The 57,671-nt window shown below is 45.7% G+C and carries 38 protein-coding genes and 1 pseudogene; 9 read left to right on the plus strand and 30 right to left on the minus strand.

All coding sequences use genetic code 11. The annotated features are described in order from the left end of the window. Nucleotides 1-23: 23 nt before the first annotated feature. Nucleotides 24-364: pseudogene (locus tag AC6CIF_RS27160) on the plus strand (winged helix-turn-helix transcriptional regulator). 316 nt (nucleotides 365-680) lie between these two features. Here AC6CIF_RS27160 and AC6CIF_RS27165 read toward each other — a convergent pair. The 4 genes from AC6CIF_RS27165 to AC6CIF_RS27180 form a co-directional block, all read right to left on the minus strand. Continuing rightward, nucleotides 681-7,310 carry an InlB B-repeat-containing protein gene (locus AC6CIF_RS27165; protein WP_498202246.1) on the minus strand — a complete coding sequence of 2,210 codons (6,630 nt, stop codon included), beginning with the start codon at nucleotides 7,308-7,310 and terminating at the stop codon, nucleotides 681-683. A gap of 373 nt (nucleotides 7,311-7,683) precedes the next feature. Then, the gene (minD, locus tag AC6CIF_RS27170) at nucleotides 7,684-8,493 is read right to left on the minus strand and encodes a septum site-determining protein MinD (protein WP_498202247.1); all 810 of its coding nucleotides are present in this window, start codon (nucleotides 8,491-8,493) and stop codon (nucleotides 7,684-7,686) included. 406 nt (nucleotides 8,494-8,899) lie between these two features. Further along, nucleotides 8,900-9,598, minus strand: coding sequence for a response regulator transcription factor (locus tag AC6CIF_RS27175; RefSeq protein WP_498202249.1), 699 nt, complete (start codon nucleotides 9,596-9,598; stop codon nucleotides 8,900-8,902). Nucleotides 9,599-9,602: 4 nt separating this feature from the next. Then, complete coding sequence (locus tag AC6CIF_RS27180) at nucleotides 9,603-11,753, minus strand: sensor histidine kinase (protein WP_498202250.1); 2,151 nt, start codon at nucleotides 11,751-11,753, stop codon at nucleotides 9,603-9,605. 664 nt (nucleotides 11,754-12,417) lie between these two features. Here AC6CIF_RS27180 and AC6CIF_RS27185 point away from each other — a divergent pair. From AC6CIF_RS27185 to AC6CIF_RS27195, 3 genes are all read left to right on the plus strand, one after another. Further along, the gene (locus AC6CIF_RS27185; RefSeq protein WP_498202251.1) at nucleotides 12,418-12,804 is read left to right on the plus strand and encodes a lactococcin 972 family bacteriocin; all 387 of its coding nucleotides are present in this window, start codon (nucleotides 12,418-12,420) and stop codon (nucleotides 12,802-12,804) included. Between the two features lie 115 nt (nucleotides 12,805-12,919). Next, nucleotides 12,920-15,139, plus strand: a complete 2,220-nt coding sequence (locus tag AC6CIF_RS27190; protein ID WP_498202252.1) for a DUF1430 domain-containing protein — start codon at nucleotides 12,920-12,922, stop codon at nucleotides 15,137-15,139. Nucleotide 15,140: 1 nt separating this feature from the next. Then, complete coding sequence (locus AC6CIF_RS27195; protein WP_336763182.1) at nucleotides 15,141-15,785, plus strand: ABC transporter ATP-binding protein; 645 nt, start codon at nucleotides 15,141-15,143, stop codon at nucleotides 15,783-15,785. 51 nt (nucleotides 15,786-15,836) lie between these two features. Here the strand turns inward: AC6CIF_RS27195 and AC6CIF_RS27200 are convergent, their stop codons facing one another. From AC6CIF_RS27200 to AC6CIF_RS27215, 4 genes are all read right to left on the minus strand, one after another. After that, nucleotides 15,837-16,481 carry a hypothetical protein gene (locus tag AC6CIF_RS27200; protein WP_498202253.1) on the minus strand — a complete coding sequence of 215 codons (645 nt, stop codon included), beginning with the start codon at nucleotides 16,479-16,481 and terminating at the stop codon, nucleotides 15,837-15,839. Nucleotides 16,482-16,665: 184 nt separating this feature from the next. Next, nucleotides 16,666-16,935, minus strand: a complete 270-nt coding sequence (locus tag AC6CIF_RS27205; protein WP_498202254.1) for a CD3324 family protein — start codon at nucleotides 16,933-16,935, stop codon at nucleotides 16,666-16,668. A 271-nt stretch (nucleotides 16,936-17,206) separates the two neighbouring features. Continuing rightward, nucleotides 17,207-18,133 (minus strand): oxidoreductase, encoded by a 927-nt coding sequence (locus AC6CIF_RS27210; RefSeq protein ID WP_498202255.1) that lies wholly within the window; start codon nucleotides 18,131-18,133, stop codon nucleotides 17,207-17,209. Nucleotides 18,134-18,193: 60 nt separating this feature from the next. Next, complete coding sequence (locus AC6CIF_RS27215) at nucleotides 18,194-19,102, minus strand: helix-turn-helix transcriptional regulator (RefSeq protein ID WP_498202256.1); 909 nt, start codon at nucleotides 19,100-19,102, stop codon at nucleotides 18,194-18,196. A gap of 69 nt (nucleotides 19,103-19,171) precedes the next feature. Here AC6CIF_RS27215 and AC6CIF_RS27220 point away from each other — a divergent pair, with 69 nt between their 5' ends. Further along, nucleotides 19,172-19,738, plus strand: a complete 567-nt coding sequence (locus tag AC6CIF_RS27220; RefSeq protein WP_498202257.1) for a dihydrofolate reductase family protein — start codon at nucleotides 19,172-19,174, stop codon at nucleotides 19,736-19,738. 118 nt (nucleotides 19,739-19,856) lie between these two features. On the opposite strand, the gene AC6CIF_RS27225 is transcribed toward AC6CIF_RS27220, so the two are convergent. The 6 genes from AC6CIF_RS27225 to AC6CIF_RS27250 all read right to left on the minus strand — a co-directional run bounded on the left by AC6CIF_RS27225 (nucleotide 19,857) and on the right by AC6CIF_RS27250 (nucleotide 27,392). Beyond that, a complete protein-coding gene (locus AC6CIF_RS27225; protein WP_498202258.1) occupies nucleotides 19,857-20,981 on the minus strand; it encodes an SGNH/GDSL hydrolase family protein in 1,125 nt (374 codons plus the stop codon). Nucleotides 20,982-21,045: 64 nt separating this feature from the next. Then, a complete protein-coding gene (locus AC6CIF_RS27230; RefSeq protein WP_498202259.1) occupies nucleotides 21,046-21,414 on the minus strand; it encodes a DUF4180 domain-containing protein in 369 nt (122 codons plus the stop codon). 67 nt (nucleotides 21,415-21,481) lie between these two features. Next, a complete protein-coding gene (locus AC6CIF_RS27235; protein ID WP_498202260.1) occupies nucleotides 21,482-21,634 on the minus strand; it encodes a response regulator in 153 nt (50 codons plus the stop codon). Next, complete coding sequence (locus AC6CIF_RS27240) at nucleotides 21,606-22,925, minus strand: sensor histidine kinase (RefSeq protein WP_498202261.1); 1,320 nt, start codon at nucleotides 22,923-22,925, stop codon at nucleotides 21,606-21,608. Before AC6CIF_RS27240 ends, AC6CIF_RS27235 begins: the two co-directional genes overlap by 29 nt. A gap of 168 nt (nucleotides 22,926-23,093) precedes the next feature. Beyond that, nucleotides 23,094-26,231, minus strand: coding sequence for a hybrid sensor histidine kinase/response regulator (locus tag AC6CIF_RS27245; RefSeq protein ID WP_498202262.1), 3,138 nt, complete (start codon nucleotides 26,229-26,231; stop codon nucleotides 23,094-23,096). Nucleotides 26,232-26,234: 3 nt separating this feature from the next. After that, a complete protein-coding gene (locus tag AC6CIF_RS27250) occupies nucleotides 26,235-27,392 on the minus strand; it encodes a response regulator (RefSeq protein WP_498202263.1) in 1,158 nt (385 codons plus the stop codon). 175 nt (nucleotides 27,393-27,567) lie between these two features. On the opposite strand from AC6CIF_RS27250, the gene AC6CIF_RS27255 reads away from it, so the two are divergent. After that, nucleotides 27,568-28,065, plus strand: coding sequence for a DinB family protein (locus tag AC6CIF_RS27255; protein WP_498202264.1), 498 nt, complete (start codon nucleotides 27,568-27,570; stop codon nucleotides 28,063-28,065). 248 nt (nucleotides 28,066-28,313) lie between these two features. Beyond that, nucleotides 28,314-29,384 carry an SDR family oxidoreductase gene (locus tag AC6CIF_RS27260; RefSeq protein WP_498202265.1) on the plus strand — a complete coding sequence of 357 codons (1,071 nt, stop codon included), beginning with the start codon at nucleotides 28,314-28,316 and terminating at the stop codon, nucleotides 29,382-29,384. A 59-nt stretch (nucleotides 29,385-29,443) separates the two neighbouring features. On the opposite strand, the gene AC6CIF_RS27265 is transcribed toward AC6CIF_RS27260, so the two are convergent. The 7 genes from AC6CIF_RS27265 to AC6CIF_RS27295 form a co-directional block, all read right to left on the minus strand. Further along, nucleotides 29,444-29,818 (minus strand): winged helix-turn-helix transcriptional regulator, encoded by a 375-nt coding sequence (locus AC6CIF_RS27265; protein WP_047840975.1) that lies wholly within the window; start codon nucleotides 29,816-29,818, stop codon nucleotides 29,444-29,446. Between the two features lie 53 nt (nucleotides 29,819-29,871). Further along, on the minus strand, nucleotides 29,872-30,816 hold the full coding sequence (locus AC6CIF_RS27270) for an SMI1/KNR4 family protein (RefSeq protein ID WP_498202266.1): 945 nt from the start codon (nucleotides 30,814-30,816) through the stop codon (nucleotides 29,872-29,874). Nucleotides 30,817-31,031: 215 nt separating this feature from the next. Continuing rightward, on the minus strand, nucleotides 31,032-32,657 hold the full coding sequence (locus AC6CIF_RS27275; RefSeq protein ID WP_498202267.1) for a rhamnogalacturonan lyase B N-terminal domain-containing protein: 1,626 nt from the start codon (nucleotides 32,655-32,657) through the stop codon (nucleotides 31,032-31,034). 354 nt (nucleotides 32,658-33,011) lie between these two features. Continuing rightward, entirely contained in the window at nucleotides 33,012-33,884 is an 873-nt protein-coding gene (locus AC6CIF_RS27280; RefSeq protein WP_498202268.1) for an AraC family transcriptional regulator, read from the minus strand. 168 nt (nucleotides 33,885-34,052) lie between these two features. Next, nucleotides 34,053-36,161 (minus strand): TerD family protein, encoded by a 2,109-nt coding sequence (locus AC6CIF_RS27285; RefSeq protein ID WP_498202269.1) that lies wholly within the window; start codon nucleotides 36,159-36,161, stop codon nucleotides 34,053-34,055. Between the two features lie 339 nt (nucleotides 36,162-36,500). Then, a complete protein-coding gene (locus AC6CIF_RS27290; RefSeq protein ID WP_498202270.1) occupies nucleotides 36,501-40,694 on the minus strand; it encodes a DUF8202 domain-containing protein in 4,194 nt (1,397 codons plus the stop codon). A gap of 214 nt (nucleotides 40,695-40,908) precedes the next feature. Next, nucleotides 40,909-42,045, minus strand: a complete 1,137-nt coding sequence (locus tag AC6CIF_RS27295; protein ID WP_498202271.1) for a response regulator — start codon at nucleotides 42,043-42,045, stop codon at nucleotides 40,909-40,911. 135 nt (nucleotides 42,046-42,180) lie between these two features. Here AC6CIF_RS27295 and AC6CIF_RS27300 point away from each other — a divergent pair, with 135 nt between their 5' ends. Beyond that, nucleotides 42,181-45,303 carry a hybrid sensor histidine kinase/response regulator gene (locus tag AC6CIF_RS27300; protein WP_498202272.1) on the plus strand — a complete coding sequence of 1,041 codons (3,123 nt, stop codon included), beginning with the start codon at nucleotides 42,181-42,183 and terminating at the stop codon, nucleotides 45,301-45,303. Nucleotides 45,304-45,544: 241 nt separating this feature from the next. On the opposite strand, the gene AC6CIF_RS27305 is transcribed toward AC6CIF_RS27300, so the two are convergent. From AC6CIF_RS27305 to AC6CIF_RS27340, 8 genes are all read right to left on the minus strand, one after another. Further along, nucleotides 45,545-47,050 carry a malate:quinone oxidoreductase gene (locus tag AC6CIF_RS27305; RefSeq protein WP_498202273.1) on the minus strand — a complete coding sequence of 502 codons (1,506 nt, stop codon included), beginning with the start codon at nucleotides 47,048-47,050 and terminating at the stop codon, nucleotides 45,545-45,547. Nucleotides 47,051-47,428: 378 nt separating this feature from the next. After that, nucleotides 47,429-48,400 carry an ABC transporter ATP-binding protein gene (locus AC6CIF_RS27310; protein WP_498202275.1) on the minus strand — a complete coding sequence of 324 codons (972 nt, stop codon included), beginning with the start codon at nucleotides 48,398-48,400 and terminating at the stop codon, nucleotides 47,429-47,431. Then, nucleotides 48,397-49,197 carry an ABC transporter ATP-binding protein gene (locus tag AC6CIF_RS27315; protein WP_498202276.1) on the minus strand — a complete coding sequence of 267 codons (801 nt, stop codon included), beginning with the start codon at nucleotides 49,195-49,197 and terminating at the stop codon, nucleotides 48,397-48,399. The genes AC6CIF_RS27310 and AC6CIF_RS27315 overlap by 4 nt, the downstream gene beginning before the upstream one ends. Next, nucleotides 49,194-50,048, minus strand: coding sequence for a nickel transporter permease (gene nikC, locus AC6CIF_RS27320; protein WP_036671814.1), 855 nt, complete (start codon nucleotides 50,046-50,048; stop codon nucleotides 49,194-49,196). The genes AC6CIF_RS27315 and nikC overlap by 4 nt, the downstream gene beginning before the upstream one ends. Then, on the minus strand, nucleotides 50,045-50,992 hold the full coding sequence (gene nikB, locus AC6CIF_RS27325) for a nickel ABC transporter permease (RefSeq protein WP_498202277.1): 948 nt from the start codon (nucleotides 50,990-50,992) through the stop codon (nucleotides 50,045-50,047). The genes nikC and nikB overlap by 4 nt, the downstream gene beginning before the upstream one ends. Then, entirely contained in the window at nucleotides 50,992-52,542 is a 1,551-nt protein-coding gene (gene nikA, locus AC6CIF_RS27330) for a nickel ABC transporter substrate-binding protein (RefSeq protein WP_498202279.1), read from the minus strand. Before nikA ends, nikB begins: the two co-directional genes overlap by 1 nt. A gap of 498 nt (nucleotides 52,543-53,040) precedes the next feature. After that, complete coding sequence (locus tag AC6CIF_RS27335; protein ID WP_498202280.1) at nucleotides 53,041-54,198, minus strand: WXG100 family type VII secretion target; 1,158 nt, start codon at nucleotides 54,196-54,198, stop codon at nucleotides 53,041-53,043. A 185-nt stretch (nucleotides 54,199-54,383) separates the two neighbouring features. After that, nucleotides 54,384-55,187 carry a DNA-binding protein gene (locus AC6CIF_RS27340; RefSeq protein WP_498202281.1) on the minus strand — a complete coding sequence of 268 codons (804 nt, stop codon included), beginning with the start codon at nucleotides 55,185-55,187 and terminating at the stop codon, nucleotides 54,384-54,386. A gap of 166 nt (nucleotides 55,188-55,353) precedes the next feature. On the opposite strand from AC6CIF_RS27340, the gene AC6CIF_RS27345 reads away from it, so the two are divergent. After that, on the plus strand, nucleotides 55,354-55,701 hold the full coding sequence (locus AC6CIF_RS27345; RefSeq protein WP_498202282.1) for a helix-turn-helix domain-containing protein: 348 nt from the start codon (nucleotides 55,354-55,356) through the stop codon (nucleotides 55,699-55,701). 76 nt (nucleotides 55,702-55,777) lie between these two features. Here AC6CIF_RS27345 and AC6CIF_RS27350 read toward each other — a convergent pair whose 3' ends face one another. After that, nucleotides 55,778-57,472, minus strand: coding sequence for a histidine kinase N-terminal 7TM domain-containing diguanylate cyclase (locus AC6CIF_RS27350; protein ID WP_498202283.1), 1,695 nt, complete (start codon nucleotides 57,470-57,472; stop codon nucleotides 55,778-55,780). Nucleotides 57,473-57,671: the final 199 nt, after the last annotated feature.

A 57,671-nucleotide genomic window follows, 5' to 3' on the forward strand; every position in this document is an offset into this window, starting at 1 on the left:
CTATATAGAGGAGGTTATCTAAGATGGATAACGCAAGTAAACCCATAGCGGAGACACTTAACCCATTCGATTACACCCTTTCTATCATTGGCGAGAAGTGGAAGATGAAAATCATGTATCAACGGTCACACGCTAAGGCGAACTCAAAAGGCGTGTCCCCGGGATCACGTACAAGGTATTAACCTCTCAACTGAACGATTTGGAACATGAAGGTGTGATAAAACGAGTGGAGTATGATCAGACTCCGCCCAAAGTGGAGTATTCCTTAACCCCCCGAGGCAAGAGTCTAATGCCCATTCTGGAGGAAATCTGCAAGTGGGGTGTGCATAACGTACCGGAGGCACAAACGTTGCATGAATTATAGTGAATTGGGTTGATAAGTGCGAAGGGCTTCATCCAGAACAATGCTTCCCAAGCAGGATTTCCACCTACTAAACTTCGCAACCGAAGGTTGGTCGCACCGAAGGTTGAGTTATTAATAAAAAAAAGCAGGTGAAGAAAAACAAATTGTTTTTCTTCACCTGCTTTTTTAGTGCCATATAAGACAGTCTTGTTTCACATTCTGCGCCACCAAAATTTTCTACAAAATTGGAACATACGATCTAATGACGAATGATCTGATTTGTCTATCGGGATATTTCATTTATGACCCCAAAACTCGTATATCGTGCGCTTTGACATCACTGGTGTGTCATAAAGTTAATGGGAATCGTTCTCTTTTGGTCTGCATACCAACCATCATATATATAGGAATCCATTACTGATTTAAAAGCTAGCGAAACAACAGTGTCTTCCGCCACCGTCTTATCATCTGTTAAAAAATTCATGTCATTATTGGTGGTCTCATTATTGTCGAGAGGCAACCACTTTGCATACAACTGCAACGTTCTAGAAGTGATTCCCAGATCTGACATCTTCAATTCGAAATCATAGGCCCTGGTAAAACGTGTATCTCTATACCACCCTTCGAACACAAATCCTGGCTTCACTGGAGGTTCAGGTACTTTGACTTTATCTATACCTCCAAGGAGGGTCTGAGAAGCCACCGCTGAACCACCATTAGACTCGAAGTTCACCGTATGGGGCTGTCCATAATGTGCGCGTAACTCAAAGTTTCCTGTCACTGGCGTCTCGAAATTGTAAACATCTTCCCAAGGCTCACCATATACGTACCACCAGTAAACTATCCATCCATCACTTCGTGGAGGAGAGGCCTCAGGTCTAGTAACCACATCGCCCTCTGCCACTGACTTTTCAACCACTTCAGTTAAATTACGTAAAGTTACCGTATATAAGACCTTCCATTTTGCATACAGCGTGATGTTCGTCGTCACCGGTGTTTCAAAATGATAAGCATTGGTCAAAGCTTCATCGCTATACCAACCGATGAAGGTATAACCTTCTCGATGTGGTGCGGCAGGTGCAGAAACCACTTCCCCTTCCAGCACCGGCTGCTGATCTGTCACCGCTGAACCATCCTTATGGTCGAAGATTATTGTGAAGATTGGTTTCCATTTCGCATACAACGTGAAATTTGTCGTTACCGGTGTCTCAAAATTATAGATAATGGTCAAATCTTCATCACTATACCAATTGCCGAATTCGTAACCTGTCCGCATCGGAGATGCCGGCGCCGCAATTTTAGCATTATACTCCACTGTCCCGGCATTTACTGCTGAGCCGCCTTTACTATCAAATCTCACAGTGAACTCAGGCAGCCACTTCGCATACAACGAAATTTCACTCGTCACCTGAGCCCTGAAATCGTAGAGCATCGTCAAATTGCTGTCACTGTACCAGCCTTTAAACACATAACCTTCGCGCGTTGGACTTGAAGGCTCCTTAGCAGATTGTTGATGGTACACGGACTGACTACTCAACTTCTTGCCGTCGCTTATGAAGCTTACCTCATAGCTATTCAGTATCCATGCTGTGTATATCTCATAATTCCTCATTATTGGTGTTGTGAAGTCAAATGCTTGGTTCCGCTTCTCTTTATCTCTCCAGTACAAGAACGTATGATTTGGTTTCGTTAGTGGCTCAGGTGCCACTGCCACACCACCTTCAGTTACCAGCTGATCGATTGGCTCAGTCTTTTGTTCATCATAGAAGCGAACTCTATACTGTATTTTTTGAGCAACTACCCATTTCACATACAAGGTGATATCACCATTTACGATTTCGGTTGTGAAATTATATGCCTTTGTCAAATCTTTGTCGCTAAACCAACCTCCGAACACATATCCCTCCCGCGTTGGTGGTTGAGGTGCCGCAGGTTTTGTTCCTTCGTAGACCGCCTGATTGGATATTTCTGTCCCACCATTACTGTCGATGCTCATCGTATACCCACGCATCCACTTCGCATACAACGTAATATTACTCGTCACCGACATTGCGAAATTGTAAGGTTGCGTAAGATCACTGTCGCTGTACCAACCTCCGAACGCATGATCTTTCTTCGTTGGTGTGACTGGTGCGATGACAGTTTTTCCATAAGCTAACGTTTGATCAGGAACTTCTTCCACTCCACCATTACTGTTAAATTTGACAGTATGCTGGTCTATGTCCCACTGAGCGATATACTCGATATCTTGTGCAGGCATGGTTACCGCTGGGACAGCTGACCACCCCTTGAATTCATGACCTGCCCAAGTTGGATCACCGAAATGTAATGAAGTCGTTGATCCGTATTGTACATCTATCTCCTTTGCAGGTGTATTCAAGTCATTGTAATCTATGGTCAACTTATACGTATTGCGGGTATAATACACCCGTAGAACCGTTGTACCGTCGCTGGCAATATCGGCATCTAACACAGTTCCTGGAAGAGCTGTATTTACAGTAAATCCTTCGTAAGACCTGAGTGATTCTTTAGGCAGAGTTACCCTCGTATTGGTTATACCCCGATGCGTTTCTACATCTGCAACCGTGTAGGTTGGATGCCCTATATTTTGCTGTAAGTATACGACTTTGTATGGCGTATCATCCCTGACTGTCCAGTTTGCGGTATAAGTCGCGTTATCCGTTGGCATCGTATTTGGGACATTCGGTGACCAACCCGCAAACGTATATCCCGTTCTTGTCGGAACTGGAATTCGATTAACGATATTTTTATAAATTAGATCCGTTAGTTTACCTTCCGGTGCTCCCTCATAACCTAAATTAAAAGTTAATGTCCGACTTATCGGTTTGTAATAAATATTAACAACCGTTGAACCATCGCCCTTAATATAGATACCTTTTACTGCAACTTCATTATAACCACGATCTCTATATTTGTTAGAGGTTATACGGATCTCTGTATTTGTTGTTCCTGTCTTCATTTCGGAATCCGTAAGCACAGATAATTTCTGTGAGTTTGCATCTATCAAATAATGATTGACTTTGTACGGTGTGTCTGTGTTCACAATCCAACGTGCATACAGTTTTTGAATACCTGTAGGCATCCGGTTGGGAATGTCCACTTTTGTACCACCATAGGCAGAAGTATACCAGCCATCGAAAGTATATCCCGGATTTACGGGGACTTTGTTTTTCACTTGAATGGCTGCATTAAAGGCAGCAGTCACAATCTCAGATGGTTCTCCATTGCTTGGATCGAACTCGATCGTAAGATCACCATCCGCACTTTTAATCCAGTTCAGTGGGATCGTACGCTGAATCGGAGCTGAAGTGAATGACATCGGCGCTCCCTTCCAAGTAATAACTAATTTAGCCGCACTCGATGGAATCGTCTTATTTCTAACTTGTACCCCTTTTTTATCAAGCAAAAATCTGAAGTTATCACCGCTTAATTGAATATCAAATTGTGAACTATCATATGTTTCTTCCGTCGTTATACCTGTTTTCAAATTAAGAGTATTCATCTTGAAAAATGACTCTGGTAAATTGCGAGAGTCAGCATTTCCTCTAAAGAGCAACCCAAGCTCATCATCCTGTGGATAGGCGAAGTCATAGACGTTCTTTTCTTCCCCAATCGTATACAGTGGCCACTCTTCATCCGCCAGTTCTACGCTATCCGAGAGCGCTCCATCGCCTAATTGGGCGCCAAGTGCCACCTCCAAATAGATGCCGATCTCGACGAACAGGGCCCCTAAAGACTTCGTGGTCTTCACTCCGCTAATATTTTTTAGCTGATAGTAGAAGTAACCCCACAGATTCACATACACGCCTGGTTCTACAGCAATTCCGATACTATTCAGATCAACACTGCCAATTCCCGCTTGAACCTCCATATGAATACCGGCTCGCAAACCGAGCGTCCCCATTACATAGAAGGTAAACTGGTAATCGCCGTCTTCTGGCAAGCTAACCGTATTACTCGAACCACTGAAGCTCAATACACGTAAGGTCACTGAGTAGCGCTTAGCCATCTTGTAATAGAAATCTGCCCCGATGGTTAAGTTCACCTGCGCGCTAACTACAAACTCAGCTTTGAATTGGACTTCAATAATCCCCAGTGCCACACGCACGCTCTTTTCAAAGAGTGTCTTCTTGATTAATGGAACCCATTCCGTTTTCTGACTCAACATCTCTTGATACTGTTCCTTCAATGATTCCGCGTCTACGGCGGTATCTTGCACACCCTCCATGACCGCTTCAATCTCTGTTGCAATGTTCCGCACCTGACTAAATTTGCCAGAGGTCTTCGCATCCAGCCAGTCCGTCAGAGCAGCTTCCAACTTATCTGGTTCGACAAGAGCCATCTCTGCCGTGATGTTCATCCCGGTATAGCTATAAGCATCCAGATTCGCTGTAATTACATAATCATCAATGACTGGGAAGATGGCATACCAATGCCACTTCGTCTCCGAATTCACACCGAGATCCAGGCTCATCTCCTGAACGAATGTACTGGTCATATGAATGATCAGGTCGCTATCTTCACTAACATTCACAACAATATCCGCGCCCACTTGCAGCGTAGCACTCACACCGGAGGATCGGCCGTTAATGTTCTTCAGTTTTGTGCCAAGTTTAGCAACAACGGTCAGATTCTCCACACTTACCCTACCACTGTCACCAGAGAGGGCACGTGATGCCTGAGCATTGATCTTCTGGATCTCCTCTGTCTCCATCGCCAGTTCTGACAGATATTCCGCCGCTTGATCAACGAACCCGCTATCTAAGGCTTGCTCCTCAATCTGTTCTTCGAGCTGTGCGATCTGGTCTTTCGACAACAACTCTTCGCCTTCAATGGCTTGCTTCTGATAGAGGTCGAATGCACTCGTGACGTCATCTAGCGTAGCATCGGTATACGTAATGATATTCATTTCTGCCGCAGGCGTAATTGACGTGATGCGCCCGTAACCAGTGGCCACAAAATCCGATTGGGCAAATCCACCCTCATAGAACCCGATAAAGTCGCCTACATCCACTGTCGTCAGCTCATCCAGACCGAGTGGCTCATACATGCTGTCACTATAGTTCATCACAGTCTGCTCAACCGTGATGGAATGGTTATCAGGATCATTGTCTGTGTCTGCATTTTTGCTCACTGGCAGCACATCCGGTTTGAACAACACTTGATTGATGTCCGCTTGACCATAGGTGTAGGTCGTACCGTTCACCGCTGAGATCTGGACATAGGCGACATCGCCATTGTCTTCACCGGTTGTTTCTAACGTGCGCAGATCAGGGCGAACCCCTTGATAGATGGCGACGGTATCGCCAGCTTCAACCTCGGTGCTTCCGTTATATACGAACGTACCGCTGCTTGCATTGGCTTCAGCCAGCGTATTTCCACTACCACCTACCGTTGTGGCGACTACAGGAATGGCTGCCGAACCAACCTCCGTGCCGTTCAGCATCATATCCGTGACATCCGCAAAGGACAGGTAGATCATGCTCGTATGCAGTGGGATGTCCATGATTTCTTGCTTCCCAACGCCAAACACATAGATTCTCGTCGTCGCGTCTTGGCCTTGGAAGGTCAAGTTGTCGTCTGTCAACGTAAGTTCATACGTGTTGCCTTCTACGAAATGACCACCTTCTACTGCGGACGCTACCGTGAAGTCGCCGTTCCCTCCTGTGACAGTGATCCCCTCAAATTCAGGATTAGCTGTATCCTCAAACGTCATGCGAGCTTTGACCTCAGATGCCGTTAGGCTGCCCGATGTGTCTTGTACAGCAATCGTATAGTTCGTCGCGACATCCAATACCGAGTAGCTAGGAGTGCTCTGTACGGCACTGTCCACGCTATCCGTATACTTTGCATATAATGTCGTATCTGCGGTCAGGGTACTGCCGCTTGCAAAGATGAGTGAAAGATCCCTATCCGTAAACCATCCTTGAAATATATATCCATCCCGCGTTGGAGCAGGAAGATTATTGAGCACCTGGCCTGGTCGTACCGTCTGCGCAGCGACCGCCGAGCCACCGTTGCTATCAAACGTTAGTGTATACGCGGTGGAACCCGTTCCGGGGTTACCTCCAGGTGTTGGCGCTGGTGTCACCGGTTCCGTCGGTGTTACGCCACCATTATTACCGCCGGGTGTTGGTGTTGGGTTTACCGTTGGAGTTCCCGGTTGGGTCGGTGTTGGCGTTGGTGTTGGTGTTGGAGTAGGCGTCACCGGCGTTTGATTCTGGTTTTTCCACGCTTCCACAACCTCGTTGTTGCGCATGAATAGAACCGCCGCTTCCGCGCGAGTCGCTTGCGCACGCGGATTGAAGTTGCCCTTGGCGTCTCCGGTGAACACACCGGCTTGCCACAGCTTGACGACCGCGTTAGCCGCCCAAGACGAAACATCCGCAAGATCACCCGGCTCTGTCGTGAACGGATTCTCGGTCTGATAAGGAATCTGTTCGCTTTCGAAATACCGCAACGTCATCGTCGCCATTTGCTCCCGAGATACGGTAGCATCCGGCGAATATTTTCGATCCCCCGTGCCTTCGGTAATACCTTGCTTAACCGCCCATTCGACATATGGCGCATACCAGCTACCCGCCTGTACATCGGCAAAGCTCGAAGTGGAGTACGCCCCGGCATCGACTCCGGCCATCCGTCCAAGTGCCGTTACATACATGGCACGTGTCATTGTCCCCTTAGGAGAGAAGCTACTCGCGTTCGTTCCGCTGAATATGCCCTTCTCCTGCACATGGACGACTGCATCATAGAACCAGTCGGTGGGACTCATATCCTGGAATCCAGTGGATGTGGTTACTTTTGTCATCTGCATCGGCAGTTCAGCCGCTACTGCCGATTGCGCTGGTAATAGGGGCACGGCAGAAACTATTAAGCTGATCACTAGCATCCACATCAGGATCTGCCGGCTCAACTTCCATCCCTGTCTTACTTTCTTCACTTTCATTCATCCCTTCTATGTATAGATCAAACTAAAAAAGACCATCCAAAATTCGACTGCTTTAAGGTACGATAATGCCAACTTTACAGATTGAATTCGTTCACCGACCTTTCTTATCAGTCGCAGTCGAATTGTGACACCAATACATGCAAATTATGTCGTTTTTTCTTCCGTATTTTATCATGCGAGATAGGGGCGCTTGTGAATTATAAAGAAAACTTTAAGTAAGCAACTACTCGCAAGTGAGAACATCAATGACATCAAAAATAGCGGCGTAGGGAAGGTAACTCCCACACCACTATTTTTTTATGAACTCTTAAGCTAGTCTGCAATCCATTGCAGATAATTCGCGTGTCAACGATTCACCTACCAGAATCGACTATAACGAACTGCTCTTCCCCCAACGCAGTCTTTGAGGAAGTGAAAAAATACTAATATGCCTCTTGGGTTTCAATGAAATAAAAGGCTCCTGCTGATTATTCGCCACATTGTGGGCGATATGCCTGAAGCGCAGCCCGCTTTCGAACTCGGGATTAAGCGCAATCGGGATGCCCTTATGTACGGAACGTATAATTTCTACATCGGCATGGATCACGCCAATCACACCGATATTGAGAATATCGATAATATCCTGCATCTTTACCGTTGCCGAACGGGCTTCCTGTCCGTCGGCCATATTAATGATGAGCTGTGGCGGAGCCGGAATCATATCTTCTAATAATCCGATTACGCGATCCGCGTCCTGAAGCGATGTACGATGAGGCGTAGTAACGACAATAGCCTCATCTGCTGCCAAAGCCGCATTCCAGAATCCATTTTCAATGCCTGCCGGCGAATCGATCAGCACATAATCATAGTTCTGGGCTATTTGCTGTACAACCTCGCCAAAAACTTGCGGATCATCGTGATGCACCGTGTCGTTACTACAGGAGATAAAGGACAAGGTACTGATTCGCTTATCTTTGACGATCACTTGATGTAAAGCACATCGACCCGTCAGAAAATCGGAAATATGATACCTTACCCTATTGCTCAAACCAAGCGGAATATCCAGATTTCTCAATCCAAAATCAGCGTCGATCAGGCAAACGCTGCTCCCCGATAAGGCAAGGGCAGTCCCGAGATTAGCTGTGACCGTTGTCTTGCCAACTCCACCTTTCCCTGATGTGATACATATAACTCGTGCCATCGGAGCCACTTCCTTCTTCAAGTACTAATGCGGGACAGCAATACAACCATTTCTTCACGTATTATCGTTTGATCCGGCTCGAATGAACGTCCTCTTAGCTAATAATCAGTTACAATTTGATGAAATATGTCGTTATATCGACCAATGTGATTTTATCATGATGGATTATCCTACTTGAGAAACCTAAAGAAAACTTTAAATCCGTGCGTATTGGATCGTTTAATTCTTCGGAGAGATGGCTCATCATTTGACGAGGATGGAAAAGTGCAGACCAGTGTTGAGGAATTCAATATTTTGAGTCGATTACGAAGCTAGTGGAAAAAACAAAAAAATGGGAAAATAGCGTCAGGTACTGCTCCAACGCCATTTTCCCATTTATAATAGACTACCAACCTTATCGCTATATTTATGCTTGTGACGTACTGGTAGCAACCAGCATATACCCGCTCCCCCGAACCGTAATGATTCGCTCAGGATCGGCAGGGTCAGACTCGATTTTTTTGCGTAAATTACTAATGTGTACAGCGACGGTTCTTGTATCCTCCAGACTTTGCATTCCCCATATGATTTGAAACAACGTATCGACACTGACGACACGATTCACGTTTTGTGCCATATAGGACAGCAGACTGAACTCTTTTTTCGATAAATAGATAGGTTTACTCCCCGTGTTGACGGACTGACTATAAAAATCCAGTGTCAGACCCGGTAACTCCAGCAGTTGTTCCCTTTTGCCCGTCGACACTCTGCGAAGGTGAGCCTTAATCTTGGCCATGAGCACTCCAGGACTGAATGGCTTGGTCACATAATCGTCGCCACCATAGGATAATGCGCTAATTTTCACTTCATCTTCCTCTTGGCTGCTCAGAAACATGATCGGCGCACTGGTGAAGTTACGCGCATTCCTGCACCAATCAATGCCGTTTTCATTAGCCAGCAATATATCCAGTACAATTAAATCTGGCTCGAACGATGCAAGCAGCTTCATGGCTTCTGTCCCGCTATGGCTGTAAGTGGAGATAAACCCCTCCCGTTCACAATACACCTGAACAATCTCGCATATATGAGGATCATCATCAACGATCATTATTTTGTGAGTGTCCATCCCATCATCCCCTTCCTTCATTGCCGATACAAGGAAGCGTTACATAGAATGTCGCCCCCTTCTTACCATCGCTCTCCGCTCGAACCTTCCCTCCATGTGCGAGTACGATTTCCCTGCAAATCGCTAACCCCAGCCCACTGCCCTCTATTCCGTTCCCCAAGCCAGGCTGATCGTATCTGTAATTACGTTCAAAAATCTGCTCAAGCTGGTCTGGAGGAATACCCATTCCAGAATCCTGTATGCTAATGATAGCTCTGCGAGCATAATTCACCTCTTCCACAGCTAGCGCAATACGCACCAGCCCTCCGTTGGAGGTGAACTTCATCGCGTTCGACACTAGATTAAACAAAGCTTGCTCTACTCTTTTCGCATCCATCTCGACAACAGGCAAGTTAGGGCGCTGGTCCTCCGTATCTCTGATATCCAGTATGAAATCTAATCCTGCGTCACGCACAACCAGCTCATATTGTTCAAAAAAATCACGCAAGAAGGGAATCATCTGAACCGGCTCCATGCGGTACGAGACTTGTCCGGTCTCCAAATGCGACAAGAAGGACAACTCCTCGATCATGCGGTTAATCCTTATTGTGTTCTCCTGGATATACTTCAGATATTGTTCATTACGTTCCGGCTTGACCCTGTCCTGTATAGCTTCTACATATCCTAACATGCTGGACAACGGCATACGTAGATCATGCGTAATGTAGGCAAGAAGTTTCTTCCTCCCTTGCTCGGAGTGAAGCAACCGGTCATACGAAGTGCGGAGATCATTATGAGCCATAGATAAGGCCTGTGTGCGCTCATCCACGGTCCGTTCCAGATTCATATTCATTTCGATCAGCTTGTCGTTAGCGTTCTGCAACTCACGTGATATTTTCTCCTCATTGGATGCCGTCCTCGTAAATCTCGAAGAAAGCAGAACCATCTGTGCCATCGTAAATATCAATAAGCCAAGCGGGGATGTATTTCCGATCAGCGACCAACCGTTGTAATATAAAAAATCGTTGACTACCGTGACCAAAGTAATCACCGACACCAGCAGGAAGATCAACGCTCCCTCCATACGTCGCACAGCCGCTTGAACCAGCCCGATCATCAGATAGACCATATGTAGAACAACCACAACACCGATCATCAACAGAAATTTCGTATATATAATTGCAGGGGTTACCACCACAAGGATACAGAATGCGCCAGTTACAATCCGGGTACCAAGACGAAACCATCGCGATACGTAATTCGGAAAAATGCAATCAAAATACATGGTGATGATATAACCGCTGAGACAAAGAATCAGATACTCGATCTTGAACTGCAATTCCCAAGGAAAGTGAGGAAGCCATTGTGTAATCATGATCTCTCCGCCCAACAAGGAGCGAATACCGAACAACACGGTGAACAGACCAAAATACAACGGAGCCTTGTCCTTGCGTCTCAGCATGAACAACAGTAGATTATATAAACCTATTACCAGCAGGCTTGCTGTGATGAACATGTCTGCAGCAATTTTCATATTTGTTTTAAGCGTTAACATTGTACTGCCACCTAGTTCTATAGACTTGGTGATGCCGCCACGCTTATGATTAAAGTTGGCTACTTGCATAACCAGCTCCACAGTGTCGTTTTCAGGCTGAAAATACACCAGCTTCGTTTGCAGATGCGGGGTCACGTGGTTCTTGTCCTGACCTACCTCCCCAACTTCCGCCAGCAGCTCGCCATTCACCCATAATTTGTACGCATGAAAAATGCTGGGCAGCCGCAGAGTAAGCCGCTCGTTTCGATCCTGCTCGCTTAGTTGAATCATCAGTCGATAGGTTGCATAGCCTGTACCGCTCAGCCGCTGACCTTCTAACGGATAGCCTAGCCAAGAGCTCGGGATGCTGATCCAGTGGTCCTGATTTCCTTCCCTTGCCGAACGAACCCGTATGTCCTCAGGCGACAGTAGCTCTTGCCAGTAGAACGACCACTCCCCTGTTAACTTTTGCGGATTCGTACTGAGCTGAACCTGCCTTAAATCCAGAATACCTTTTTCACTTTGGAACTTAGGAGAGTCCGGCTCAGAGAGGACGACATAGCCTGCAACCAAGCCAACAATAACGGCAACAACGATATAAAACCACACCTTACGAGAACCGACTCGGAGAATTCCCCTCATGATGAATCTAACCCCAATCTCTAAGAGCGCAATAAGTAAGTTTATTTATCCAAATGATATCATCATTATAGGAGAATGTACCCTGCAAATTTCTAGCAGGAGTCGTTAACAAACATCACGATGAAGCTCTTTTGACGACGCGCGCTTAGCTGGGCACACCACCACAAAAAAAAGTACGCACTTTGAAGTGCATACTTATTATGAAGGAAGCTTATTCGTAATGGATCATTCGAGCACAATCTGCATGTGCCAGATTCACAGACACTTCATGAACTATTAATAAATTAGCTATTTATATACAAAAATAGGACACTCCACAGCTTTCGTAGAGATGCGTGATAATGTGTTTGTTTCAACCATGTCGATTCGCTTAAATCCGCCTCGCTTCGATTACTCCCTCTCCATTTGAAATATTCTAGCGAACTGAACTGAGAAATTTGCGGGATGTATCCTGACTCTTAAACGAATTGAGGCATATGATCTGTAGAGAAAGGAGTTAAAAGAAGAAAGAAATTGAGTAACTTTTTTCCTAAATAATTTATATTTGTTCATAAAACCAAATTATTTTATTTACTTTTTTTTACTTTACTTATATATATATCAATGGTATATTTTATGAAGAATTCCGGGATTCTACATAATATGTATAGAGGAGATTATACTAATGAAAAAAAAGCTTGTTAGTCTTACACTTGCAGTAGCCGTTCTTATGGTTCCATTGAGCCAAGCAATGGCAGATACCATCGAACCAACCGATGGAGGATCTGTAGATTTGACTAATGTAAGATTTGTTTCAAATGATCTTACTACTCTACAAGATGATACTGGTGGTGGCACTTGGGATTATGGTACTACTCCAGTAATATCTGGTTTCTCTATTAAGAAAAAAGTATGGTCTAACTACAACCACCGTACAAAAATACATTCATCTACAGCCAGTATAGGTACAACTATTTCGCGTAGCGGACAAGTTAACAAAGAGATCACTTCCTATGCTAGTGCAACTGGTGACACTGGGGATCAAACTCATGCTTACTGGAATACGTACTAAACTTTAAACTTAATATAACATTGTTATATTTGGTAAAACGAACTAAATTCCACGTTTAACTACGGAGTTTAGTTCGTTTCCATTTATTCTACATTCTTGGAAGGGAATTAGAACATTGAAAAAAAATATTATCTTTTTTATCTTGTGCGCCTCTTTGTTAACATTCTATAGCAATTACAGACTCTATGATCAAAAGATATTAGAGCAATTCTATTCATTAGATGAACATATCGGTTATGAGTTTTTTATTCCGGAGACTGAGTTGCTGGCTGATCCAGACGTAATCTATCCTATCTTGGCAGACACATCCTCAGACCTCCAGGTAAATATATTTCGCTCAGTTATTAACAATAAACCTGATAACCAAATGGAATTCATGAAATACATATTGCTTAATCGAAAAAGCTCTATGTTTGATAATATTAAACTGGAATCAGGAAGAGTTCTTGATACTACAGACTCTCAAAATAAAGAAAGATATATTTCAACCACGTCTAGTCCAGATTCCGATCAGGTAGGAGTAATTAAAGAATTTGGTGGAAATAACACTATTACGATAAAGCCTCTTATAAGTGCTTATGATTATTTGCCTGTAAGCGGATACTACTACATTGAAACCAGCGAAAATAACCTGATTCCATTTTTAGAACAGTTCTCTCTTAATTTACGTGAGTTTTATAGTCAAAAAGGGGTATCCGTTCAATATTCACCTGCTACATTCACGATTTATAATTCTACAAAAGTCGGTTTCCCTTCAACATCCATGGTTGATGTAACCAACATGTTATATATTCTAGTTATAATAACAGCTTTTTATATGCTTTATTATAATTTCAAGGAAACCAAGCGTGTGGGTATATACAAGTTATTGGGAATTCCAACATTGAAAATATGGTATTATTTTATAGGTAAAACAATTGTTATATCTTCCTTTATAAATTTATTTATGGTTCTAATATTATCTATTGTGATTCCCAACTCTAACCCACATTTCTTTTTCTATTCACTCTTTGAACAATTGAAATTGCTAATATTAATAGTTGTTCTAACATTACCATCCTATATTTACATTTCTCGTACTGACATAAAGGAAGCGATTAAGAATAAAAAATATACTAAAATCATATTTGCAATGAATACACTGCTTAAAATAATTACTACGATTATAGTCATATCTCTATTTTCTACATTATCTGGTCAATATAATACTCTCAAAAGTGAACAAGATGACCTTGAAAGTTGGAAAAAAAGTAATCAATATGGTGTATTTTATCCTGTAAACGCAGGATATGATGCCACTGATTTCCAGAACAGCGCAGTGCAGTATATTAGAACAACAGCAGGCCAACTTTATCCTGTTTTGAACGAACTCGGCTCAGTTTTAATTAATTCTCGTCAGTACGAGGAAATGGCACTTTTGTTAAATAAAAATTATGAAGGAATCCGTTCTTTGCAAGTTAACCCCAACTATTTGAAGGAATTTCCTGTATATGATACAAAGGGTGAACCCATTTATATACCTGAAGAAGAAGTTAGTTGGATTATTCTGGTTCCTGAAAAATTAAAAAATCAGGAAAAACAGATTGTCCAATTCTTTAGAGATGAACGCGATCAAAGAGTTGTATTTGAAAAAGAACAACTTAAAAATGAGATTTCACCATCTACTGAAATGCAAAAAATTCAAATTATTTGGTATGCCAATCATCAGGACATTTTTAGCTTTAATCCCGATGTGAACCCCAACAATAATAATTTAATTACAGAGCCTATTATTCAGGTCATTACTGAACAAAACAGCCTAGTAGGGGATCGGGATGCAATTCTAGGTAACGGAAGTTCAGATCCCATCAAAATCAAATTAATCGACGGTGATACCGCTAAAACATATGGCTTTTTAGAATCAACTTTGAAAGAATTAAAATTGGATGATAACCTGCATTATCTAATCACTGTTGATCAGTACATTGCGGAGAAAGTATATGCGCTTCAGCAACGTTTCTATTCTACTTCAGTTGCTTTAGCGATCAGCGTGCTGATTCTTTGCTTTCTCCTTATTCAAAATCTATCCATTATGTTCAACAAATTTCAACAAAAGTTTATTATCAGGGGAATATTTGGCCTGTCTATACCCAGAAAGTACAAAGAGTTCATCTATATTTTCGGTATCTCTTGGATAATAATAGGCATCTGTTGCTATCTATTAGGTATCTTGAATTTGGCACTACCTATCTCTTTATTCTTTGCTCTTATTTTGTTGGAGTTATGCTTCTCAGTAGTTTGGCTGACTCGGCTTTCGTCTAAACATATCATCAAATTATTGAAAGGCGGGCAATAAATTGAACCTTCCATTGGTATACGAACTTCGCAATGTATCTAAGCGTTACGCCACTCACAACGTGTTAAGTAACCTTAATCTGGATATTCTACAAGGTCAGATGGTAGCTATCGTTGGAAAGAGTGGTTCTGGTAAGTCAACATTATTGAACATGCTGGGCATGATCGAGAAACCCGACAACGGAAGTATCAAATTCTATAATGAGATTTTCCCTAAACCAGGGAGCAAAAAGCAGTCCATTATATTACGCAATAAAATTTCATATTTGTTCCAAAATTACGCTTTAGTAGACAATGACCGTGTGGATGAGAATCTAAATATGGCTCTTTGCTACAGTCTTAAATCAAAAAAGGAAAAACATGATCTGAAAATAGAAGCTTTAAATAAAGTAGGATTGTCCATCCCTTTGAGCAAAAAGGTATACGAATTATCCGGTGGAGAACAACAGCGTGTGGCACTAGCCCGAATATTATTAAAGCCTTGTGATGTTGTTCTGGCTGATGAGCCAACAGGTTCTCTAGACGTAAGCAATCGTGATTTTGTTATAAATATGCTGACTGAGCTTCACCAACAGGGTAAAACAATTGTAATTGTTACCCACGATGAAGTTGTGGCTGGACGATGTGAACACATTATCGAATTGTGAAATACTACACCTACTGGAAATAAATAAAATGGAAATCAGGTATTCTGGTACTTATACACTAAACACTCCTTTTTCAAAGTGTCCAGCTATGGATACCAGAATACTTCCATAACGGGAGTTGCTCTCTCCTATCCGTTCATTAATTTTTAAGAGATGATTGGAGAATTGAAACATCAATTTATAACCATCGGATGTATGCCCGTACATTTCCCGATAGTTACCTTTGGTATAATTATCCACTGTTTTCCGCCAGAAAGATTGGCCGATCTTATTGTTCTCCGATGGATTGGTGAACAACTCCCAGTTTCCTTTAAACATTCCGAAGATCGTCGATGCCGCGTGTTCAGCAACGCCTACACCTCGAAATGGCTGCATCAGAAAGAATTCATGTACGAAGAAATCTATTCCTTGTGAGCAATAAGGTGGCGTGGCTACGAACGCAAATCCTGCCGGTAGGCCATCCACAATCATGAGGAACGGATAAAGACACTCCGGTTTTTCCCACCAAATGTTTTGTACATCATACTGATCCTGTAACGTTGTATAATCAGGACTTGGCTCAAAAATGCCATGTTCGTTCGGGGTATGCTCTCCACCCAGACCATAATGTCCGGATAGATCATGAAGGTATAGCGGGTACATATTTTTAATCACATACGCCTCGTCTTTATTCGTTAATTTCACTTCTATATGCATATTCACCAACCTTACCAGATGATTTGAAAACTTATTTCATGAACTCTCAACGCGCATCCTAATATCGTCAATTTAATTGTACGCGTAATTAAGAACCTCGAATATGTAAAAAAGCTTTAATAACCATTCTTTATTCTTACAGGAAAAAGCCACATTCGATTGCTCGAACATGGCTTCTATAGTTTCATCCCTTTTTGCAATACACAATTTTCTTGATGCTATCGATGGATAAACAGTATTGGTCCGCAAGCTGATCGATGGTCGTTCCCGCAGCAAAAAGCTTGCGGATCTCGTCGTTCCGATCCTGGACAATCCTTCTGCCACCCGAATTCTCGCCCCACTTCTTGTGGGCATCCTTGGGCCTCGGAATGTAGATCAGACCTCCGGGGATATGACGCTGTATTTCTCTGAGCAATTTTTCCGGGAAGATTGTATCCGCATTAATATATTTCACGTTGCTCCACTCCTTAAAAGTTAGAATCTTTAAGGCAGCAGAGTCGTACGATGAACGCATTGGATATGCACTACAATGATATGGCGGAAATGGATTTCACGCTCTATACAAACAACCGCCGTTGTTCATCGCATGGACTCTGCATAGAGCGGATCGTGAAACTTCTTATGAAACGAATCATGGTAGCCCCCCATTCAGTTAATCTTATTCGTGCTGAAGAACTTTTAACTGTCTATTCCATAATAAGGTTTACTTTCCTTCATGGCAAAATCTACACGTCGAATCTGTAATATACCCCTGTTAATTCTTCTGATACGCTCCATAGCTTGTTTGAAATGTTAGCGTCATATAATTTTTCGATGATCTTAGCGCTCCTGGGATAGCCCTTAGTGCCGCCCATACCACTGGGAGCAATATACTCCCCTCCCGTGATCGTCGGATCTGCTGCAGCATATAAGGTAGGTAATGCCCCCATATGTGCCGGTTGACTAATGATTTTCAAAAGACTGCGCATGAATATATTGGTCTGTTTCCCAGAACCGAAAGAAAATAGATTGGTATGCGAAATTCCTGGATGAGCGGCGATACTCATGGAATCAATATGGGCGGAATTAAATTTATTCTGCAGCTCTCTCGCAAACATCAGATTGGCTAGCTTGCTTTGACTGTAGAACTTCATGGGATTATATCCTTTGGAGCCATCTAAATTATTAAAATCAATCGCACCATTATGAGCTGCCATACTACTAACAGTGACAACTCTCGATTTTGGAGTAGAGATCAATCGAGGCAATAGTAGACCCGTAAGCGCAAAATGGCCTAGATGATTACTACCAAACTGTAATTCAAATCCATCTTTCGTCAACTGGAATGGAGGGTTCATAATTCCTGCATTATTAACGAGAATAGACAAAGAATCGTATTGCTCAAGAAAAGCGGCTGCGAACTCACGGATACTAGCTAAATCGCTAAGGTCGAGCTGCATAACGATTACCTCTCCAGCTACATGCACAGACGACTTTATTTTATTAGCTGCCTTTTCACCTTTTTCCAGGTTACGAACTGCAAGGATAACTTTTGCGCCTTTTTCAGCTAACGCTAATGCCGTTTCATACCCTAACCCGCCGTTCGAACCTGTCACAATCACTACTTTATCGGATACAGTCGGGATGATGTCTTTAGTCCAAACTTCGCTCATTTGTCTACACACCTTTCTTATCTCTTCCTTGATACCCTAATATCCAGCGTTTGAAATCTTTTATCCCCCACCATACTGGCTTAAACTCCGTTCCAGCATCCCTCTAACCTGCTGCTGCAGTTCGAGCGGAGACACCACCTTCACTTCCGGCCCATAGGAGAGTAATTTCCGGGCTGTAAAAGAAAACTCCTCGGGCGGAACAAGTCCGCGCCATTCGTTATCTTGAACCGACTTGAACAACACATCTGACGCAGCAATCCTTGCTCCAAATTCCGTGAATTGCAGCACCACTTCTACGCTTGCTCTATCTTCTTTGGCAGCTAGCCATGCCTTTAGACTTGGAACAGATTTATCCACTGATTCCATAACCGTCAATTGCTGCATGCGATCCACCCGATACAATAATACGCGGTCCTTATTTCGGGCTGGCATGTACCAATGTCCCTGCTCATAGTAGATGCCATAGGGAAAGACCTGGACTTTTTTACGCCCATTGCGGGCATGATACATAAATTGGATCTCTCTCTTTTCTACCGCTGCACTCAATATCTCGGTTGTTAAAGGCTCGGAATGCTCACCAGGATGCTGGACAAAGGTGATATGCTCTCTCATTCGCATAATGAGATCCTGTACATCTTCGGGCAAAGTAGAGAAGTATTGCTCAGCCAGATGTCCACGCATTGATCCATATGGAAAATCCGGTACTTGCTGTAGATATTCCAGCATCATAAACAGCCCTAATGCCTCCTGCTGTGTCAGTTGAAGAGGTGGCAAAATCCGATTGGGCAACACCCGGTATCCACCGTTCACGCCAACTTCTGTGTACAAGGGAAAACCCAGCGCCTGCAATGCATCCAGATCTCGCTGAATGGTACGAACCGAGACGTCGAAACGTTCTGCCAGTTCCCTAGCAGTGAATTTCTGTCTGGAATCCATGAGACGCATGATAGCCAGTTTCCGATGATTCATAAATTCAACATCCTAACTACGTCAACTTTTGTCATAGTTAAAGTGTATCATACATTGTAGAAGGGAGCGATGAACATGTCTGATAACAAAACCATTTTGTACATTGCTATGAGTTTGGATGGATATATCGCAAGACTGGACGGTTCGGTCGATTGGTTATTTGATGTGGAGGGTGATGGTGAAGACAACGGGTATGCTGCATTTTATAAAACGATCGGTAGCGTTGTTATGGGACGTTATACGTATGAAGAGGTGCTCACACTTTCCGAAGAATTTCCCTATGCGGATCGCCCAACGTATGTGCTTTCCCGCTCGGAACAGCCGCCCGCTCCGCATGTACAGTTTACAACCGAGGCGGTAGAGACGCTCATTCCCCGGTTAAAGCAGGATTCTGATGGAGATGTGTGGATTGTGGGTGGTGGAATACTGGTTGAGGCTGTGTTAACCAAAAAAATGCTGGATGAGATTGAAGTGGCCATTATTCCTAAAATTCTTGGTGAAGGCATCCCCTTATTCCCGACAGGCACTGTGCCAAGTCAATTTAAAATGCTTCGAACCCAGACGCTCGGACAGATTATTTCGATTCGTTACGAGGTACAAAACAGCGACACAACGGATAAACCCTCGAATGTCTAGATAAGTAGAAAGGGAAAAGACCATTCTTATGATAAATGGACCTCATAAAGTTAGACACCATCTAACCATTGGGGTACCCGTTCATGAAAGAGTGGTCTTTCCATTACCATGTATCAAGTTATCCTATCAGTCCTCGTACATATTCCGCTAACACCTCTGCCGTCCTACGGTGAGATAACTTGCCTGGATGGGTGCGCGCCCCTACCGTCTCTTCGGTTGTATCAGGAAGCTGGATGATTGAGACCTTACGATCTCCTGTCCCGTTTGTATACGCATCAACCGCCCGGTAGATGGCAGGCATCATGGGAAAACCAAGCATGCCATAAGCCCATACGAGTTGTGCATCCGGATTGTTTTTCCGAAGTTTGAACAGGAACTGCTCCACTGCTTTCTCAAAAGCGGTCAGATCCTCTTCATGATACGTACCATCTTCGTTCAAACGCTGCTTGTACACCTTGCCCGTGTCGGGGTCTTTCCACTCAGGTGACTGAAATGCACCCCCATCATTGCTACCCAGATTCACGACCACCACATCCGGCTGCCACGAACCAAAATCATGCTCATCTCCTGCACCGAGCGCTTCATTACGCTCACCAGTAAGCAAGCCACAGACCTGTTCGTAATACTCGGGGATGTTCCCCTTTGGATTGTTATCCCAACTTGTCAGCACACCCCAGCCACTTTGCGAGATGACCCGGTATTCTGCATTCAGTGCTTCTGCTGTCATGAACGTATAATTATGTATAGCGCTGAACCACATCGGAATCCAATCTTCCTCCGCTTTCGCTCCAATCGCCCCTTCACCAGATGTAATACTGTCACCAATGAACTCGATCTTGTGCGGTTTTTCCTGCACAGGCAGGAACGCTCCATCGGATTTCACCGTATGAATCCGCAAGGCACAACCCGGGTCACCACTCATCGCTTGAACATCTTTGACGATCCGTACATTCTTCACCACATTCGCGTTCATGCCTCGGAATACACAGACCCAATACCTTCCCGCCGTTAACATCTGTCTGCTCACCGGAACACCGTTGATCAGAATGCTGATCCATGACTCATACATGTCATACTGCGACTCTACCTCAACCCATAGTTCGGAGCCCCGTACATTAAGTTCAACTGCACTCCCCGTCCAAAATAACGTCAACGGCGATCGCTCTCCAGTTGTTCTGCCATGCACTTTAAGATGTCCGATCTCAGGCAGAGCATATACCTTTAAATTCTCATTAGATATCACGGTGCAAACCTCCTATGTTTGGCTCAGATTATAAGCAGGCTCTCTACATGCTTCGGATGTGCGCTTAACTGATATTATGCAACTTTTGAAGCGCTTCCTCTTTGTTTTTCAAAAAGAAAACATGCTTGCCATTGTTGCACTCATAGATGAAATCTCTCAGGCTCTTGCTGTTATGTTCTTCGAAATCTCCCACAATAGCAAGCTTAACATGATAGTTCACGTATTTCTGCAAAATCTCACCTGCAAGCTTGGTTTTCAGTTCGAAGAACTCTTCCGTGATGTTCGTTTTGTCGATAATGAGTTTATCAGCATCATCGCTATACCTTACCGAAGCCATCAAATCCAGTGCATCTTGAGCATTGTTGATGACGATGCCATCACTTTCAATAATGGCGACCTTGGAATTACCTTGTTGATCAATAGTTATGTTCATTTCACTTTCTCCTCCTCCTGGAATTCGGCTTTGGGTTAAGAGATAACATATCTCAGTTACTATTTAGTTATTTAAGACGCTGATCCATGATCATGCGCGCCCCTTCTATACCGCCCTCTGCCATGCCTGCAAGCTCGCCGATTCCACAGGATTCAATGATATCATGCAGCATACTCCGGCTCACCACATCATCATCCACGATCATGATAGAAAGTGTCATCGACATCGGCCCCCTTGATTAGATTCATTTTGGGAATAGTTATAGCGAATGTTGTCCCTGTCTCTCCTTGAGGCGCCGACTCTACCTTAATTTGTCCCGCCAACGACTGAACGATATCACGTACATGGGACAGGCCAATGCCCGTCGCGGCAATGCCGACTTCATTGAACTTTGTTGTATAGCCCGGTTCGAAGATAACATCCCGTTTGGCTTCAGGTATACCTTTTCCAGTATCCATCACAACCAAATGCACGTCATCGTCCTGCTCATACACACGAATTCGGATCGTCCCTTCATGCTCAATCGCCTCTACCGCATTGGCAATCAGGTTGTTCATTACCGTTAGAAGAGGAATGTAGTACGGAGACTCACAATCATACTGTTGCTCGATGTCGATCTCGACCTGCTTATGCAGCATTTCACTATATTTTCGGTTTGCCTTACTGGCAAAGTTCAGCACTTCGGATAAGCTCATGTTAACCGCTTTTTCGTTATCATACAGCTTCAGCAGACCCGCGAGAATGCGTTGTGAATCCTTCTTCACTTCATGAATCTGCTGAGCGATGCCCAGCGTGCGCTGACTGTATTGATTCATGTCGTGCTCTCGGAGATCGCGATATAGATCATAGCTGTCTGCCGTAATGCCTTCGATCGTATTCATCGCTTTCTTGAGGTAAAATACCTCGCCATACAGACCCGAGTTCACACTTAGCATCTGCTCCATCCGCTTCTCCTGCTCTGCATGTAAGAGCCGCATCTGCCTCACCGCAATGCTGTTATATAACCCAATCACAAAGTAACTTCGCAGACCGCCTACCACAAGCAGATACAACCATTCCTTCATATAAAAGATATTGGTCCCGCTTAACATTCCACGAAGAAACAGCTCAACAAGATTAGAGGAGAAATCGATACATGTGATTAACCCGCCGAGCAGAAGAGGCTGCATCTCATGGAATCGATGCTTGAACTTGCTAAGCCCATAGGCAAAGACCACATAATACACACCTGCCCCCAGATTGTCCCGCATGCTTTCCAGTATGGACACGGTCTGTACATGATTGATGAGATCTGCTGACTGAAACAGCAAATTCGCGATGCCTGTCAGGATTCCTGTCTTCACATAAGACAAGTGTGGCATGATCATCAGCAGAAATAAAAGGATGCTAACCCCAAGCCCGATTCGGAAGTAATCTTCCCGGAACGGATTTATCTTGAATTGCGCCCCTACCGCAGTGGCAAAGGCAATGGCCGTCATCTGCACATTCTCATTTTTGACCCAATTGCGCATCGATCTCTTCACCCACTATAACAACGTTTAGCGCTCAATGCCGGAACCCGCGCTTCTAATGTTAAATATACTAACATATGAAAGAAGCATTAGAAATAATTAAAATTAGGGAATGAACACGCAAGCAAAACAAAAAGGCCGGAAGTCTTCACTTCTGCGACCTTTTCCTTATATCTCATCCGGAATATCAAATGATACCATCGTGCCCTCACCCGGCTCACTTACGATTGATAATCCCTGACCATACCGTTGCAACAATCTGCGGTTTGTATTCACAATGCCTATTCCGCCTTTTCCACCTGGCGTAGCATGTAACAGCTCTGCAACCTTCTCCGGTTCGATGCCTTTGCCATTATCCTTCACCTCAATACGGGTATAACCCTCATGACGAGTGATGGATAGACATAACGTACCGCCTACATTGCGGCTTAATAGTCCGTGTCTGACGGCATTTTCAATCAAAGGCTGAATTGATAGCGGCGGGAGAAGTAACGGAAGGTCCGGCTCTACGTTTAATACCACCGACAATCGATCTTCAAATCGTGTTTTTTCAATAAAAAGATAGGCTTCCACGAGTTCCAGCTCATATGATAATTTCACCAGTTCCCCTGTGTTGAGATAGTTGAAGCTGATCCGTAAATAGGATGAAAAAGCTTCACCCAGCTTCCGCATATGCTCTGTATCAATATCACTTAAAACCATAAGTGAATTCAGTGTATTAAACAGGAAGTGAGGCTGAATCTGAGCCTGTAAATAAGCGGCCTCCATGCGCAGGCTCTCTTTGATGGATTGATTTAGCATGGTCAATGCACGTATCCGATATTTCAGTTCCACCGCATCTACAGGCTTCGTGACATAATCATTGGCCCCCGATGCAAACCCCGTGTAGATGTCTGGCGGCTGACTTCGTGCCGTCAACAGCAGCACAGGAAGCTCAGACATCGAGAATTGTTCCCTCACCTTCTGGGTTAACTCATAGCCGGACATATTGGGCATCATCACATCTGTAATGAGCAGATCCCACTGACGTGTGCCGAGCAATTCCATCGCTTCCTGACCCGAACCTGCTGTAGTTATATCGTATGGTTCCGTCGAAAGAATGCTGACCAGCACATCCAGATTCACTGGATCATCGTCCACAGCCAGAATGGTGGCTTTCCCCTCTTTTAACAACGGAGCCATCTCTGCTGTCGCCAAGGCTTCCGCGTCCCCCATACCTGGGCGGGGTAACAGGAATCCGCTAGGTGCATCTTCCATCATCTCGGCGGCCTGTTCCCATATCAGGGGAAGTTGTGACTGAGCCTGATCGGCGGCTTCATCCGCGAGTGGCAGATCGAAGCTGAATACCGAGCCCTTTCCGAGTTCCGAGCGAACCGTAAGTGCCCCGCCGTGCAGTTCTACGAGCTCTTTGCAGATGTTCAGTCCAAGCCCGATGCCTTGTCCATCACTGATTCCATACGACCCTTGTTCATACGGAAGGAAAATGCGCATCCGTGTATCCTCATCCATGCCAATGCCTGTATCGGCCACATGAATCAGAGCATGTCCTTCACGAATTTCGGCACTTACGGATATCGTTCCTTCCTCCGTATGTTTAAGCGCGTTATGCAGCAGATTATACAAAATCTGAACGAGCCTTTCTTCATCAGCCATGACCAGTGGGAACGATTCCGTAATCTCCATATTAAGGCGGACTGGTTTTCGTTCTGCCATGAATTGCAGCATGGCGATAACGCCAGGCACAACCGACTGTATGGAAAGAGGCCCCTGACGTAACACAATGCGGTGCTCCTTCAGCCGGACTACATCCAGTAGATCACCAAGGAGATGTGACATCCGTCGACCGATCGTAATCAGCAAATCCATATCCTCCAGGCTCCGTTCATCCAACCGGCTTTTCTCTCGGGTAATCACGTTGTGAGCGATGTTAATGATCCCGTGCAGCGGGGTCCGCAGTTCATGTGATGTATTCGCCAAGAATTGATCTTTAATTTTGTCACCCTTCTGCAGTTCTGTATTCAGCTTCATATTCTCTTTGGCATTCCTGAAGTATTTCTTGAACCAATAGGCGGAGAAGCCGGTAATGGCAAAGATAATGTCAATAGGATAATAGACTGTTGTCACATCTCTGGCTGTCTCGGCCACACTCCACAACAGGTTGGATGTAATACCTCCTGCAGTAAGCAGCAGAAAAACAATATCCCGGTCCGACTGTTTCCTGAAGATCATCGTTCCGACGATATATAGGAACCAGATCAGAGATACAAGAAAGAATAGGTTAATAACGTTGTAATGGATCATGGCATATGTAATATGAATGGGCACCACCACAATCACGGCCGTATAGATCAAGGTCATGACAACATGCCACTTTAGCCATGCCTTTCGTACATGAACCACCGTTAATCTCTGGAATAACAGAAGGATACAAGCATTTTGCAGCAACAATGAGATCAATCGAATTTTAATGCCCCAGGTATAATTAATTGGAAGCCATAACATCAATATATTGTCATGACCCATCGTAACCGTGATGCCAACAGATAAAGTTAATAGGGCTCCAACCAGCAAGGAACGTTCCTGTCGATTAAATGCGTAAAGAATACAGGCATACAAGCCGTGGAGGAGCATAACCAGAAAGGTGAGCATCTGAAAACCAATGGAATACCAACGCGAAAAATCAACGGCTGCCTGTGAACCAAAGCGAACAGGTTTGCTAATTCCGCCCATATACGGGCTGTCGTAATTGGCTACACGGACCAATAGTTCAATGGAGGTTGTTCCTTCCTGATCATAGGTCGCTGTATACGAAGTACTTCGGGGTATATATGTACTGCTATCCGCGGAGACCTCACCCATCCCCCCGTCGTTGTATCCATTCATCTCAACCTCGGATGAACTTTGAATCCCTTTGAACCAAAAGGTTACCGGCGTCTGAAGCGGATCTGTCAAAATGCGCAATCGATACGTTCCGTATCCGAACGAATTCTCTTGTTCCTGACTCTGTCCAATCCTCCAGTCTCCTGGGACCTGAACACTCTTCGCACCGCCATTCCTCTTCGCAATATCTTGTTGGGTTAGTAACTCATCCGGGTAAAGTTCCCATTCCCCATTCAAGTACATGACAGGGGATTGATCCAGATCCACATCTCTCAGATCAAGCACCCCGTTAACGGCGCGATGCTCATCTACTGTGTGGAATAACTCTGACCATACCGAGCGCATGCCAATTAACACTCCAAAAATAATTAGCATGATGATCAAATATTTGTAACGGTCCCTACGTTTCGTTTGAAGTAATTTCATTAATTATCTTCTCATGACTTTGGTTAAACCGAGCTTCCAGTCCTGATACCATTCGGTAATGTCCTCACTGATCGGTATCTCCAAATCTTGCTCCATTCTGGTGGTTAAGAGACGATACTGCTCCTCCACACCGAGATCATTGTGCATTTCATCATATAACTTCATCAGCATAAAATAACTTTCTTCTTCATCCGGAAGCATATGCTGGATACGTTGTGTACTCTCGATCACTTTCTCCGCCAGCCCATGCTGCTGGTAGTACAGACTTAGTTGTCTCATATGATACAACCAAAGATAGCGTAATCTTTCCCGCTCAGGTTCAGCCCACATGTATTCATAATTGCCAAGATAGGTACCCTTATATAGATGAAGCGCTTGCTCATAGGCATGAACGGTACTTGCGTCTACGACTTTCCATTGCCTGATTTCCCGTTCCCACTGCTCACTATCCAACTGAGCCTCACCCAATTCGAGTCGATAACCTGCCTCCAGGTGTCCACTCTGAATCGTGATCATATTCATATTGCAAGTTTTCAGAGTTTGGCGGACATGATAAATCGCAGTGTAGAGTTGGTGTGCCGTCTTCTCCTCTTCCATTCCCGGCCACAGAAGCTCCAGCAGAACACTGCGATGGACGACCTGGTTCCGGTGGTGAAGCAAGTATGCAAACAGCTCCTGCGCCTTGCTTGTACGCCATTTGGCAACCTGGATATCCTTTCCTGGAAGCTTAAACTGAATCTGATTAAAACAGCAAATTAAAGGTACGTTTGTATCCTTTGACCGCTGCTCGCGTTTTACGCTCAATTTCTCTCTTACGCGGCTTACCGTCTGCTTCAATCGATCCTTTTGGATGGGCTTCATCACATAATCCAAAGCCTGTAGTTCGAAAGCATGCACCGCATATTGATCGTAACTGGTCACAAATATAATTTCGGTGCCCGGTGTTGCTGCCTGAATCTGTCTTCCCAGATCCATACCATCCATCTCCGGCATATGAATATCCAGAAATACAACATCGGGGCGGTGCTCCACAATACCCGCCACAGCCTCTGTTGGATTCATATATGTAGCAATAATTTCAATGCCGCTTACTTCTTTTTCTAGTGATTTTTGAAGGCCTATCAACGCTAGACGTTCGTCGTCAACCAATATCACTTTCACAGGAGCTTCCTCCTCGACCCTGAGGCCTTGAGATTTATTTTCACTATTATATCATAGGCATTTTAAGTATTTAGCGTTCTTGGTTATCCATTTTTAATTTTTAGCAATTTAATTGTATAATACTTAATAGAAGACAGGTTAACAAATCCGGTCTTGGAAGAGAGGAAGGTTCCATATGTCAGATGCTAATCAAAGCTTTGGGCAAGCCCTTGTCAAATCATTAGTGGGGGAACGCGGTCATATTCGCATCGCCCGTGCTCTGCCCGATATCGATGTCACACTTGCTGCTCGTACGCACGATGCCATGCCATATACGATCTATCAGTTGGTGAAGCACATGCATTATTGGCAGCAATTTATGCTCGATCACTTGGAAGGACGCAAACCACAGCTCCCTGCTAACGTGAGTGAGAGCTGGCCTGAGGAGAAGGGTCCACAGGACGAAGCCACGTGGAAGGCAGATATTCAAGCATTCTTGGATGGGGTTGATCAAGCCGTAGCCATTGCAGAAACTGCACAATTAGATGATCCACTGCTCTATTTCCCGGGTGAAACCAAGGCAGGACTTCTACGCAATATCGCATCCCATAACTCGTACCATCTGGGTGAGATTGTTCTGCTGCGTCGCTTCTACGGCGCATGGCCACCTCCAGGTGGCGGGTTCCCGGCCTAAACCATATTTACAACAGATCTATTGGACGAATATACAGACACATCTAAGCTGTGAAAGGACGATTGTCCCTTTTACAGCTTCTTGTGGTTATAGGCAAGTAATATCCATTGAAGTGCAGATTTTAACGCTCATATCCTCTACCAGGCTCATATATTACTTCAAAGTACGTATATGACTTTGAGGTGCGTACTTCTCATCCCTCTTTTTCTGACCCACAATAGGAACAGAAGAAGAGAGGAGCATGTCCATTGAAAGCCGAACAATCCGTTACCCGTCACACCGCACTTGTCATTGGTGCTGGAGGCGTCATTGGAAGAAACCTTATCGATTATCTGATGACACTTCCGCAATGGAATATCATTGGTGTATCTCGCCGCGGAGGGGAAGATGCTCCTGGGTTACGTTATATATCAGCTGATTTACTGAACGAAGCAGACACACAAGACAAACTGAGTCATTTAACGACCGTTACGCATATTTTCTACGCCGCGTATCAGGATCGCCCAACTTGGGCCGAGTTGGTACAGCCCAACCTGGCCATGCTCGTCAATGTGGTGAATACCATCGAACCGATCGCTCCAAATCTCCAACATATAAGCCTAATGCAAGGATATAAAGTGTACGGTGCACATCTGGGGCCATTCAAAACACCTGCCAAAGAAACGGATGCATATCATATGCCTCCTGAATTCAATGTCGATCAGCAACAGTTTCTCGAGGATCGGCAACCCGGAAGCAGCTGGGCCTGGTCAGCCCTGCGCCCTTCCGTGGTATGTGGATTCGCTCTGGGTAATCCAATGAACCTTGCCATGGTTATTGGCTTGTATGCGTCTATCTCCAAGGAGCTTAACTTGCCATTACGATTCCCCGGGAAAGCAGGAGCGTATCATTCGCTTCTTGAAATGACTGATGCAACATTGCTGGCTCATGCAACCGTATGGGCAGCAACCGAACCTCGCTGTGCCAATCAGGCATTTAATATCACTAATGGTGATCTGTTTCGCTGGAATGAACTATGGCCCAAAATCGCTGCATTTTTCGAATTGGAAACCGCACCTCCACTGCCCCTTTCACTTGCAACAGTGATGGCAGATAAGGAGAATCTTTGGAATTCCATGATTGAAAAGTATGGTTTGGTAAACACCCCTTATGATGATGTCTCTTCCTGGGCATTTGGTGACTTTGTCTTCTCGTGGGATTACGATTTCTTCGCAGATGGTTCCAAAGCTCGCCGCTTCGGATTCCATGATTTCATTGACACTGAGACTATGTTTATGGATATCTTCAGAAATCTGCGTGATCGCAAGATCCTTCCGTAAAGTAGATAAAATGCATAATAAGCCGATTCCTGAATTGCAGAATCGGCTTATACAAGTCCTCAACGGTCAGTAGTAGTTGGCGGCTTAAACAGAATTTTTCCTCGATCACCATAAACATTCTCCACGTGTATATCGCCCCACCTACACATCAGATGAAGAATCTCTTTAAGACTCCAGCCATACGCTGTTAACTCATATTCCACTTTAGGTGGGACCTGATGATGGGAAATACGGACAATAACCCCCGCCTCCGTTAGTTCACCAAGTTGCTGAGTCAACACTTTCTGAGTGATCGCAGGGATTAGTTTCATCAGCTCACCATTACGTTTCTTGCCAAAGGTAAGATGGAATAGAATAACAGGCTTCCACTTTCCCCCGATTACTTCAAGAAAAGCTTCCACTGCGGTGTTATATACTTTGAGCGGTTCCTCCATATCACCTTCTGTCTCCCTTCCACACAACAGTTTATAGAATCTCTGTCGATTTACTAGACTTCTGGAGTCATCAGCCCTTGGATAAACGTCTCAAAGTTCGGTGCCAGCGGAATGATCTCTTTGGGGTGCTCCCTCTTCACATAAACGACCTCAGGTTCTCCGTCATTACCGAATGAACGATAATCGAGCATGACAACCCCTGACTCCGAAGGAGATACCGCGATGACCACACCAATCTCCGGATAACCTTCACGTTCAATCAAAGTCCAGCTGCCTTGTGCACCAGCTAACGTGCGAGGCTTCTCACGGCCAATGCCCAATATACCTTCAATTTCAACATAATCCGTAGTTCCCGTATCTGTATTCGCTACAGGGAAATAACGATTGTACGGAATGCCACCGTTATGTAGCTTCATCATCTCAATGTAGGAGGCAGGGAGGCGGAACACCAATTGCTCCTCCACAGACTCAATGAGACCATCACTCGGCGGATTGGACACATAGTGCTCCAGTGCCTGCTCACTATCGTTCCAAAATTCCCCGGGTTCCGGTCTGGGAACCTCTTCAAAGGTCGCTACAACGTCAACGGGTACACGGAATTCTTCAACAGTCTCTGGATCCGTTTCAACTTCAGGTTCAGACGACTCCTCCATTTTGCTTCGAATCCACCCCAGAAACTCCAGCGTATCTTCATCATCAGGCTCTAATTGATCCGCTCTTTCGAATGCTTGCAGCGCATGTGCATATTGCTCCAGATAATAATAAGCCAGTCCAATCCGATAATGCCAGAGTGGGTCACCTGTGCCCTCTTTAGCAACCGTCAGGAATTGTTCGACTGCCTCTTCGTATCGTTCCAGGTTATTCAGCGCTCGTCCCAGATGGTTAACCAGCTCATAATCTCTTTCTTCCACAGGAATGGCTTGAATTGCATCTACAATTTCCTGAAATTCATCTTCTTCATGCCATTCTTGCAATTGAACCAACAGATCGTCTCTCATTCCTTTGGCCTCCCCGTTCATTCTCTCATCATTACGTATTGAAAATTATACCACTATCCGGATCACCATCTCCAGCAAAGCAAGATCCTTAGGGATATCATCAATCGATATCTTTTCATTTCGGATGACAAAGCTAAAAGAGGTAACCTGAACCCGGTTAAGAAAACCAGGCAGGCTACCTCCTTATATTCCTTCCACTACATTGCATTCTTCAATCAATTCAGCAACTCAACACAATCGTAGACCCAACCTGCACTTAACCAGTTACCCAAGTCACTGGAACCGCTGATCGGCGTAATCGTGATGGTATTGGAACCATTCACGAAGTAGGATGCTGGAACATTCCAGCTAAAGGTTGTGTTGTTCCCACGATACGTACCAATGGTGAAGCTGCGAGATTTGGGCTGTGAAGATGCAGCAGGATTGGTTAAAGCATGTCCATTAACCGTTACACTAGGTCTGCCATTATTGTAGGCAGCGGTAATCCCGATGTTGAGCGTATGAGAAGATGCCGCTTGAGATGCATTCAAATTAAACGTTATTGTGGTTGGAGAATTCTGACCACGGAACTGGATTGCCGGGAATCGATTGGTCGCGCTACCGGTAGCATAGGTGACAGGTCCCCAGCTTGGGTTGCGACTATCGGATGGGTGACGAATCGGAATCGTCTGTCCATTCAGGAGCTCCCGTGGTGTACCATCCCAGTTGCCGATTCGCCAGATGTTAGAGGCTTTACTTGGATCATTGTTGATCGTACGTGTATTCAGTGTCGTCGTTTGTCCTGCCGTGACATTAACCGTTTCCGTATATACGGCCAGTTCTCCCTTATAAGCTGTCATAGTGTACGTGCCCGGGATCATGCTGTATTTGGCGGCCGCCCCACTTGAAGACGTCCCCACCCAATACTGGGCATTGCTATTGGCGAACCCAATTGTGTAAGCATACCCTGTATCCATCCCGGAGAGACCATTAAGTACCACGTTCCCCCGACTGGATACCCAACCCTGCAGATTCAGACCAGACATCCAGCTGAAGTCGGGTACACTTGGCGTACCTCCGGTTGTAAAGATCAAAGCATACGGCCCGTGCAGACCCAGGCGCCAATTCTCCGTCTGTTCATGTCCCGAGTTCATATAGTTATATACTTCCGTCTCTGTTCCACTTTGGAACTGGATATCACGGAAGAATGGACCACCAGAGCTTTTCTCCCGATTGCCGTAGGCCATAAATACACCGACACCATTACCCGTAACTCCACGAACCGATAAGTCTTTGGCCTGATCATTACCATAATATTTGGAGGCCGACTGTCCATTTGCAAACCCGAACACATCCTGACTCTCGATTGCTCCTGTGTTACCTCGATTATTGGAATTCGCCGGAACACCTGTCAACACACTACCATTACCGCGGAAAATGTATCGCAGCTCCCCGATCGAAGGTTGAGCCGTGATATGCGTTGCCATGTATATGATATTTTCGCCACCACGCGAAGCATAATAGTGAGTCAGTGTACTTGTCGATACCGTGATTAACACGGTTGATCCTGAAGGAGAGGTATTCCACGTCACATTGGCCGAGGAGCCCAAACCTGAGCCGATATGCGACCCTCTGTTGCTGTTCAGCTCCGTACCGTTCATTTTGGCTGAGATAATATCCCCATTGGTTTTGTTCACCACATAGACTAACCCTGAACCAGTGTTTACTTCAATTCTGGAGCCGTTATCCGTAACATTAATGGTTGCTGCGTGTCCGGTAGATGCAGGGTATACAGCGGCTGTTGCGATCATAACGATGATTAAAAACAAACCAAGCGACTTTCTCACTATACTTTTGGTCATGAGTAAATCCCTCCTTGGATTCCATTTAATAAAGCGCTTACATTATAATGTATAATAACTGACACTTCCGTCTCGTATCGATATGTCTGCTATGCGGGCATGTCCATAATCACTGAAATGTTATGTCTGCGTTCGTATAAAATAAAATCATCACTTCATGTAAACTTAATTTCTCTCCACCCCCTTTTTAAATCACTCTTCAAACTACAAGTATTCTTACAATTCCAATAAAATAATACCATTATATTACATATACTTGCAATGAAAACGACTCGTATATCTGATAGCAATTTCTGAAAATAAAAAACGCAGCTTCAAAAAGCTGCGCCCGCAGATACCAAGCTAGAGACAGTATCATCTCTTCCGAATAGGTATCCAAATCTCACTTCTATATTGCTCTACAGTAACATCCTTGTGCTCATTCCATAACATTTCCGGACCCTCACTCAGCTCATAGTCCGATGAAGGAAACCACTCTGCGTAGATCCGGCCCCACACTTCCTGAAGCGTGCTTGGAAACGGACCCACGACAGTAAATACAGCCCACGTCGAAGCAGGAACCTCGAGCTGTTCCAGTCCTTCAGGCACTTCTTTTGTCGTAGCAGCGCCAATGTAATGATCCAGTTCTCCTTGTTCTGCCATCCGCCCCTCACTGAAATGGGCTGAAGCACTGATTAAGCCCAGAGGCTGGACGTTCGATGCCCCCTTGATCGTATCAATCAATTCCGGTGTAAGACTCTGGTACATCGCAGCGATCTCCGGATTAACCCCGTTGAATACGATTGGCACCCTTTTACGAATACCCACGATTCGAAACGCCTCTTTATCTTCAATGCGGTAGTTCATTTCGCTTCCTCCTTGAATGGTCAGTTGAAATGTCATCCGTGGGAAGGCTTTAAGAGATGGACCATGGTTTCGCGCTTCGGAGGGCGTAGTGCCATGCATGCTTTGAAAAGCACGAGAGAAAGAATCCGGCGATGTATACCCGTATTTCAACGCAATATCAATGATTTTGCTGTCACTGTGGCTTAACTCCATAGCTGCAAGTGTCAAGCGGCGACGTCGAATATATTCCGAGAGCGTTACACCACTAAGAAAAGAGAACATGCGTGTAAAATGATACTCCGAGCAGCAGGCAATCCGGGAAATCTCCTTCATGTCCACGACATCCATCAGATGCTCCTCAATATAATTCAAGGCTTCATTTAACCGCCTCAGCGTATCCATATCATCCCTCCCACGTTAATTTAAGCTTAGCAAAGTCATTCTATTTGCATCCGACATTACCTGCACCATTCTGTAGGCTCTTTGCATCCAAACCAGAAAAAAGAGCAGCATCAGCTACTCTTTTCTAACCTTGATATTCACATAACACCAGTAGTCAAGTCAAACAGGTCAAACCAGATACTCCGCCATAATCTGCTCGATATCGTACGGCGTAATACCTTGATTCACCGAATAGATTGTATCCGCCTGATCCATTGTATCCACCAGTTCTCCTCTAGCTTTGGCATGGAGCATGAACAAGTCATGCAGATCGGGTTTGCGTAAATTTGTTAGTGCTTTACCCATCAGGACCATGCCTTTTTGATTGCCTTCCACGTTGTTGTAGTAATCGGGATGGCTTGTCAGCGCCAGGTCTGTCCAGATGACGGTACGTTCGACCAGGTCCATAATGACAGGGATCGCAATCTGCGTATCAGCAGTAATATCGATTTTGTTCGCTACGGTGGACGGTTCGAAAATCTCGCCAGAACCTGGTTTCTTCCGCATCATCCACCCTACAAAACATTCCGGCAGATCACAATACGGATGACTGGTGAACGAAAGCAGGGTTGCCACCACATATCGTCCACCATAGGCCACGATGGATGGAATATGCAGATCAATGAACTCACTTGCTCCGTTAGGTGCTGTCACGATATCTCCGCTATGAACAGCCTTATAGTTAGAGGATCGCAGATTCGTATAGGAAATATGCTCCACATAGTTCCAGTCCTTATCGTACATCACCGCAGACAAGTCAATGTCCACGCGCCCTGTAGACTTTCCATCCACGTCCCCCTCTTTCCACCAGTTGAAGAATCGAATGGTATCACCCTCTGCCATCGGCACACGGCTTCCACGAACGATGGTACGTAGAGCCTTGCTTGCCGATCTCTGAGAAAAGGGTACCAGATAATCATGAAGCTGTGGATCGACATAGGTCTTTCCAAGCGTGGGAAGGACAGCGAAGCGCTCTACCAGCGCCCGTTCGCATAACTGCACGACCTCCTGACACGTAGCTTCATCGATGTCTGGCAGCTCATTCGGAACAGCAAAAGCTTTGGCTACATTGCCTTTTGGGAAGAAAACACGCAGATCCTGCGGTTCATTACGCTGTGTAAAATGCTGTCTCACTTGCAACAAGACCGGGGTAGATACCTGCTCCAAAACCTCACCAAATGCCAGCAGTACATACGCTTCATCTTCGGTCATCCGCAGCAAGTGATCCAGTCTTCTCGCAAATTCACCTGGACGCTGTGACAACAGATCAATCAGACTCCAGACATTCCGATATTGGAAGGCAAGTTCCACACTTCCGTTGAAGGTCGAATACGGCTTATTATTACGCAAAATAGCAAAGGCTTCTTCACATCGTGGATACCGAAGCTTATATTCCGAAGGATGCAGAATTTCACCGAGGCGAATCCAGCGATTTTTATATCGCAGCATATCCTCCGTGATGGAGCCACATTGCTCCAGCAATCCGAGCAAAAGGCGTCTTTCACGGCGTTTGAATTTCCGAAAGGGAGAAGCCGTTGCGAGGCTGACATCACCATCGGACCAAGCAACAGCTAGACGGAGGACATCACTCGCCGTTTTGAAATACGGACTGATCCGGTCGATGTTCGCTTTTTCATGCTTCAACAGCGAGGCAACCACAAAGCCCACATTTTCTTTGAACGGAATCTCAGCGGGTAATAGCGCATCCACGTCTTCCGGGTCTGCATGCTCCAATACCGTGTCGATATCGGCCTTGTCAGTTTCCGAGATGGAACCTTTTGCTTCAATGATCTGACGGATGAGTGTCTGGAATGCTTGCTGGTTTCCCAAACCAATGACTTTCAAGTCCGTCTTCTCCAGCAAAGGCATTCTCTCCACACATTGTTGATCGGGACAGACCACATTCAGGTTGGTCAGATAATGAATAATTGCATTAAGGTATAACTCCGCTTCATCCGCATGCATCACCTGCATCGGGAATCCTGCATACATCGGTTTGTATTTCACATGTGCGCCGACCATAACTCTCAGATCAGCCTCCAGTTGAATATATACTGCTTCAAATTGTTCCTTGGACAGCTGCCGCATCGCCTGCATTAGCTCATCCGAGAAGGTGTATCCGAGTGCTTCAATATTTTTGAGGGCAGTCGCCAGATGTGTCTTCGGCAACTGTTGTTCCCCTTCGTTTGATTCGATAATGAGTTTGTTCGCTCTGCGCAAATAGATCGTATTGTTCATGATAAAAGAGTCCAGGAAAGCCACATCCCTATATAACGTGAAAGGTTAGGGTTAGAAGGAAGGAATATGATAGCCTGGACGCCTCCTCTCTGAAATAAAATCTTCAGGAGAGCTGCGACCCTATGATCTCCAATGATTGTAGAAGGAAGGATCGCAATAGCCTGAAGGCCAGAGGTTCGAAGTTTGTCACCCGAACCTCTGGTGAACCCATCATCTCAGATTCCACGATCTTCCAACAGGGCGAAAGTATTACGACGTGAATTTAAGAGTTTAATGAAAATAAAAAAAAGCCTTTGCTGACCCCCAATGTCAGCAAAGGCTTTTCATTTTAGATTGTGTTTATTGATCAATCAAGTTTGTTACTTTCAACATTCTTGCAATCAATGCAGTGACCTCAGCACGAGTCATCGTTGTCTTCGGACTCAGAACCTCTGGCCCGTTACCTTGGATGATTCCGGCTGCAATCAACTGGGCTACATCTTCTTTGGCCCAATTCGATACATCGGCTGCATCACTGTAACGTTCCAGTTCAGAGTTCATCTGATCCGGGCTAATTGCCGCTTCCGGCTCAATCAGACGGTAGGCACGAGCAACCATAGCAAATCCTTGCTCACGTGTGATCTCCTGATTACCGTTGAAGTTCCCATTATCGTAACCGCGAACGATACCGAATTCATTCGCAAGGGCTACCGCGGAGCGGAACCATGCGGAATCGTTAACGTCAGGGAATAGATTCTGTGGTGCATCCTGACGCATCAAGCCCAGTCCAAGCACAACAATCTCGGCAAACTCGGAACGGGTAACGTGACGGTTCGGTGAGATTGTGTTATCTCCGTTACCTTGCAAATCTAATCTTGCAGCGATGTTGTTCACATCCGTTTTGCCCCAATGGGATCTGGCATCTTCAAAATCCTGTGGATTCCAGATAACCGAGTAGCTTCCGCTGCTACGCAAGTCATTAATGAGTGCATAGTAACGACTATCAATCTTAGTGACAACCGTTGGTACATGGAAAATGCTACCGTCCGGATTAATGATTACGCCTGTGGTAATCCGGTTCGGGTCGATACCTTCCGGAAGTGCAATATACTTCGGTGCATAACCGTTCAGCTGGCCGGATCGCACGGTCTGTCCATCTTTCGTAAACGTCAGATCCAGATCAACCGGTGTGACAAGTAACTCGTATCCTTGGGATGCGGCTCTTGTCTCGGCGCTGTCAATCAAAGCATCCGAGGAACGTGCGATATCAACATGGACATCAATATCATTCAACGCTGCATTACCAAGCTGTCTGGACACACCATTCACGTCCATTTTACCGCCAGGTACCGGATAGATCGCCAGCGGATTGCTAATGTTTAGTTTGGAACCTTGATCCACCAATTGTTTCAGTGTTTCGAGGGTTAAACCGTCCACCTTCATATCCCCATCATTTGGTGAATGAATGGCGAACTGCTGGCCTGTGCCTTGTGACATGGCAACATTCAGCTTGGCTGGATCAACTTGAACCAATGTTTCTTTGTTGTCAGATGGTTTCGATGTAGCAAATGGTTGATGGCTACCATCCCGAGTTGTTTCCAGATTATCCTTCACGGGTGCCGAAGTTGGTGTTGGTACTGGCGCAGGGGCAGGTGTGCTTCCACCGTTACCTCCCGTATTTCCACCGCCATTGTTCCCGCCACCGTTATTGCCTCCACCATTGTTACCATTGTCACTGGATGCTCTGGTGATAACCGTAGTGTACTCCGTCTGCAAGCCATTCGTATCTGTAACTCTAATGACAATTGTGTTTGAACCTACCTTAAGTGCAAGATCATCACTACTATTGCCACTCTCCACTTCCTTCCAGATTCCATCATGCAAAATCTCAATTTTGTCTGCAGAATCAGGAGCAGTCGGGTAAATACGTAGATTGTACACATCATTGGTTACCGTTGCTGCGTAGTTGAATTGGTTTGGATCAAATGCTTGGTTCAACGCAATATTTTTCCCAAATGAATCGGTCAGACTGAGCTGTGTCAGTGCTTCTTTTACAATAGTAAATGTTTTCGTTTTTGTAACGGAACGTCCTCCGTCCACTGCTGTTACCTCAACGGTATAAGTGCCGGGTGCCAGATCTTCATCCAGATGATAGGACCAGTTTGGGTCCCCAGCATTCCAGATCAAACTTCCTGCAACATCAACTACATTTCCATCCGCATCTTTCAACACTGCACTCAGCGTATCTGTATCCGTATGGACCGTACCCGAAACCGCTGGCTTCTTATCTGAAGTACTCCCTGCTGGTTCAGTAATCTTCAACGCGCTCGCGAATGGGTCTTCCAAATCGAATTGGAAATCATGAACCAATGTCCCTTCTGCTCCCTCGCCTTTTAGATAGCCAGATGTTCCATTGTAAGCAACGTTAACCTTCTCATCACTTGATAATTTAACCGATTCGGGCAAGGTCAAAATCAATTTTGTAGGATCAGATCTATCGATGACAGCTCCGACAACTTCTACGGTTTGCCCACCTACCGTAACTGTAAATGCACTACTTAGATCCACTTCAGAAACTACTTCGATACTTTTATTAAAATGAATGGATATCGTGCTTTCGCCCTCGATGAAGCTGCCGCTGTCCGCTTTGGGTTGATTCTTGACCAATCCATCGATTGCGTTATCCAATACACTTAACAGGTCATTTACCTGAGTCTGTGTTACCAAAGGATTGCTCAAAAGTGTCTGTGCCTCTTGGACTTTGGTTTGCAATGCATTCCATGAATCAGTCGTGTAATCACCATTCGATAAAGCTAAGGCTTCTTTCACTTTTTTCGCTAATGGCATTGTATTGACTGCATGAATAGCCTGATCGAATTCATCAACCTTGAGTCCGGTTAACGCGTCTCTCAACGTGCCACTACCGTCATAGTTAATTGTAATTTCTTCTCCCGATTCAAGCTGAGCTTCCGTCAGAGGGATGGAAATCGTAGATCCATTAGCTATAAATTGACTCAGATCATCATACACGGTACCTCCAATTGTGACGGTGAAGCCCTTCAAATCATCCGATTTCACGTCACGATTGAAGGTTAGATTCAAAGTTCCATCGTCATTGACTTGCGATGTTAGCAAGTGAGCATCTTTAGGTTCCGGATAAGCAGCTGCAAACGTGAAGTAAGAACCGTCCACAAAGTTGGAACTGTTTAATGTAACCTTTCCATCCGTTACTGGATAAAAGGTATCATTGTTGTCAAAAGAGTCATCTTGGCTAAGAATGATGTAGCTTGGTTTTAAGCCTTCAGCATCATCCACTTGAAGTGTGATATCTTGATCATTCCAGTTTGTTTTGTCCACCTGATACGAACGATCCATGATCTTTACACGAAAGCCATCTTTCACGATGGGTGCACTTACATAAGATACGGTATCGTTCGCGCTCTTGTCTGCAAACATAAAGAAGGAGTTGTTATCCATCGTATTCTCATTGTCGACATTATCTGAATGAATCGTATCTCCAAGAACAATGGATACATTTGAGCCGACTCCTTGTGACTTGGATTGTTTCTGGTTCTGGGCACCTAAGTCATCACGGCCAATCCCGGTAATGCGATTCTTGTAATCAGCTTGGTTCGACGAATTCCAGAAAACAGTACCTTCTTCTCCGTTCCAATCACTGGCAACATAGTTGTCTGCCAGAGTGATTCCGTATTTTAACCCCAAGTAACTGTACACTTTAGCTCTTTCAACGTCCTGTAACTCGCGATTATATAATATCGTTTCCGATATTAGTCCATTAAACCTTCGATTATGCCCTGCTCCGAAGTAGTAACCCGTAGCACTCGAGGCACTATTAAAGTTCGCTGTTCCTGCAGTTGTTTTATCGATTAACTTCGTATGATTTAAATACATCCCAAAGTAATTCTCAGTGCGAAGTACATTGAAAATATCTGCTTGCCCTAACTGATACGGGTTACCTGCATTATCTCGAATCAATTCGTCGTTCCCTGCATTGCCAAATGAAGATCTGATTACACTTGTACTGTACGTGTCGGTGCTTCCTTGGCCGCCAAAATGCCATGGGAAACCATTCGCAGCAGCTCCTTGAATGGAAAATGCCTCACGAGCGACATCCGTTGTATGGAAAGGCTCCCTGATATAGTATCCTTTGTTACCATCAATTAATATACCGCTGTTAAAGTTAATGGCACCTGTAACTAAGGTATTAGGATTTACGATACTCCATACATTATCATGTTCTACATTGGGATCCAGATCTACCAGATCGGTCAAAGAAGTGATTTTACTGCCGTCAGCTGCCAGTTTCATACTCTTTTCAACATCAACCCACGAAATGAGTCCATCGCTTACACCACCTGGATAAACTGCCTCCGTAACACTGATATTCGTGGAAATCGGACCCGCATCTGCATGTGCTTGCTTCGTTGGTGTTATGCCGGGTAATGGTAGAATACTTGCAACCATCAGGAGGGAAAGTGCCTTTGACCATCCCCGCATCATTTTGCTGCCTTGCGTTTTCTTAACGTCCTTCAACTCTTTTCACACCTTTCGTTCTATTGATTTCACAAATAAACCATTTTTCTCATATGCCCATTAGGGACATCCGGTTTATTAGATGTGTTATTTCGATATACATCACCGTTCATTCTACTACCCTATCTCTTACCAAACTCTTACCAAACCCAACGAGGTCTCAGAACAAAAAAAATAGCCTCGCAAATGAAGCTGCAAGGCTGTATATTTCCAATTAACTATTTGATTGTTTCCATTGCTGGTACCACAACTCAACTTCCAAGCCAGGACGTATGCCCGCCTCTTGTTCTAACGTAGTGACCAACTGATTATATTGTGCGATTACAGGATCTTTATTGCCTAATCGATCATAGGTCTTCATTAAGGCCAATCCGACTTGCTCCAATGATGGCTCGAACTGCTGTACCCGGTGATATAACGTGAGTGCTTCCGTATTCTGTCCCATTTCAATATAGTATTGTGCAAGTTGCATGGCATGATTACGCCAGAGTGCATGCAAGCGCTGACGCTCCAGCTCAGCCCATATGTAATCGTCCTCACCATAATATTTGCCTTCATATTGATCTGAGGTCTGTCGATGTTCAGCTATTGTAGACGAAGATAATAGAGGCAATCGGTTAAGACGACTCTCCCATTCTTCCACATCAACCCTGAATTCACCCGTTTCCAATAGATAACCAAACTGTTGATAGCGAATGGACATCTTATCCTCACCCATGAGTTCGTTCATCATGCTGCGTAAGCGATGGATACCACTGTGCAGATTGGATATACCTCTCCGCTCATCCAACTCTGGCCACAACAGTTCAAGTAACGTATCCCGCTTAATCGGCTTGTTCCGATAGTGAAGCAAATAGGCGAATAACTCTCTAATTTTGGTTGTTCTGAACTTCATATGTTTTGGCGGCTCATTTGGGTGCACTTGGACTTGGAGCATTCCCAGACAACGGATCAACATGGATGGCCCTTCTGTTATATTCAGACTTGCTGACACCGTTCGGCGTTGATACATCTTCATCGTTTTTTCCAAACGGTCACGCGTTACAGGCTTCATAATATAATCCAGCACTTCAAGCCCATAGGCCGTCAGTGCATGTTCGTTATATGCGGTTGTGAAAATAACTTCTGTTCCAGGAGAAACCTCATGGATACGTTCGGTCGCTTCGATCCCGTTCATCCCCGGCATCTGAACGTCCATGAAGACGATTTCCGGCAGATGAATTTCGATCTGATCTATGGCTTCCTGTGCCGTCAGAAAAGAGCCGATAACTTCGCAATCCTCTCTCTCTTGCAACAGTTTGTTCAACCTGCTCAGAGCGAGATATTCATCATCTACCAAAATCACTCTCATATGCACAACTCCTCTGGCTCACTGATCACCCTTTAATCTATAATTTTACCATAAATCCTGACGTGGGACCGCTATCATTTAAATATAGAATCTATGTTCCGTTATTCAAAAAAATGTTCATCTTTGGCAGAGGACATGCAGGAATTTGAAGTAAACTGTCGAAAACTAAAGTCTGCCATGAAACCAATAACCTATAAAAAGATACCCCGATATGTAGTGCTGTCGATTCTATTCCTGACTATTTTGCTTGGCTTTCGCTGGATATGGTCCGAGACTTTCACTATACCCGCACATCCTGAACCCATTGAAGGCTTGTTAGACCTTCGAGGCTGGGACCTCGCCAACACTTCACCCATATCCCTGGATGGAGAATGGGAGTTTTATCCTCAGACGTTAATCTCTAATCGTGACGCGAAAATAGCGGATAACCTATCCACACGGATTCAAGTTCCCGGTGACTGGCGTAATGCATTACCACAATCCTCATCATCGTTCGGATATGGGACGTACCGTCTTCGCATACTGTTAGATCCATCTGTGGAGGAAGTCTCTCTCTGGGCTCAGAAAATCCAGACATCATCGATCATCGAGATGAACGGGACCATTGTTGCCGAATTCGGCCAACCTGCCACTCATGCCGAAGCCTATCGACCAGAAAGGACTGCATTTACGACTTCCTATGTGCTTGACGGTTCTACCGAACTCAATCTTTTGGTGCAGACAGCCAATTTCGACGATCCTTATAGCGGAGGGATCACACGCTCTCTCTATTTTGGTTCTCCAGAAGCCATTGGAAGTGAACGAGGACTATCCATCGACTTGCAAAAGATTACATTCGCCATACTGCTTTTGCACAGCCTATACGCTTTTGTGATGTTTCTGTTTATCCGAAAGGAACGAGCTCTGCTGACGTTCTCGATGCTAACACTGGTAGCTGCCCTAACGGTCGCTTCCGATCATGACAATCTGTTATTGAGTTGGATTCCACTCAACTTCACTTGGATCGTTAAGGCCAAAGCGTTGTCCTATCCGTTGTTCGCATTCTTTCTTTTACAGATGGCTAGAAGCTTCTCCCATAATCTACAAGGGCGTAAACTGTTCCGTATCTATGCCAGCGTGCTTGGCGTTTACTGTTTATTTTTGCTCGTCGCACCAGTGACCCTGATCTATCATGTACTTGAGATTGGGCTTTCTGATTTCCTCTATCTGTTTGCCATCGGCTGGTCTGTGTACCTATTCTTCCGAATGGCAGCCGAGAAACGAAGCGACGCAAGCTTTTTGCTCTTTGCGGCTACTAGCAGCCTATCAAGCGTATTATGGGGAATTGTGAACTCACATAGCGAAATTACCAACGTGTATTATCCGATCGATGTGATCGCGGCCATGTTGGGCTTCTCCGCCTATTGGTTCAGAAAATACTTCCGCAATTCAAGTGAGATCGAGAAGTTGTACGAACAGCTCAAAGAGGAGGATCGCCAGAAGGATCAGTTTCTTGTGAATACGGCTCATGAATTGCGTACACCGCTACACGGGATCATCAATATCGCCGAGAGCATCGCGGTCCGTGAACGGCGTAAATCAGGTGGGCAGCAGGCAGAAGACATGAAGCTGTTAGTTACCATCGGCCGACGCATGTCCCAACTGGTTGATGACCTCCTTGATGTCATTCGTTTGAAGGAAAAACGCATTACGCTTCAGAAGAAACCTTTATCTCTTGCATCTGTCATTCCAGGCGTGATCGGTATGTTCCGATTCATGGCAGAGGGAAGGCCTGTCCACATGAAGGTAGATATTCCTGAATCACTGCCGTTAATTCAAGCCGATGAGAGAAGACTTGTTCAGGTACTCTACAACCTGTTGCATAATGCACTCAAATTCACCGATGAGGGTACCATTACTGTATCTGTTCGGGTACATGGAGAGCATGTCTTGATCCAAGTCTCAGATACAGGTGTTGGTATAAGTGAAGAGATACAACAGCGAATATTCGAGGCGTATGAACAGGGGACCCAAGAGGCTCGTTTAAGCGGAGGAATCGGCCTCGGTCTCAATATCAGCAGGCAGCTCACCGAACTCCATGGCGGCCAACTCACCGTGCAATCCGTACCTGGGCAAGGATCAACCTTCCAGATCTCGCTTCCACGGGAAGACACCGCATCGTTATCGGACCAGACTGAGCAGCAATGGGACGCTCACAGCTTCGATGAAATTGCGATTGCAGAACCACAGCAGCAGACCATATCTCAGGATAAGACTGCCGCCCGTATTCTTGCCGTCGATGATGATCCTGTAAACCTGCGAGTACTGATCTCCATGCTTGCGAATGAACCTTACCACATTCAACCAGCAGCTTCCGCACTTGAAGCATTAGAGTTGCTGGATAAGGAGCCGTGGGACTTACTGATTGCTGATGTCATGATGCCCCATATGTCCGGTTATGAACTGACCGAGAACGTACGCAAGCGTTATTCGGTATCGGAGCTTCCCATCCTGTTGCTGACGGCCCGTAACGAACCAGCGGATGTATACGCCGGATTCATGGCCGGTGCTACGGACTATGTCACCAAGCCCGTGGATGCCGTTGAATTAAGGCATCGCATCGGGTCTCTGATCGTACTGAAACAATCCATTGATGAGCGACTGCGCATGGAGGCTGCTTACTTACAAGCACAGATTCAGCCCCATTTTCTTTTTAATACGCTCAATTCAATCATGGTTCTTAGTGAGATGGACACGGAGCGAATGCAGAAGCTGGGCGATGCTTTTATCGAGTATCTTCAGACCAGCTTTCATTTTGTCAATTCGGAGAAAATGGTTGAGGTCACTCATGAGTTGGATCTATCCCGCGCCTATCTCTACATTGAAAAAGAACGATTCATGCATCGGTTGAACGTCATCTGGGATATTCCCGATGATCTTGATCTATCCCTGCCGCCACTCACCATTCAACCGCTTATTGAGAATGCTGTTCGACATGGTATTCTCAGCAAAGTTGAGGGTGGAACCGTGCATATCCGAATCATCAACCAAACAGCGTCCACCTTGATTGAAATCGAGGATGACGGTGTGGGGATGCAGCCCGAGCAGATCGAACGGGCACTGGCGTGGCCCAAGAAAGGTCCCGGCGGAAGTGGGGGCATTGGATTAACCAATACACATCGCCGGTTGACTCAGATGTACGGACAGGGCTTACGCATCGTCAGTTCACCGGGCCAAGGTACGAAAGTTTCCTTTGTTATCCCTTTGGACCGCAGTTGAGAGCCTGAGCAATAAGATCGTTCTATAACTCTACAGCGGCATATTATTCGATCCATATCCGTTTGCTCTGTGTAAGGTCTACGGGGAACGCGATGATAACGGACATGTTCAAGTTCAAGTTCAAGCTCACGTTCAGGTTCTGACATACCAAATAAACCAAAAGAGAGCTAAGCACAGGGTTCGTCCCGGCTTAGCTCTCTTTTCTTTGACTTCATTATGATCTAACACGATAAGCTAATGATTATACGTGCATGACATGTTTTTCATCCGATAACCCCAGCGCCTTGGCTGTTGAAGAATGAACCTCTTTGAGAAGATCCAGATTCTCCACAAGGGATATGCCATAGGATGGAATCATTTCCTTGATCTTTGGCTCCCATGCCTCCATATGCTGCGGGAAGCACCGCTGAAGAATCTCAAGCATGACTTGAACCGCCGTGGATGCACCTGGTGATGCACCTAGCAAAGCCGCGATTGTTCCATCTGCAGACGTGACCACTTCTGTACCGAATTGGAGCGTTCCTTTGCCACCTTGGACAGTATCCTTGATCACCTGCACACGCTGCCCCGCTAGAACCATATCCCAATCCTCACTCTTCGCACCCGGAACAAAGTCACGCAATTCTGCCATACGTTGTTCTTTGGATAACATCAGTTGTTGGATGAGGTACTTGGTCAAAGAGATTTCTTTGACACCTGCTGCGAGCATCGTAAGCAGATTATGCATCTTAACAGACGTGATTAAGTCGGCATTGGAACCCGTCTTCAGGAACTTCGGTGAGAACCCGGCAAACGGTCCAAATAACAGCGACTTCTTATTGTCGATAAAACGGGTGTCCAGATGCGGAACGGACATCGGCGGAGCTCCTACCGAAGCCTTGCCATATACTTTGGCATGATGCTGTTCCACGACTTTTTGATTTTTGCACACCATAAAGATCCCACTGACCGGGAATCCGCCGATATGTTTACCTTCCGGAATGCCCGTCTTCTGGAGCAAATGCAGACTTCCGCCGCCCGCGCCGATGAAGACAAATTTCGCCTTATGGCGTTCGACTGCACCACTCTTCAGGTTTTTCACGGATAATTCCCATAGTCCATCGCTGGTGCGTTTCATATTCTTCACGCTATGTTGGTAGTGGACGCCCACGTGTTGTTCCTTCAAATGTTTGATCAGCATACGCGTTAAAGCACCAAAGTTAACGTCCGTACCGGAGTCAATTTTGGTCGCTGCAACAGGTTCATTACTTGTACGATCTTTCATCATCAGCGGCATCCATTTCGCCAGCTCTTTCTTGTCATCCGAGAATTCCATGCCTGCGAACAGCGGATGATTCGACAAGGAGTCATAACGTCTTTTCAAAAACTGGACATTGCTCTCTCCGTGCACATAACTCAAATGAGGAATCGGCATAATGAAGTCCCGCGGATTACGAATCAGACGGCTATTGACGAGATAGGACCAAAATTGCTTTGAGATCTGAAATTGTTCATTCACTTTAATCGCTTTGCTAATATCTACGGTTCCGTCTGGTCGTTCAACGGTATAGTTAAGTTCGCACAATGCAGCATGCCCGGTTCCGGCATTATTCCATTCGTTGGAGCTTTCCTCTCCTGCAGTGGCTAGCTTTTCGAAAACCTTAATATTCCAGTCTGGTGCCAATTCTTTTAGCAAAGTTCCCAAAGTTGCACTCATAATTCCGGCACCAATCAAGATCACATCTGTACTCGTTTGTCCCTGGCTCATGTCTACCGTCCTTATATCCTATATTTGCCAAAAGGATGTAAGCGTTATCGATTTGGCATTTGCAGCAAGCCCATTCTTGAACGGGATCGCACCTTCTCTGAATGATTATAACCTTGATCTAGTGTATCAATAATATAGAGCAATTTAAATATGCAATTTCAAGATATTTGCTATTCCATCAGTATACGCTAGTTTACATCGGAACGTTAGCCCGGTTATAGGCCTGAAAGATATATTTGTTCAAAACAAAGAAAGGAACCCGGTTTTAGGGGGACTTGGTTGATCAAATGGATGCACTAAAAGCCGCTCTCGAATCTCTTCGCAAGGCGGCTTTATATATAAATTAACGATTACCACCCCCGGCGTTTCCGGGAGTACTCAGAAGATCGAAATTAACTCTTTCGTATACGGATGGCGTTCTTCAGCGAACAACGCATCCGCGCCAAAGCGATCAACGATCTGACCTTCCCGCATGACGATAATGCGCTGGCTCATGCGATGTACGGCAGCCAGATCATGCGAGATGAACACGTATGACAGACCAAGCGATGTCCGCAGATCGGTGAGCAACTGCAAAACTGCTCCTTGCGAGATCACGTCCAGGCTGGCTGTCGGTTCATCCAGAACGACAACGTCCGGCTCAATACCAATGGCACGTGCGATCGTGACCCGCTGACGCTGTCCACCACTTAACTCATGGGGGTATCGTCCAGCCAAGTCGCTTGGAAGCTCAACAGCTTCAAGCAGCTTTTGGACGTAAGCCTCCTTCGACGTATAGGTAAAGTGGGAAAGCTCAGCGTTCCGTCCAAGCTGTTCGTACGGATCGATTAGCGAATCGGCAATCTTGAGCTTCGGATTCAGTGCAGCCATCGGGTTCTGGAAAACAATCTGAATCTTCCGGCGATGAGGTCGCAACCGTCGGCTGCTCAGCCGCGCGATATCCTGTCCGCCCAATGTAATCGAGCCTGTATCTGCATCTTCGATCCTCAACAGACAGCGTGCGAGTGTACTCTTGCCGCAGCCGCTCTCCCCAACCAGGCCAAGGCATTCGCCGTGGTTCAGAGTGAAGGAAATATCATTCACAGCCGGTCTGTCTGCACCCGCATACGTTCGGCTGAGATGTTCCACGTGAAGCACAGCATTTCCAGGGATGCTGAGCGATGAAGCATTGCCTGTACCCGTGGTATCTATATCCGTATCTGTATCCGCATGATCTGTACCCGCAGTATTTATGTTTACATTGTCTGTGTCTGCATGGTTTAAGTCTTTAGCAAAATCGTGGCTTCGCACATCAGATTCTTCTTTGGACTGCACAAGTCCACGGCGTTCATCATTTGTGGTCATCTTCATTCCGTTCCCGCCTCCTTCAATCCCGACTTCAGTGACCGACTCAGGACGGGAGCCGCATCAATCAGCTGACGCGTATATTCATGCTGAGGATGATCGATAATGCGATGTTTCCCGCCAGATTCAACGATCTGCCCTTCCTTCATGACAGCCAAGCGGTTGGCATAGCGACGTACATGGCGCCAGTCGTGTGTGATAAACAGAATGGCACATCCCGTCTCCGCTTGTTTGCGTGCCAGCAACTCCAACACGCGATGCCCGGACACACTGTCCAGTGCCGTTGTCGCTTCGTCAGCGATCAGCAGACGAGGTGAGAGCATCAGCGATGTGGCAATTGAGGCCCGCTGAAGCTGTCCACCGCTCAATTGGAACGGATAGCGGCGCAGCAATTCAGCGCCAAGGCCAACCGATTCCAGCGCTTCCTCCGCTCGTTTCTTGCGGATAGCAGAAGACTTTTCCCCATGTACCTTCTGGTATTCATCAAAGTGCCCACCAATGCTGCGAAAGGGCGTAAATGCTCCCTGATAGTCTTGAAAAATATACGAGATGCGGCTTCCCCGCAGGGCGCGCATCTCCTTTGGCTTCCGTTCGAGCAGGTTGCTGCCCTCGAACATGACTCGCCCCGACGCATGCAGGTTGGGCGGCAGCAGACGACCAATTGCTTGCGAGAGCAAGCTTTTGCCACTACCACTCTGTCCAACCAATGCCATGAACTCGCCTTCGCGAACAGCCAGAGAGACTTGATCTACAATCGTACGATCCCGACTGGAGATGCTCAGTTCCTCAATGGAGAGAATCATGGCTGCACCTCCTTCTTCACGTCAAACCGGTCTCTTAGATAGTCGCCCAGCATGTTGGCTAGCAAGACTACCGAGACAATGGCAAGACCCGGATAGATCATCAGCTCTGGCCGAGACTGGAAGTAAGGCCGTGAGTCGTTCAGCATCGCACCCCATTCAGGTGTTGGCGGCTGAGCGCCAAGGCCAATGTAGGACAACGAAGAGATGAGCAGGATGATTTTACCCAGATCAAGACTGGCCAGCACGAGCACATGCCCTGCGATATGTGGAAGCAGATGTTTTCTCATGATACGACCGTCCGAAAGTCCGTTGGTCCGGGCGATGCGAATGTAATCCTTTTGGGACTCCGATAAAACCGTACTTCGAACTAGACGGGCATAGCTGACCCACTTTACGATCACAATCGCCAATACCAGATTACCGATTCCCGCGCCAAGCAAGCCACTTAGCACAATCGCCACGATGGTATCAGGGAAAGCAAGAAAGGCATCAGCAATCCGCATGAACAACTTATCGACCCAGCCACGTTTGTAACCCGCGATCAAACCAAACGGAATGCCAATCAGCAATGCAGCACCGAGTGCCAGCAGACTATAACCCAGTGTTTGGCCGCCGCCAAGCAGCAGACGTGTCAGTACATCGCGGCCCAGATGGTCGGTGCCGAACGGATGGAGAGCACTTGCGCCCTGCAATCGTCCGCGCAGATCGGTTAAGGTATGATCATGTTTCAGAACTAAAAAGGCATATAAGGAGGCCGCGATGACCAGCAGTGCAAACAGCAGACCAATGATCGCCTGCCAGCTATGTTTTTTAGATTTTGTCGTTGGAATGGGCAGGGGTATGGTTTTCATCGGTGGGCCTCCTTTTCCTTGAGTTTCATTTCGGGATTCAAATAACGGTACGACAGATCAACCGCCGTATTCACGAGGAATACCGCGATAGCCATGATCAGGATGTAACCCTGGATCAATGGATAATCACGCTGGCGGATGGCGTCAACGACGAGCTTGCCGATGCCCGGATAAGCGAACAACACTTCAATCACGACAACTCCGCCAATCAGGCTGCCGAGGCTGACGCCAAATACCGTAATGACAGGCGGCAGACTGTGCCGAAACGCATGAAGCATGAAGATCCGGCCTTCGGATAACCCTCTTGCCCGGGCGGACCGAACGAACTCCTGACTTAGTGAATCTAGCAAGCTGGAACGCAAAAGACGCACATAAACGCTGGAGATGGCAAGTCCCAGCGTCAGAGATGGCAGAATAAGTGAGGTGAATCCATCCCGGCCCATGGTCGGCAGATTGCCAAAGCGTACGCCGAACATATCGATCAGGATTAGACCCAGCCAGAAGCTCGGCACCGCGGCACCCACAATGGAGAGCATCCGGCTGCCGCGGTCAATCCAACTGCCACGATGGAGTGCTGACAGCGAGCCTAGCGGGATCGCTATGACGAGCATAACCAGTAGAGCGCCAATCGTGAGTTCAGCCGTAGCTGGCAGCGCATGCATCAGGGTCTGCATGACGGGCTGGCCTGTCGAATAAGATACACCGAAGTCGAGCCGAACGAAATCGAGTAACCAGTTGCCAAACTGGACAGGAAGCGAATCGTTGAAACCCATTTCCTCGCGTACAGCTTCGACCTGCTCCTGACTAACGGAAAGTTCGTCTACGTTCAGGATCGTCAGTACCGGATCACCGGGAGCCAGACGAATGAACAGGAAACTCACAAACATAATGAACAACAGAAAGATAAATACCTCAAGGAACTTCCGAAGCAAAATACGAAACATTACATCACATCCAGCTTATTGGTAATCATGTAATATTCACTGCGGGTGGTAACCCAGTTCTTGATCTTCTTGCCGTTATAGGCAACGATCGTACCTGGATGCAGCACGAATGAATTCAGCACATTGTCATGCACGTAGTTGGCTGCCTTCTCGGCAAGCTCTGCGCGTTTCTCCGGTGCAACTGTGAGATTCAATTCGTCGATGATCTTGGTCAGCTCCGGATCTTCCGATCCACTGAAGTTAAGAGCACCCTTCGGATGGTACGTCGCATTCAGGTAATAACCAGCATCCCCACGAGGAGCCGTCAAATTACTGTACGTCGCAATATCCCAGTCACGGTTAGATGCCATATAATCTTCTGGCGTGTCAATCTGGCGAATCTGCACGTCGATACCGATCTTCTTCGCATCAGATTGGAACACTTGAGCGATCAGTGGCAGATCAGCACGGGCTGAATATGTCAGCAGCGTCAGCTGCAATGGTTTTCCATCCTTGGTCATCACGCCGTTTTGCTGCGTGTACCCTGCTTCGCCAAGATATTTTACAGCGACATCAGCTCCGGATTCCGTTGCTGTATCCGTATAGGTTGGTGCGAATGGCAGCGATGGCAGGAACGGTCCAATGGCCGGTTCCCCATAGCCGAGCAGGATCGTGTCCACGATACCCTGACGGTCAATCAGCGCGTCCAGCGCACGACGAACATTGAGGTCCTTCATACTCTCCCGCTGCATGTTCATCGTTAGTTGATGCACGCGGAATGTCGATGTGGACTCAACCTTCATGCCGTCCATCGCTTTGAGCGATTCGAGGCTCTCAACTTCCGGACGGTATACGATATCTACCTGCCCAGATTTGAGCGCTAGTGTGCGGGCATTGGCATCTTCATTGAATGAAAACGTGATGGAATCTAGGGGCGATGCTCCGTCCCAATATTCATCATAGCGATTCAGTTGCAGCTTGCTGCCTGGGGTAAAAGAAGTCAGCTTGAACGGGCCCGTACCAATGGGCTTGTTCACAATGTCCGGCTCACTCACGTCGATAATCGCCGTGTTCGGATTCACCAGCTCTGAAGCAAATTCCGGGAAAGGCTGAGTTGTGGTAATCTCCAGCTTGTCACCCTCGGCTTCAATTGTATCGATCTTGAGAGCGTTCTGGATCGCTACACTCTCTTCCAGTGCCCGTTCAAGAGACGCCTTAACGGATTCACCTGTCATTGGCTTGCCGTTCTGGAAGGTCACATCATCTCGCAGGTCGATCGTCCAATGCTGCCCATCTTCGCTCTCCCAGCTCTCGGCGAGCCATGGAGCAACCGTCAAGTTCTCTTCATCGAGACGAACCAGCGTTTCCGTAATGCCCGCGCGCAGCGGCACATAGCTGGAATCCACATGTGGATCTAGCGAACTGGTGGAGAAGTTATATAGGAAATGAACATTTTTATTATCGGTGGATGGTTGCGCAGCGGGACTGGACTCAGATGATCCGCAGGCGCTCAACAGTCCAGCGCTCAAGGCCAAGGAGACCAGCGCTAGCAGTGGCGTCTTTTTATTCAAGGTAATGCCCCTCTCTCTTAATCGTAATCATTATTATCTAAACAATGAGTATTATCATATCGTAATGATTACGTTTTGACAAGAGTTATATTGGTGTTAGAACGAGAAAAAATCCGACTCTCGAATGAGAGCGGATTCTTCATGTTTTTTGTTACATATGAGGGCTTATCTTGTTAACGATTTGCTTTCTAGCTCAATATTGTTAGAAAGGCTCTACTGCAGTATACTTCGGCACTCTTCTTTTATATTCATCTACCTCTTCAAATGAAATCATACTTAAGCGTTCAGGTACTTTCGTTCGAGAAATGTGGACTCCTTGAAGACAAGAATTACACCATATGTCTAAAAAACCCACTCTTGAACGTGTGTCTCCCACATACTGATAATTAACTTTAGTCTCTTGGCAGTTAGGACATTTAATAGTAGATATATTTTGATAGTTCTCAATGATCTCTGTATTTACCTTGATCCAATCTTTAAATTTAGAGTTCGTCATAGTTATCTTTCCCTTCGTTGATAATACTCCCACCAAGAGCTCTCTGAACCATAGGCTCCTTTCTCATACTCAAGCAATGTTTCCGGATCTTGAGGCTTACCAAAGACCTTAGTCTGATATATGTGAATTCTCTCATGCCCTAGAGTCTTAACTAGATTCTCTTTACTACTAAATGCATCCGGATAGAGAACTATCCTGTTACCTTTCGGATCAGCCCATCCGTATAAATCCTTCCCTACTAGTTCAGCATCCCGGACTATTTCTATCTTTACCCCTTTGAGTCCTATTCCTGCATCTCCTGCTACCTTATCAACATGTCTTAATTGCATAGGCTCAGATAAGTCCTTGAAGGCTCCCGTATTGGAAGTTCTACGATATAAGTCATTGCCATTGTTATTGCTTATACCTGCCTTTTGTTCAGCTTTCTTTATATTATTCTGAATCTTAGATGCCAAGCCAGTTGACGAAGTTTTAAACGGTCCCGAACGTCCCGGCATACTCCCACGAACCATCTGAATCGCCATGAATATTTGACTAAATTTCAGAGAGGTCACCATCATCTGAGCATACTTATCTGATACAGGCTCTCCCGTCGTAGGATGAATCCCCATCTCAAACGCCTTGATCTGTAACGCAAAAATATCTTCCCCAGGCGGTTCAACGTTCACAGCTTGCATGCGATTAAAGTCCAGATTTCCCTGATCCCTCTGATAAGCCTGAAGAGCAGCCTGATCCGCAACACCTTTCTCGTTGACAGGCATCCATACCCACTTACCGAACATATTAATTTGCGCCATCCGATAGCCCTTGTCACCCGAACCTGAACCACCTGCTGACTTGGTCATCATAGCTGCGGCACCGACTACTCCAAACGCACCACCCAGACTTACCTTTTGAGCATCTGCATCTTGGAAACGCGTGGCGATATCCTTCAATTCCTTGGATGTATTCACCATACTCTCCAGCGCTTTATCCAGTATAGGTCGTGACTGCTCGAACTCATAGTAAAATCGCTCCTGCGTCGCACCCATCCACATCATCTGAACGAACATGATCTGTCTCGTCAGATCACTTCGTATACTCTCCAACTGTTGTCTGGCTTGATCTACCTGATTCGATACGTGATGAAGTTGTTCCGGGGTAACTTTGATTGTACTCATACGTTTCTCCGCTCATTCGAAATAGGATTATCCTATGTTAGCAGAAGTGTAATATGTAAACTATCCGGCTAACATCCTGATTTCACCATGATAAAAACACAAGCTGTGCTCCTCATCGGTGCTATGGTCCTATATGCATATACCCACTTCAAGGCATATCCTACCAGTTTCAGTAAATACCTTTCCTACTTCATTTCCTCCAACATCACCCGATACCGTCTAATCTGCTCCGCTGTCGCCTCTTCCCGCAATGATTCCAACAATGCTGTGCACCTTATAAAATACCGATCCATCCCAAGCTTATCCGCTAACCGAATCGCCTGCAAAATGAATTCCACGGCCTCCTGTGGTCTTCCCATCCACTGTTCATACAAAGCCCGCTGATAACAGTAATGGTACATATCATCGTTGTTTGAAGAATCTATTTCTCTGCCAACACCCTGTATCTGATCCTCGAACACATGTAAAACCCGATCAATCTGCCATCTATGCCGCACTGCTGCCTCCGTAATCACCTTCAGACCTGCCAACCATTCCTCCGGATGCTCAAGCAAAAAGTTCACAAACTCCTCCAGCAGTTCCACCTGCCCGGCTTCAATCTCAAGAGCATACCGATTCACCTGTACCTTATGCCTGAACTCCTGCACCGCCTGCATACCTACCTCATCCAGATCCTCCATCCATCCCAGATCTGCATATTGATCGATACATGCCCTCGCCTGATCTACCTGTCCCATCTTCTGGTGAGCCATACCCCGCATTAAGTGACTGAACCCGTAATAGTAGACCAAGGGCCGCTCGATGTGTATATGTGGTGCAGGCACTCCCTTTGACCGATACTCCTGCCGCTCTTCATGGATCGACTGCACACATTGATATAACATGTCCGCCCTCTCCATCACCTTGTTCCAATTTTCAAAAGCCACAGCCATGTCCAGCATTTCAACAATGATGTCCGGTTTGAGTGATTTTAGGATAGATTTTCGCAAAAGGAGATCCTCCTTAATTATCCATTTTCTTATAATTGTATAGATAAATCAAAAAAAGATCAATCTAAATTGTACTTATAAGTACTTTTATTTAGTGATACAGTTTGCACATATTAGTCTGTAAGGATTCTATAACCTCTTCTAACCTTAAGTGGAGGTGATTAACATGAATTTACCAGAAAGTGTCGGAAATCGGATACGTGAGTTAAGGAAGGCAAAAGGCTGGACTCAGGAACAACTGGCGGAAGCAGCAGGTCTTCATTACAGCTACATTGGTGGAGTTGAACGGGGAGACCGTAATATTTCTTTGGAGACTCTTGAGAAAATAATGAATGGATTGCAGGTCACTGCTGAAGAAATCTTTAAATTTAAAGAAGACTCTGAGTACAAAAGAGCCTTGGATGAACATATAACTTTAATAAGCGGCAAAAGTACAGATACAATCGTATCATTGACTAAAATTAGTAAAGAGATTTTTAACGCTATCGAAAAATCACATAAAAATTCCGATTAAATATTTCTGTATTAACATCTTTCTTTAATACCAAAAAAGAGTGGAGTACATCCCCACTCTTCTCTTATTTCTCTTTTCAAACAACTCCCCGCTCAAACTCCGCAAACTCCACTCTGTTCCGCCCATTCTGCTTCGCCTGATACAACGCCTTATCCACCGCAGCGAACAGTTGAGTCAAATACCCCTCCGGATTGTCCGGTACATGCACAACTTCAAAGTCCTCAAAGGAAAGAATCCCAATACTAATCGTAATGGACACCTGCATAATCTCGTGATCCACCATAATATGGTTGGACTCCACAGCTGTTCTCACGCGCTCCGCGATTTGGTTCGCCAGATCATGCTCCGTGTGCGGAAGGTAGATCATGAACTCTTCCCCGCCATAGCGCGTCAGAATATCGGTAGTGCGAATGGATTGTTTGACGGCCTCTGCCGTGCGAACGAGAACTTCGTCCCCGATGACATGCCCATAGCGATCATTGATCGCTTTGAAGTAGTCGATATCGAGCAGCAGGAGTGAGAATGGTGTTTTGTATTGAATATTGGTAATGACCTCGTGATTCAGATGCTGGGTCAGATAACGGCGGTTGTAACAATTGGTCAAACTGTCCGTCAGCGCAAGTTCCTCCAGTTTGCGATTGGCCTCGGATAACTCCTGACGGATCAGGTCCAGCGCCTGATTTCGCTCCTGAAGGGTCTCGTTCTGGCGATTCATCTCTTTCACATAGAAGCGCTCCTGCGAGACATCCTGGAACGTAAGGATATGACCGATCGGCACAAGAGCCGAATCCACAATCGGAGATGATTGCAAGATATACTGACGAATCGTATCGTCCCGTTCCACGATCAGTTCAATGTGAGACAGGGTATTCTCCTTTTGCCTGTAATGATTCAGGAACTCCCGATAGCTACCCGCGACATAGACAGATTCCAGGAAAGCTCCCATATCAAAAGAATCCCCCACATGCATTTTCATAAAGGATCGAGAGGCTTTGTTTGCTTCAACAATGACTTCATTCTCATCCAGTACCAGGATGCCATATGGAATGGTATTGATTACGTCCTCATGCGCGATGGATACCAGATCGAACACATTGTATCTTTTGATCACATAGACAAAGAACAGGTCTGACAGAAAGATCCCCAGCGAAGTCATGCCAGGAATGATCGGCAACCAGCGGGCTAGAACGACATTCAGAATCGCATCAATCGTTGCAAAGACAGCCAAGACCAAGATGCCCCACAGGGTGATTCTCACCTGTTTTTTGATCATGGCAGACGTCTGCGATGAATACACCGCCCGGAACAGAACGACGAGAGAAGCCAAGAAATAGCTCACCAGAATACCCATCACAACCCAGAACCAAGGGCCGTAATCCCGCTCGATGTACCCGCCCTCCAGTGGAATGACGAACTCGTTCCATGGATTAACGACCACACCTATAGCCCCAATCACCGCAGGAACAAATAGCAAGAAGGTTCCTTTTGCACTCAGACGCTCTGAATAACCGGTAATAAAGATCGTCAGTAGAAGCCACCCGCTCCCAAGCAAGGAGACCGCAACGAAAGATAAGGTAACGTAGAACAACTGCAGACCAGAATCATCCGTGAGCGTACTCGCAAATTGGCAGAAAGGCCAGAGCATCATCAACCCGTGAAACAAAAAGTACACCTTATGTAAGTTCGTAATTCTAACCGTAGCAAACACATATACACCTACACCGAACAATAGGACAAATAAAAAGAGATCATACCATACTAATGGGTTCACGAATCTTCTCCTTCTTAGATGCTACAATGACAACGTGATTGCTCATAATTCTATGTGATACTTATATAAAACTTCAATAAACACCTATACAATACCGCTACGCCAAACTTATTGGTTAATTTAACCATATCTTATCACACCACCATAAGGGTGAGTAGCCCATACACTGGAAGTCCGACCAACCTCTGATCGAAATGCT

The organism is Paenibacillus sp. GQ49 (assembly GCF_059759055.1).

Bases quoted from the DNA above. Each gene is read 5' to 3' on its own strand.
- AC6CIF_RS27165 (WP_498202246.1), bottom strand. From the start codon at position 7,310: ATGAAAGTGAAGAAAGTAAGACAGGGATGGAAGTTGAGCCGGCAGATC.
- minD (WP_498202247.1), bottom strand. From the start codon at position 8,493: ATGGCACGAGTTATATGTATCACATCAGGGAAAGGTGGAGTTGGCAAG.
- AC6CIF_RS27175 (WP_498202249.1), bottom strand. From the start codon at position 9,598: ATGGACACTCACAAAATAATGATCGTTGATGATGATCCTCATATATGC.
- AC6CIF_RS27180 (WP_498202250.1), bottom strand. From the start codon at position 11,753: ATGAGGGGAATTCTCCGAGTCGGTTCTCGTAAGGTGTGGTTTTATATC.
- AC6CIF_RS27185 (WP_498202251.1), top strand. From the start codon at position 12,418: ATGAAAAAAAAGCTTGTTAGTCTTACACTTGCAGTAGCCGTTCTTATG.
- AC6CIF_RS27200 (WP_498202253.1), bottom strand. From the start codon at position 16,481: ATGCATATAGAAGTGAAATTAACGAATAAAGACGAGGCGTATGTGATT.
- AC6CIF_RS27210 (WP_498202255.1), bottom strand. From the start codon at position 18,133: ATGAGCGAAGTTTGGACTAAAGACATCATCCCGACTGTATCCGATAAA.
- AC6CIF_RS27215 (WP_498202256.1), bottom strand. From the start codon at position 19,102: ATGAATCATCGGAAACTGGCTATCATGCGTCTCATGGATTCCAGACAG.
- AC6CIF_RS27220 (WP_498202257.1), top strand. From the start codon at position 19,172: ATGAACATGTCTGATAACAAAACCATTTTGTACATTGCTATGAGTTTG.
- AC6CIF_RS27230 (WP_498202259.1), bottom strand. From the start codon at position 21,414: ATGAACATAACTATTGATCAACAAGGTAATTCCAAGGTCGCCATTATT.
- AC6CIF_RS27235 (WP_498202260.1), bottom strand. From the start codon at position 21,634: ATGACACTTTCTATCATGATCGTGGATGATGATGTGGTGAGCCGGAGT.
- AC6CIF_RS27240 (WP_498202261.1), bottom strand. From the start codon at position 22,925: ATGCGCAATTGGGTCAAAAATGAGAATGTGCAGATGACGGCCATTGCC.
- AC6CIF_RS27245 (WP_498202262.1), bottom strand. From the start codon at position 26,231: ATGAAATTACTTCAAACGAAACGTAGGGACCGTTACAAATATTTGATC.
- AC6CIF_RS27255 (WP_498202264.1), top strand. From the start codon at position 27,568: ATGTCAGATGCTAATCAAAGCTTTGGGCAAGCCCTTGTCAAATCATTA.
- AC6CIF_RS27265 (WP_047840975.1), bottom strand. From the start codon at position 29,818: ATGGAGGAACCGCTCAAAGTATATAACACCGCAGTGGAAGCTTTTCTT.
- AC6CIF_RS27270 (WP_498202266.1), bottom strand. From the start codon at position 30,816: ATGAGAGACGATCTGTTGGTTCAATTGCAAGAATGGCATGAAGAAGAT.
- AC6CIF_RS27275 (WP_498202267.1), bottom strand. From the start codon at position 32,657: ATGACCAAAAGTATAGTGAGAAAGTCGCTTGGTTTGTTTTTAATCATC.
- AC6CIF_RS27280 (WP_498202268.1), bottom strand. From the start codon at position 33,884: ATGGATACGCTGAGGCGGTTAAATGAAGCCTTGAATTATATTGAGGAG.
- AC6CIF_RS27285 (WP_498202269.1), bottom strand. From the start codon at position 36,161: ATGAACAATACGATCTATTTGCGCAGAGCGAACAAACTCATTATCGAA.
- AC6CIF_RS27295 (WP_498202271.1), bottom strand. From the start codon at position 42,045: ATGAGAGTGATTTTGGTAGATGATGAATATCTCGCTCTGAGCAGGTTG.
- AC6CIF_RS27300 (WP_498202272.1), top strand. From the start codon at position 42,181: ATGCAGGAATTTGAAGTAAACTGTCGAAAACTAAAGTCTGCCATGAAA.
- AC6CIF_RS27305 (WP_498202273.1), bottom strand. From the start codon at position 47,050: ATGAGCCAGGGACAAACGAGTACAGATGTGATCTTGATTGGTGCCGGA.
- AC6CIF_RS27310 (WP_498202275.1), bottom strand. From the start codon at position 48,400: ATGAAGATGACCACAAATGATGAACGCCGTGGACTTGTGCAGTCCAAA.
- AC6CIF_RS27315 (WP_498202276.1), bottom strand. From the start codon at position 49,197: ATGATTCTCTCCATTGAGGAACTGAGCATCTCCAGTCGGGATCGTACG.
- nikC (WP_036671814.1), bottom strand. From the start codon at position 50,048: ATGAAAACCATACCCCTGCCCATTCCAACGACAAAATCTAAAAAACAT.
- nikB (WP_498202277.1), bottom strand. From the start codon at position 50,992: ATGTTTCGTATTTTGCTTCGGAAGTTCCTTGAGGTATTTATCTTTCTG.
- AC6CIF_RS27335 (WP_498202280.1), bottom strand. From the start codon at position 54,198: ATGAGTACAATCAAAGTTACCCCGGAACAACTTCATCACGTATCGAAT.
- AC6CIF_RS27345 (WP_498202282.1), top strand. From the start codon at position 55,354: ATGAATTTACCAGAAAGTGTCGGAAATCGGATACGTGAGTTAAGGAAG.